This window comes from Gillisia xinjiangensis (assembly GCF_046298265.1).
GTDB classification, from domain to species: domain Bacteria; phylum Bacteroidota; class Bacteroidia; order Flavobacteriales; family Flavobacteriaceae; genus Gillisia; species Gillisia xinjiangensis.
On sequence record NZ_JBKAHK010000001.1, the window covers coordinates 1 to 57671 of the forward strand.

Consider the following 57671-nt stretch of genomic DNA (forward strand, 5'->3'; position numbering starts at 1 on the left):
CGGGTTGGGCAATGCTACTTATCAGGTAGTCATTCGGGATGCGGCAAATACCAATTGTACAATAACCCTAAATTCAAATCTTACAATCACACAACCGACGGCTTTAAGTGCAACTGTAACCTCAACAAATGTAACCTGTAACGGGGCCAATGATGGTACAATTTCAGTTACAAATCCTGCCGGTGGTTACGGAACTTTTCAATACAGCATCAATAATGGGGGGACCTGGCAGGATTCCGGAGAATTTTCCGGGTTGGGCAATGCTACCTATCACGTGGTCATTCGGGATAAGGCAAATACCAATTGTACAATAACCTTAAATTCAAATCTTACAATCACACAGCCTTCTCCACTTAATGGAGATATTTCCACCCAAGATATTTCCTGCTTTGACGTAAAAGATGGCAGCATTATTATTTCAAACCCTTCAGGTGGTTATGGGAACTTTGAATTCAGCCTGGATTCCATATCTTGGCAAACAGACGCCAACTTTGAAAATCTAAGCCCCGGAATTTTCACCGTATATATTCGGGATGCTGATAATTCGGAGTGTGTAGTCACTTTATCCTCTTCCGTAGAAATTTCGCAACCAGAAATATTAACATCTTCCCTGGTCTCTCAGGATAATGTAGAATGTAAAGGTTTTGCTACCGGAGCCGCCACTATAAACGCATCGGGAGGAACAGCTCCCTATACATATTCCTGGGGAGCATTTGGAACCGGAGCAACAAAAACCGATTTATCTGCCGGCACCTATTCTGTCATAGTTACTGATGCTAACGGATGTGAAACCCAGCCACTGGAGGTTGTTATAACTGAACCGAACAGTTTTATAGAAATTGCAAATATCTCTACCACCTCAGGTTGTCATTTGCAAAATAACGGAACGGCTACAGCAGAAGTTCAGGGCGGAACAGGAAGTTATAGCTATTTGTGGAGTAATGGACAAACAACACAAACCGCAACGGGATTAGCCCCAGGAAATTATTCTGTAACAGTTAAAGACGGGAACCTCTGTGAAACTCAAAAATCGGTAACCATAACTGCTCCGGCAGAATTAATAATTACAGAATTTCATACTACCGGAACCACTTATTTTGGATCGGAAACAGGAACATCCACTGTTCTTATTTCAGGAGGGACAGCCAATTACACTTTTTTATGGTCCAACGGACAAACAAGTCAAACAGCGAGAAATTTAGCGGCAGGCACCTATTCGGTCACCGTAACAGATGCAAATGGTTGTAAAAAAACCGGAAGCACTGAAGTTTTTGATGCTATAGCGGCAGACATCGTTGGTTCTTCAGTATGTGAAGACAAAAAATCTGAAATTCGAATCGCTAAATATAGTGCGATTAACGTAAGAGGGGGATCCGGTTCATATACCTACTCCTGGGATTTTGGGGCAGATGCCGTACCGGCAACAGCAACAGGCCCTGGTGAACATATTGTAGAATATAGCCAAATAGGTCAAAAGAATATCACTTTAACTATTACTTCCGGAAGTCAAACTTTTCAAACCACCTATGACCAATATGTAGCTATTTGCTTTAGTACATGCTCCTCACAAGATTTATCGGTTGGCGATATTTATATTGGAAACCAGGCTGGGGTCAGAATTACCGATACTGATTGTCAAAACAACCCTAATCCAACGGGTATTGCAATTTGGGCGGAAACACCATTTAACTCCCCCCGGTACACTCTCTATATGGAATATATTTTTTATATAACCCATTCTGATGGCAGGGTAACCACTGTAGAAGGCATTTATTGTGATCCGGATCAATCTACCCCTATTGGAGTAAAAAGAAAAATTGTAGACATCGATTACAATTGCAGTGATGCTGTCTCTATAGAAAAATTTTATCTGGCGGTTAATCAACAAGTAAATCGAGAATGTCTAGACGGAGCCCAACCCAAATGTTTTTCAACCGGTGAAGCCAAACTGGTAACTGCTCCCTTCTATGCATCGGCCATAGCAACAGAATTGCTTTGCAACGGTAGTTCAGATGGAAGTATTAGAATTCGTGCCACCGGTGGAATTGCTCCTTATCAATATCGTCTTACAAAAGACGGAGTTCCAAATGAGTTTCAAGCAGTAAATAATCAACCTAATCTATTTGAAGGATTGGCTGCAGGTACCTATACAATTGAAGTAAGGGATAACTCTGCAACCCCAAAAACTTTTAGCTTTTTAAGGGAAATAATTCAACCCACCGATCCTTTAATATTACAAGAATTTTCAAGAACTGATGTTACCTGTTTTGGTGGCTCAAATGGTAGTGCCACAGTGGTGGGTTCGGGTGGAACTCCAAAAACTTCTGGAAACCCTTATGTTTATGTCTGGGAGAATGGACAAACAACAGCCACTATTGGTAATCTGGCAGCAGGAGTTTATCCTGTTCGGGTTATCGATGCCAATGGTTGTGAAGAGTCCATAGATATTACAATTACCCAGCCAGAAATAATTCTGGCAAATGCCGGCCCGGATCAGGTTTTGTCATGTGGAAATAATTCCACCTATCTTCAGGCTGTTTATGATGTTTCAAATCCCGAATTAGGAACATGGTCCATAATAAATGGTCCTTCCGGGGCCAGTATTGATGACATTCACAATCCGCAAGCTATTTTTACCGGGGTTCAGGGCACCTACACCTTAAGATGGACCGTGCCTTGCGGCGCAACCGACGATGTTAAAATAACAATCAGCAACTGCAACACCGTAGATTTTGACGGAATAAATGACCATATTGATTTTGGCGACAACTTTAATTTAAGTGGAGACTTTACAATTGAAGCCTGGGTGAAACAAGATCCGGGAAAAACCGCGGGTATAAAAACCGTTTTATCCAAACGGGATGCAAATGATCTGACTGCCGGTTTTGACCTAATAGTTGAAGATAATATCCCGAAATTCAGATGGAACAATTCATCCCTGGAATCTTCATACCCAATTGGAACAGACAGATGGTATCATATCGCTGTGATAAAAGGTGGAACTAACGCCGGATTATATGTAGACGGGATTTTAGTAGGTACCGGTTCTCCAGGAACTCCATCAAATTTAACGCAGCCTTTCATGATTGGTGCAATGCATGATTCTGCTACCCCATTTATCCCTTCTAATTATTTCCATGGTTGGATCGAAGAAGTGCGTATCTGGAATACCGCGAACACTAAAGAACAACTGCGTTTTATGATGAATCAAAAATTGCAAAATATTGATGGAAAAGTCCGCGGCCTGGAAATTCCTGTCGATGTGCCGGGTAGCCTTGCCTGGGCTTCGCTTATAGGTTATTACCAATTAGAACTATCTGAAAATGGGCTAACCCCTGGAAAAATTGCAGGAAGCCCGGCTGGAAAATTAATTAACATAACAACTACCCAACAGCGTACTGCGCCTTTACCTTATATTTCAACCAAGGCAGGACAGTGGCATGCAGATGCCACCTGGTTGCGCCCGCAGGTTTGGGACCCGCCCCATAGTTTAGGTATTGATGGTGCAACTACCATCGATTGGAACATCGCAAGGATTTCTCACAATATAAGTTCAGAAGGAAAGAATATAAAAGTGCTTGGATTGCTTTCCAATGGTGAGAAACTCACTATTGCAAACACAATTGACCCCCTTAATGAAAATAATTCCGGACAATCCTTAACTGTTACGCATTACCTTAAATTAAACGGAATTATTGACCTTGTGGGAGAATCACAATTGATCCAAACGGATAGCTCAACCCCAGGCCAATCTATAGTTAGTATCCTTGAAGAATCCAGTACAGGTTTTCTGGAAAGGGATCAACAGGGAACTGCCAACAGTTTCAATTACAATTATTGGTCATCTCCGGTATCAATTCAGGAAGCCGCAAACAATTCCACCTATACAATTGGCAGTGTAATGTTGGATGGCACAAATACAGCGAACCCCTTAGGTTTAAGCTTTGATGACTGGCATGAATTTGCAGATGGTCCATACGCCACACCAAGAAAAATAAGCAATTACTGGTTATATAAATTCAGGGGTACCGTAAATGTTTATAGTGAATGGGAACGTGTTGGAAGCATCGGTACCCTACTTGCAGGGGAAGGTTATACTATGAAGGGAACTTCCGGAGGTGCCGCCATTGCCGATCGTCAAAACTACGTTTTTAAAGGGAAACCCAATAATGGAACCATTACCCTGAATATTGGAACAGATCAAAATTATCTATTGGGAAATCCCTACCCTTCCGCCATTGATGTGAATGAATTTATTTTAGATAACTTAAATGATCATGAGGATGGGGGTAATAGTGGGAACGTATTTAACGGCGCGGTATATTTCTGGGATCACTTTGCAGGAAAAAGTCATATATTATTGGAATATATAGGAGGTTATGCCACCAGAAACCTAATCGATGGTGTCCCTGCAGTTTCCAATGATGCACGTATTAACGCTAATGACTCAATAGGAACAAAGATTCCGGGACCATATATTCCAGTTGCACAAGGCTTCTTTATCAATACTTCCCTGGATCCAGAATTCTCTAATGGCATAAGTGTACAGGGCGGTGATGTTATTTTCAGAAATTCGCAAAGGGCATTTGTTAAGGAAACCAATGCTGAAAATTCTCTGTTCCTAAGGCCTGAAAACCCTACCAAAGGGGATGAGAAAATAGACAAAAGGCAAAAAATAAGGCTCGATTTTAGATCCCCAATGGGTTATCACAGGCAAATCCTTGTGGGTGTAGATGAAAATGCATCCGATGGTTTTGACCTTGGATATGATGCCCCCTTAAATGACTATAACGCAGAAGATATGTTCTGGATGATTGAAAATAATCGCTACGTAATTCAGGGAGTATCAAATTTTGACCTCACTCAGGTACTTAAACTGGGTGTGAGAATAAAAGAAGCAGGTGAACTTTCAATAAAAATCAATAAACTTGAAAACATATCAGAAGAAGTCAATATCTACCTTAAAGATAAAACTAACAGCACCTATCATGACCTACGGGAATCCAATTTCAAATTAAAATTGGAAAAAGGAGAAATCAATAATCGTTTTGAAATTGTATTTCAAAAAGAAAAAGATCCGGAACCAGATCCTGAACCAGAACCAAAGCCAATTGAAGAAATCAATCCTGAAATACTTCCTCCAGGGACCATTGATGTGATCTTTGCAGAAAATGAACATAAACTAATGATCTTAAACCCTTTTGAGATGAATATAAACCAGGTAGAAATATATAATATGCTTGGGCAAAAAATAGAATCGTTCACCTCAAATTCCAATCAAAAAGAAATGATAGTTCCGGTGAGAGAACACCCGGCTGCAATTTATGTGGTTAAAGTATATGCCGTTGAAGGTATGGTTTCCAAAAATATTCTTTTAATGAGATAGGAAAAGTTATTTTTCAAAAAGCATCATCCTGCTAAGATAAAAAGCTGCACCTTCCATTAAATTTAATTCTTAAAATTTAATGGAAGGTGCAACCTTTTGGTTTCAAAAAATTTCTTCACTAAGGATTTACCACGTGGTCTTACTAATTCTCGATTAATAAAGCAAGCCTTTATCAAGTAATCAACCCCGGTATCCCCTAGAAATAGAACCACTCAACATTTCAATACCTAAAAATAATTTCAAATTTTATTCTAAATCAGATTCCACTTTCTAATCCATATTTATTTGATTTAACCGGTTATTAACCTGAAGATCCCTGTTTAATTTCAAGCGAAAAAGAAGTGAGGTCATATCAGAATTCTATTATCGAAAAAATAATCTGCAAGAAATTTATCACATCAGATTAGTAGGAATAAATTTACAATCTACCTGAATATTTATGCTTTGAAGACAAAAAAAAGACCTTTCAACCCAAAAAAAGACACTTTTATCGATTATTTTTAAGACTAATTCCCTAATTTCTAAATTTTTATACATAATTTTACTAATTATTGTAAAAGTTTAGAGTATGGGAAAAATTACTCCACGAGTAAAAGCTATTCTTGTTGTTATTACATTTTTAGGTTTTACCAATTTAATCTTATCGGAAAATAGTATTCGTTTGGAGAATTTTATTGAGAAAAAAGTTTTTCCAAAAGAAATTACAATAGTTCCTGCTATAGAGACCTCATTGTCTGAAGTCGCTGAGACAGAAAGTTACAAAGCGACCAATAAATTCTATGAGGATGGGAAAGCAGATTTTGCCAAACCGGTTATTACTTTAGCATCTTCCAATGTTTCCGTTTGCGAAAATACCATAACAGCCTCTTTAAATTATACATCAACCAATGAGCCCAATACCTATAGCATAAATTATCATGATCCAGCTTTTACAGATGTAACTAATGCAACCCTATACGCCGGATCAATTCCGTTGGTTTTTCCACAAAACCTGGCCCCGGGTACTTATACGGCAGTTTTGGCGGTATCCAATAGCACCCATACCAGTGATCTGGTAAATTTTACCGTTACCATTAAACCATATCCCATAGTTAATAGCATAGAGAATCAGTCTGTTTGTAGAAACAACACCATTCCCACCATACAATTCTCCGGGAATGTTGACGGTGCCATTTACCAATGGACAAATGACAATACAGCCATAGGACTTGCTGCCAGCGGCACAGGAGATATTTTATCTTTTACTGCAACAAATAATTCCAGCTCCATTATCTCTTCCCAGATCACCGTAACCCCCTCTGGAAATGATTGTGAGAGTGTGCCCACTTCCTTTACAATTACAGTGTATCCAGAGCCAACAGTTACCAAGCCTGGAAACCTTATAGCCTGTAATAATGCTTCTGTTTCGGCTATAAATTTTACAGGAAGCAGTGTTTCAGGAACAACCTACAAATGGGTAAATAATAATCTTTCCATAGGGTTGGCAGATAGCGGTACGGGGAACATTCCTTCGTTTACCGCAACCAACACCACAGCAGCACCTGTTACTGCTCAAGTAACGGTTACCCCAGTGGCTAATAATTGTGAAGGAACACCTCAAACTTTTACGATAACCGTTAACCCTACTCCGGTAGTGAATAATACTGCAAATATTGTAGCTTGTAATAATACTTCAATATCTGAGATAGCCTTTGGGGGAAGCAGTGTTGCAGGAACTACCTACAAATGGACAAATTCTAATTCCTCAATAGGTATACCCACAACCGGTTCCGGAAATATTCCCGCATTTACTGCAATAAATACTTCTAATTCTCCTGTTACTTCAAATATTACAGTGACTCCTGTCGCCAATAATTGTGAAGGAACCCCTCAAACTTTTACCATTACTGTAAATCCTACCCCTGCAGTTACAAAACCGGCTGATATTATGGTCTGTGATAAAGGAACAGTTGCAGCAACAGAATTTTCTGGTAGCAGCATTTCCGGCACTTCTTATAATTGGGTAAATGACAACCTGGCCATAGGATTGACTGGAAGCGGTACGGGGAACATTCCTTCGTTTATAGCAACCAATACTACTACGGCGCCAATAACCGCGAACATTACCGTAATACCAGTAGCAAATAATTGCGAGGGTACTCCCCAAATATTTACAATTACAGTTAATCCAACAGCAACTGTAAATAAACCGGAAAATATAGTTGCGTGTAAAAGCGAAATTATCTCCGGAATTACCTTTTCCGGAAGTAGTGTCACCGGGACAACCTACAAATGGATCAATGATAATACCTCAATTGGCCTGGCTGCTACAGGAAATGGCAATATCCTTTCTTTTGCTGCTACAAATACAACCAATTCACCTCTCACGTCAAACCTAAAGGTAACGCCGGTAGCCAATGGGTGTGAGGGAACACCACAGGTATTTACAATAACTGTTAATCCTGAAACCACTGTAAATTCACAGGATGATATTTTTGCCTGTAATGAAGAATCCCTTCCCACAACTGTTTTTTCCGGAAGTCAAGTTAATGGAACTGTCTATAATTGGACTAATAATAATACATCAATTGGCCTTCCCGCCAGCGGAACCGGGGATCTTCCTCCTTTTATTGCCACTAACAACACAAATGAAATTTTAGTGGCTAAAATCACTCTCACTCCTGAAGCCAATGGTTGTGCAGGAGTAAGCACTGAATTTGATATTATTATTTACCCCTCTATATTTATAAGTGCACCGGAAATCACGGTGACCCCCGTTGGGTGTAATGGAGAATCTGACGGAGTGATAACTATCGGGCAGGTGTATGGAGGAAACGGAACATATCTTTTCTCTATTGATGCGGAAAATTTTGGCAGTTTAAAGACTTTTACCGGACTTGCTGAAGGTTATCATACTATTTATATAAAGGATACCCAACGCTGCAGTTTTGAAACGGAAATTTATGTGGGACAACCGGATGCTCTTGCTATGCTGGATCCTGGATCTACCCCAACTACCTGTTTTGGAGCAAGTGATGGCACTGTAACAGCTGGAACGGTAACAGGAGGAAATGGAGATTATCTATATTCTGTGGACAATACTAATTATGTTACCACAACAACTTTCACAGGTCTTCCGGCAGGAACCCATACCATTTTTGTAATGGACAGCCAAGCCTGTTCACTTCAAAAGACGGTAACGATAACCGAACCTGATGTCTTGAAAGGTTCATTATCTAAAACCGATGTAAATTGTTTTGGCGCAAGTACCGGGGAAATAAAAATCACTAATCCTTCCGGAGGAAGTGGACAATTTCAATACCGAATCAATGAAGGTTTATGGCAAGGAACAGGAAATTTTTCCGGTTTATCTGCGGGAAATTATAAGGTTTCCATAAGAGACAAAAACAATCCAACCTGTATAATTGTATTAAGTGAAGCATATCAGATAAGTCAGCCTGCAGAAGCCTTAGCGGCGACAGTCACTACAACAAGGACAACTGTATATGGCACCGCTACCGGCAGCGCTACAGCTAATCCTACCGGTGGATCTCCCGGATATATCTATGAATGGAAGAAAGCGGGACAGACAACCCAAATTACTAAAACGGCAACCAACTTATCAGCAGGTATTTATGAACTAATCGTTACAGATAGTAAAGGTTGTAAATTAACATCTCAGGTAGAGGTCATAGATGCTATTGAAGCTTTCATTTTAACGCGTAGTACCTGTGAAATAGAGGACAATATTGATGCAATTCGTACCTTTTATTATAGTGTAGAAGATGGAACTGCTATGGGGGGTGTAGGGCCGTATACTTATTCATGGGATTTTGGAGTTGATGCAATAAATCAATTCCGAAGCGGTATAGGGGAATTTTGGGTAGATTATTCGACTATAGGAAATAAAATTATTACACTCACTGTTACCGATAGTACCGGTGCAACCTACATTACAACCCAGGAACAATATATTGGAAAATGTTACAATCCATGTGGAAAATCCAGCAATATTGAATTTGATCCCAACAATATATATATAGGGTATTCCAATGGAACCCGGATGGAAACAACTAGCCCAGATTACTGTAACGACAATATACCCAAATACATTTTTATACAGGTAGATAAAAGTGCTAACATTTATAATCCTTATATAGAACTTGGGTTTATCATCTCAAATGATATTTCTGAAGTATCAAATCACTATTATGTTAATGGATGCAGAAGCGGGGATGACATTGATGAAGATCAGACCGTAAATCAACCTTTTCGTGTTGGTGGCTTTATAAAATTGACACTTGATCCAATTATAATTTCTTGTGGAGATAATCTTAATATAGACACTTTTTATACCACCTGGACCAATGTGTCAAAAAAGGAATGTGGCGCGAATAATAATAAATTTTGCTTTTCTACAAATGAACCAGTTTTCGTACCTACGGAGCTTAGAGCGGAGGCTACGCCAACCCCTATTTTATGTAAAGGTGACCTTACCGGAACAATAACCGTCAAAGCCTCTGGAGGATTTGCGCCATATAGTTATAAGTTAACAGAAAGTTCAGTATCTCAATCACAAAATCTATTCGTTAATCTTGCAGCGGGTGATTATACAATTTTTGTTGAAGATGCAGCAGGAAAAAAAACTACCACTGCTGCAACTGTTCTTGAACCAGCCACTTCTATATCAGGAACAGTAGTGGCTACAGCCCCTTTGTGTTACGGTGAAACCGGAGAGGCTACTGTAACACCAACAGGAGGTACCCCCTTTACTTCCGGTGATAAATATCAATATTTATGGAATGACGCTAATCAGCAAACAACTGCAACTGCTACAGGATTAACAGCAGGCAATTACACAGTAACGGTAATTGATGCCAATGGTTGCCAGATATTAGAATCGATTACCATAACAGAGCCCCAACAATTAACCCAGGCTACCGCGGGACCAGACCAATCCTTTAACTGCGGATTTCGGTCAACGATTCTTGCTGCCAACACACCCCTAACAGGAGAAGGAACATGGACAATAATTTCATCAAATGGCGGGACTATCGCTGAACCTAACAATCCAGCTTCGGCTTTTACCGCTAATGCAGGTTTACATACTTTAAGATGGACAATAGCCCATGCCGACGGGTCCTGTGCAAATTACGATGAAGTAAACATCACTTTTGAAGACGCCTGTAGCACTTTGGATTTTGACGGAGTCGATGATTATGTTTATTTTGATAACCATTACGGATTAACAACCGGATCCTTTACCCTGGAAGCCTGGGTAAAACCAAATTCGCTAGGTGGAGTAAAAACCATACTTTCAAAAAGGAATTCCCAAAACCTTGGAGAAGGCGGTTATGATCTAATCATCAACAACGGAGCTCCTACCTTTAGATGGGGCAACTCCTCAGTCTCCACCTCCAGCAAACTGGCCACAGACAGATGGTACCATATTGCCGTAATCTATAAAGATTCCAATGTACAGTTGTACGTTGACGGAATTAGGGTGGGCTCAGGTTCTGCAACCAACCCCACTTCCGTTGACTATCCTTTCCTCATCGGGGCAATGCATAAACCCGGACCACAGGATAAACCGCAAAATCTTTTCAACGGCTGGATAGAAGAGGTCCGGATCTGGAATTCTGCTATTAATGAAGAACAACTGCGATTCCTTATGAATCAACGTGTGGTGCTTAACAGCGCTCCTCTTAGAGGAACTGTACTTCCATTAGATGTACCCGGAACATTGGCCTGGACAAATTTACAGGGATACTACAGGATGACCGGCAATACGGTTTCCAACGGTATGACAGCAGCTCAATCTGACAATAAAGTAGACGGGGAGCTTAGGAACATCGAAACCACTCAGCAGAACACAGCTCCTCTGCCTTACACTTCAAATTCGGCCGGTACATGGAGCGATGATACTATCTGGCTCAGGCCTGAGGTTTGGGATGCTCCAAACAGCCTGGGCATAAACGGTGAACCCATTGATTGGAATATCGCCCGCATTTCTCATGACATAAAATCTGGCGGTAAAAATCTCACGCTCCTGGGCTTGTTATCTGAAACCGGAAAACTTGAAATGGCTAACCCCAATGAGGCTCTGGACGAGAACAATGCAGGGCAAGGTTTATTTATAACCCATTACCTAAAACTTGATGGGGTTATAGATCTTGTAGGTGAATCTCAATTAGTTCAAACAGACATAAATCCAAAACAAACCATTTCCAGTACTTTGGATGAAGCCAGTTCTGGTTATATAAAAAGGGACCAGCAGGGAACTTCAAACAGTTTTAACTACAATTACTGGTCTTCTCCTGTTTCCCTACAGGGTGCAGCAAATAATTCTACTTATACTATTAAAGGGGTGATGAAAGACGGAACAAATTCAGCCAACGCTACTCACACTGACCTTAGTTTTGGAGCGTGGCATGAATATGCGGACGGACCCAAGAGTAATCCCCGTAAGATCAGTAACTACTGGTTATATAAGTTCAGGGGTACAGCAAATGTTTACAGTGAATGGAAACATATAGGCAGCACCGGAGTTTTAAATGCTGGTGAAGGATATACCATGAAAGGAACTTCGGGTACTGCCGCGATAGAAGATCGTCAAAATTATGTATACAAAGGAAAACCTAATAATGGAGTAATCAATTTGACCATTGCCTCAGGGCAAAACTATTTGCTGGGGAATCCTTATCCATCGTCTATAGATATTAATGAATTTATCATGGACAATCTAAAAGATGTTGCCGGAGGTAGAAATACAGGTAACGTATTTAATGGTACAGTATATTTCTGGAACCATTTTGCAGGTGGGAATACCCATATTTTACTTGAATATATTGGAGGCTATGCGGCCCGGAATCTTTTAGGCGGAGTTCCTGCGATTTCCAATGATTCCCGGGTTAATGCAAATGACGAAAAAGGAAGTAAAATCCCGGGAAGATTCATTCCTGTTGCTCAGGGCTTTTTCATCAATTCCTCACTGGAAACCGAAACTGCCGGAAGCATTACCGTGGATGGTGGAATGGTAGTTTTTCGAAACAGTCAGCGTGCATTTGTAAGGGAATCCAAAACAAATACAGGAAATTCGGTTTTTCTTCGTCCTGAAGAGAACACCAAGGAAGTTGAAAAAACTGATACAAGAGCTAAGATCAGGCTCGACTTTAGATCCCCAATGGGATATCACAGGCAAATTCTTGTGGGCGTAGATCCAAATGCATCCGATGGTTTTGACCTTGGTTATGATGCCGCTTTAAATGACAATAATTTAGAGGACATGTTCTGGATGATTGACGAAAAGAAATATGTTATTCAGGGAGTATCAAATTTTGATCCGATTCAAGTATTTAAACTGGGTGTGAAAATAGCCGAAGAAGGTGAACTATTGATAAAAATCAATCAACTTGAAAACATTTCTGAAGAAGTTAATATTTACCTTAAAGATAAAACCGAAAGTACCTACCATAACCTTAGAGAATCCGATTTTAAATTGATTTTGGAGAAAGGGGAAATAACTGAACGTTTTGAAATTGTATTTCAAAAAGAAAAAGATTCGAAACCGGATCCAAAGCCAATTGAAGAACCCAATCCAGATTTCCCTGAAACACTTCCTCCGGGAATCATCGATGTGATCTTTGCAGAAAATGAACACAAGCTTATGGTATTAAATCCTTTTGAGATGAATATAAAAAAGGTAGAAATATATAATATGCTTGGACAAAAAATAGAATCTTTCACCTCAAACTCCAGTCAAAAGGAAATGATAGTAGCGGTAAGGGAGCACCCGGCTGCGATATATGTGGTTAAAGTATATGCAGTTGAGGGTATGGTTTCCAAAAACATTCTTTTAATGAGATAGGAAAGGTTGGATTGCAAAAAAACCTGAAAGTTCTTCAACTTCCAGGTTTTTTTATATCAAAATCAGGTAAAGCAGATTGGATTTAAAATTCATCCATACTTCTTCTCTCCCTGATTATTTTCCACTTCAATATCTTCGTAAATATTTAATCCAAAACCCTCAATTTCCTGCAGAATAAGTTGGATTGAATGTTTTTGAAATAAAAGCATTTCGCGAATACCCCCTAGACTTATTTTGGATAATAAATTTTGATATAATCCAATACTTTGTTTTTCTCTGCGGTAACATTCCTTAATGATTCCGTCCTTCTCTATTCGAAATACAGGAAGAATAGGTCGCTCAATATTTTTCCAATCGCGTTTGGATATATTTTCTCGGTGCCCCTCTATGTTGTTTTGATTTTCGAGGAAATCAATTTCCAGTTTTATCCTCTTACAAAACGACTTTTTTTGATGAGCCACTTTACCTAAGAAATTACGAAAAATCAATCTTTTACAATGCCTTGAGGCATTGGAATAAATTCTGAAATCATGGTAATTCCTTTCCAAAATTGAATAAAGCAGGCTTATGGTTTTTTCTAAATGTCGCATTTTGTGGAGTTTAATCTTTAATTCAATTTAAGAATTAAACGCTCTAAAAACTTGCCAATTAACTTATTTAACGCCACACAAGATGGGCCGAAGGTATTCTAAGGATCGTAATTTTCTTAAATCTCAGTAGGAATAGTAAGTGAAATGAAAAATATAACCATTAATTATATTAACAATGTATTAAGAACCGTTTAATCAAAGTTATTTTGGCTTAATTTTTTGCCGAAAACCTCAGGGGAATTTTGAATAAATATTTCTTAAAATGAATTTGATATCTCTTATTGCAGCTTAAATTATCCTTTATATTTCATTGGAAGGTAAACCACCTTTTTTGTTTCAAAAAATTCTTCCTCAAGGTAATCTTTCAAAGGATAAATTACCGCAGATTTATACGGCTCTAATTCTTCCGATAAATCTCCCCCTTTGAGATATAAAATTCCGTTTTTGAGCTCGTGATTGCTTTTTTTGGCGATCTTTCCTTTCACCCAATGCACAAAAGTTGGCATCGCGGCTACCGCCCTACTAACAATAAAATCGTAATTACCCTTGATCTCTTCTACACGTGCGTTGGTGGTTTTTACATTTGTTAGCTGCAAACCTTCCACGACCTCATCCACAACCTTAATTTTTTTCCCGATAGAATCTACCAAATGAAAATTGGTTTCCGGAAAAAGAATTGCCAGGGGAATTCCTGGAAACCCTCCACCGGTTCCTACGTCTAAAATTTGGGCATCTGGCAAGAACTTAATTACTTTTGCTATTCCCAATGAATGAATCACGTGGCGTAAATAAAGTTCATCTATATCCTTTCGGGAAACCACATTTATTTTTAGATTCCAGTCTTCATATAATTCCTGCAGCTTGCTGAATTGTTCAGTTTGAACTTCAGTTAAATGAGGGAAATATTTTGTTATAAGCTCCACGTTTTTCTATTTTGCTGCAAAAGTAATGAAAATACAACGTTAATTTCTCCGTATTTTGGTATCGGCACAATTAATGTTTTATCTTTGTGAAATTCAAATTTATTTTATGTCTACGAATCAGGAAACCGTTCGCTTTTCAAGAATTGACTCAGTAAAGTTTTTCCGAACGCTTAATAAGCGAGTAAATGCTTATTTTAACGATAACAACATTTCCAAAGCTGGAAACTGGAAATTACATCTCAAAACCATTGTGATGTTCTCCCTTTTTCTGGTACCCTACTTTTTAATTCTTAGCCTGGATATTTCACAATGGTGGCTGCTATTGCTAACTATAGTTATGGGCGCGGGTATGGCCGGAGTTGGAATGAATGTGATGCATGATGGTAATCATGGTTCATATTCATCTAAAAAATGGGTCAATAACCTCATGGGAGGGACTATTTACATACTCGCCGGAAACGTATATAACTGGCAGGTTCAGCACAATGTTTTGCACCATACCTACACCAATATTCATGGGCACGACGAAGATCTGGATGCCGGAAGAATCATCCGATTTTCTGAACACGCCGAATGGTCAAAATTTCATAGATTTCAGCATTATTACTCGGTGTTTTTATATGGCCTACTTACCTTTAACTGGGCGCTTACCACCGATTTTAAACAAACAAAAAGCTATTTATCGAGAAAGCTGTCTTACGGCAAATTGCCTTCTCCCGTAAAACAATGGAGTATCATTGCTGTCACCAAAATGATCTATCTTTCTATATGGATTGTAATCCCTATGCTTCTTATGTCCATAGCCTGGTGGAAGATCCTTATTGGTTTTTTTATAATGCACTATACGGCAGGCCTTATTCTAAGTATTGTATTTCAGTTAGCGCACGTAGTCAAGAAAACCCAAATGCCTATTCCTGATGAAACCGGATCCATGAAAAATACCTGGGCCATACATCAACTTTACACTACCGTTAATTTTGCAACCAAAAATAAAATAGTTAATTGGTTTACCGGCGGACTAAACCACCAGGTTGAACATCATATTTTTCCGAATATAAGCCATATTCACTACACTAAAATCGCCAAAATAGTTAAAGAAACCGCTGCAGAATGTAATTTACCTTACAACGAATACAGAACTACGCGCGCAGCAATTATCGCTCATTTCAGGCATTTAAAAGAAATGGGATCAAAACCTGCAATTTCTGCTTAAAAAATATTTAAAATCAACCGAATTCCATGCAAAAAAAATTATCCGACAGAATCAATAACATGACAACCTCACAAACTTTGGCAATGGCAGCCAAAACCCGTGAGTTAAAAGAAGAAGGAAAAGATATTATAGGCTTAAGCCTTGGAGAACCGGATTTTAACACCCCTGACTTCATAAAAGAAGCCGCAATACAGGCAATTAATGATAATTACAATTCCTATTCCCCGGTGGACGGTTATGTGGAATTGAAGGATGCCGTAATCACCAAGTTTAAACGGGATAACGGCCTTAGCTATAACCGCGCTCAAATTGTGGTCTCTACCGGAGCCAAACAATCTTTGGCCAATGCGGCAATGGTAATTTTAAATCCGGGTGATGAAGTGATATTGCCCTGCCCGTACTGGGTAAGCTACGCAGAAATAGTGAAACTTGCAGAGGGAATTCCTGTGGAAGTTCCTACAACTGTTGAAAATAATTTTAAGATCACTCCGGCACAACTTGAATCAGCAATCACACCAAAAACCAAAATGGTTTGGTACAGCTCGCCCTGTAATCCCAGCGGAATGATCTTCAGTAAAGAAGAATTACGTGCCCTGGCGGATGTTTTGGTGAAATATCCAGACATTATTGTAGTGAGCGATGAAATTTATGAGCATATAAATTTTGTTGGTGAACACGCATCTATGGCACAATTTAAAGATATGTACGATCGTGTGATCACTGTAAACGGGGTTTCCAAGGCTTTTGCCATGACAGGATGGAGAATAGGATATATCGGGGCACCAGAATATATCGCCCGCGCCTGTAATAAAATGCAGGGCCAGATAACAAGCGGCGCCAATTGTATTGCCCAACGCGCAGTAATCACTGCTCTGGAAGCACCCGTTAGTAAGATAAAGCCTATGATCGACACTTTTAAGGAGCGTCGGAAATTGATAATTTCATTGCTGGATCAAATAGAAGGTTTTAAAACCACAGAACCCGAAGGTGCTTTTTACGTGTTCCCCGACATTTCGTATTTCTTCGGAAAAACAATTAAGGGCCATCATATAAAAGATGCTACAGATTTTTCCATGTTCTTACTGGAAGTAGCGCTGGTTGCAACTGTAACAGGGGATGCATTTGGAAATCCGGAATGTATCAGGCTTTCATATGCTGCCAGTGAGCCGCAAATTGAAGAAGCTTTAAAAAGGATAAAAGCAGCTGTTTCTGAAGTTTAAAAATTTCAGAAATGTTTTAAAAAAAATCAGCCAGATAATTCTGGCTGATTTTTTTTGATCAATAAGTGCTTATCTGTTTCTCCAAAAGAACGGAGTAAGCAAGATTAATACAGTAAACAATTCCAACCTTCCAATAAGCATTAAAAATGCCGACCACCATTTTCCCGCATCGGGTAGCCCGTCATAATTATTAACAGGCCCCAAACTTCCTAAAGCAGGCCCTATATTACCTAGAGAAGAGGCCGCCCCACCAATAGCCGACATAAAATCCATACCCATAAAACCAAAAACCAGAGCACCGGTTATAAATGCGAGCATATATAGTATAAAAAATCCAAGGATATTGAATACAATGCCCTGATTTATGGCCTTCCCATTATAACGCACAGGTAAAATTGCATTTGGATGCAAACTTCTTTTAAATTCTGACATCCCATTACGTATCATAATTATGTGCCTCATTACTTTTACCCCACCCGCAGTAGACCCTGCCGACCCTCCCAGAAACATAATTCCAAAGAAAAAAACGGTAAGAAAAGGTGTCCACATGGTATAATCGGCAGAGACAAATCCTGTGGTAGTAATAATTGCCAATACCTGAAATAAGCCATGTCTAAAAGCGCTTTCTGCCGCTCCCCACACCATAGGATGCTCAATGGAAGATAGGGAAACATCGGCCTGATAATAAATTATCAAAGAAACAACAGCGGTAAAAACTATAATAAAGGTGAGGTACCATTTGAACTCATCATCATGAAGCACTTTCTGTATCCTTCCCTTAAAAGCAAAGTAGCTTAAAACAAAATTGGTACCCGCAAGGAACATAAATACAATTACTATATATTGAATTAAGGGTTGATCATTCCAAAAAGCCATACTCAAATTTTTGGTGGAAAACCCTCCGGTAGCCATGGTGCTTAAGGAATGATTTACTGCATCAAACATTCCCATTCCCGCAACCTTCAGTAAAATTGTTTGAGCAACGGTATAAGAGAAATAGATAAGCCAAAGACGTTTAGCGGTGTCGGTAATTCGCGGCTTCAGTTTATCGGCGTTTGGTCCGGGCGCTTCAGCAGCAAAAAGCTGCATCCCTCCTATTCCAAGTAAGGGAAGTATGGCTATAGCCAAAACTATAATACCCATTCCTCCCAGCCAGTGTGTTAAACTGCGCCAGAAAAGAAGGCTTTTGGGTACGCTTTCAATATCGTTTAGGATGGATGCTCCGGTAGTTGTGTAACCGGACATGGTTTCAAAAAAAGCATTTGTGAATCCGGGAATTGCCTCGCTCATTACATAGGGCAGAGTTCCGCTCAAGGCCATAATAATCCAGCCGAAAGTTACAATAATATAACCCTCCCGTTTTTTAAGTTCCTTACTGTGCCCGCGGGTAGTAAACATAAGGAGCGTTCCCAAAAAACAGGTTAAAAATGCTGCTGAAGAAACCTGCAGTGTAACTCCGTCATCATAAAACCAACTCACAAAAACCGCCGTAAACATAAAGCCTCCATTAAATAAAAGGAGCAATCCCATAATATGGAGGATAATCTTATAGTTTAATTTAGGCATTACAAAAAGAGCTTTTCCACCTTGTTTATAGACCTGGGTAAACAGCATACCACAATTCTATCTCCGGCTTTAATATAAAAATCTCCCAGTGCTATCAATCCTTCTCCATTTCTTATTATTCCACCAATTATAGCTGAACGGGGGAAATCAAGATCTTTAATTTTTTTGTTACAAACCTGGGAAGAGGCTTTTACAATGAATTCCAACAACTCCGCATTCATGTTGTTTAACTTGGTCATCGCCACCACTTCTCCTTTCCTTATATACCTGAAAATATTATTGGCAGCAAGTAATTTCTTATTGATGAGCGTATCGATTCCAATGGAATGACTTAATTGAAAATAATCCATATTTTCTACCAGGGCAATCGTTTTTTTTACACTTTTGGATTTAGCTACAAGGCATGACATGATATTTGTTTCTGAATTCCCGGTAACTGCAATAAAAGCATCCATATCATGAATGTTCTCTTCCTCCAGGAGTTCCACGTTTCTACCATCGCTATGGATCACCAAAACCTGCGGAAGTTCATCGGCAAGATCAAAAGCCTTTTCCCTGTCACTTTCTATAAGTTTTACATTGAAATTTTTCTTGCTTAGATCCCGTGCGGTTTTTTTGCCAATTTTACTCCCGCCCAGGATCATTATATTTTTGATGGAATGTTTTACTTTTCCAGTGAGTTTATATAACACATCAACTCCGTCTCGTGTAGTGATAAAGTAAACCTGGTCTCCTTCTTTAAATTGGGTATCTCCTCTTGGTATAAGCGTATATTGAGTTCCAAACCGCTGTATAGCAATAGGGACAAAATTTAATTTAGGAAATATTGCGGCAGCCTCCTTTACTGTTTTTCCAACAAACATGGCAGTTCTGGAAAGGTCAAGCCCTATCATGATCAAAGCTCCATTTTCAAACTCGTAACTATCACTAAAAGCAGATTGATTGAGCAATAAAGCGATTTCTCCGGCAGCCAAAGCCTCTGGGGAGATCAATTCATCAATTCCAAACTTCACAAAACCAAGTTCTTCCTTATTTTCTAAAAATTCGGTATTTGAAATCCGGGCGATCGTTCTTTTAGCTCCCAATTGCTTCGCAAGTACACAAACGGTAATGTTTGTAGACTCGCTGGAGGTTACACCAATTAATAAATCTACATATTTCACATTGGCTTCCTTTAAAACAGAGATTGAAGTTGCATCCCCCTTTATGGTTCTAATATCCAGATGGGTATCTGCATATACAAGATTATCCCTGTTATTATCTATTAGGGTAATATCCTGTGATTCATAGGAAAGTAATTTTGCAAGATGAAAGCCTACTTCACCGGCACCGGCAATTATTATCTTCATATCACGCGATAAGATTTTCGAGAGGTTAAAGGTACAGTAAAATATACAATCCATTAATTCCTTGACATATAAATTGAATAAGGCATCCTTTTTTTAATCAAGATGAAAGCAGGATCCTCGAGCTAAGGGCATATATAAGATTCACAATAAAATTTCAAACTTATAAAGTCAGTTATCACATATCACTTATCTTTGAATCAAATTTTTAAAATGAAAGAAAAAATCACACCTTATAAGGATTCAAAGCTTAATAAGAAAGCGCAGGTCGAACAAATGTTTGATAATATTTCAGAAAATTATGATGGACTTAACCGTGTGATCTCCTTTGGAATCGATGTGAAATGGAGAAAAAAAGTGATCGCTCTGGTTGAGGCTACCAAACCTGAAAAAGTTTTGGATATAGCCACCGGAACTGGAGATCTCGCCATAAGCCTTGCTAAAACAGGTGCTTCAGAAATAATAGGCCTTGATATTTCTGAAGGAATGCTCGCTGTAGGCAGAAAAAAAATCGCTGAAGAAAAACTTTCTGAAAAAATTAAAATGGTGCAGGCAGATTCTGAAGCCTTACCTTACGAAAACAATACTTTTGATGCTATCACCGTAGCTTTTGGAGTTCGTAATTTTGAAAATCTTGAAAAAGGACTTGCAGAAATATTCAGAGTCTTAAAACCAAATGGTATTTTTGTGGTTTTAGAGACCTCGGTTCCCGTAAAATTCCCATTTAAACAGGGATATAATTTTCACACTAAAGTTATGCTCCCCATCATAGGAAAGTTGTTCTCTAAAGACAAGGTCGCTTATTCTTATTTAAGCGAAAGTGCAGCTGCTTTTCCTTATGGAGAAAAATTCAACAATATTTTAAGGAAAATTGGGTTTATAAATGTAGAAGACAAGCCTCAAACATTTGGAGTAGCTACCATCTATACCGCATCTAAAACTTAATATGAAAAAATTCATACTGATTACAGGGTTTCTGTTTTGTTATTTTCAAGGTAATGCTCAATTATTTTCAGGGGACCGAATGATAAATAATCCAAATTTTGATCAGAAAAGATGGTCTTACGGATATTATTTGGGGTTCAACATGTATGATCTCGATTTTGATTATAAAAATTATCAACCCAATTCTCCATCTGGAAATGATTTAATTATAGAAACAAGCATCGGTTTTAACGTGGGTTTAATTGGGAATTTAAAACTTAACAATAACCTCGATCTTCGACTTGAACCTGGAGTAAGTTTTAATAACAGACTGCTAAGAGCCACCTACACCCAGGAAATAGACCAAATTAACTCCACCTACGTTCACTTACCTCTTTTATTGAAATTTTCGGCAAACAGGTTTAATAATCTCAGACCTTTTGTAGTTGGCGGGGTTTCAACTTCTATAAATTTGTCCAGCAACGAAAACAATCCCGAGGCTATTACAAGAATTAAAACAAATACCTACAACTATGAGGTAGGGGTTGGAATTGATTTATATTTTTATTATTTCAAATTTTCACCCTCTTTACGTGGAGTTTTCGGGATGAACAATGAGCTGGTGGAAGGACCAACCGATTTGGAAAATGTTAAAAATATGACATCCAGAGGAGTATTTTTAAACTTTACTTTTCAATAATTCTCCCTTCGCCTGAATTCTCCAAAAAAAACAGCAGTTGCTGTTGCTACATTTAAGCTCTCAGTATTTTGAGAATCACCAAATTGAGGAATATTCAACTTCATGGAAACCATTTGTTCAAGTTCTTTGGAGATTCCGTTTGCCTCATTTCCCAAAACAAGGATCCCATTTGAAGGAAAATTGGCTTCATACAGGTTTTCCCCTTCCAAAAAAGTTCCCATAACCGGTATTTCTGGATTATCTCTAATAACCTGTGATAAATCCAAATAAACCACCTGCACACGGGTAATGCTTCCCATACTGGCTTGTACTACCTTTGGGTTATAACAATCTACGGTATCTTTGGAGCACAAAAGGGTCTTTACCCCAAACCAATCACACAATCTAATAATCGTTCCCAGATTTCCCGGGTCCCTCACTCCATCCAAAGCAATGATTAATCCGTTTAAATCGGGTGTTTTTACATCGGGAATTTTAAATATGGCAACAGCAGTTTGAGGAGTTTTGAGTCTGCTTATTTTCTTTAAATCGGCCTCCTTAATCAGGTTGGTTTTTGAAGCCGGAACGTCAAAAATTTCTTCAGTGGTATATAAGGAATCCAGCTCATAATTTGAAGCCAGAATTTCTGAAATCCCCTTGATCCCCTCCACAATAAACAGCCTGTTTTTTGTTCGGGCTTTTTTTTGCTCAAGACTTGTTATTAACTTAATTTGGCTTTTGCTAACCATGCAAATAATGTATTTTTGAATTTTAATTGACCTTCATTGAAACACCTTCTCGCAAAAATATCGTTTATTATTTTAACCTTTATACTATTTATCTCTTGTAATGCGATAAAGCGGGTTCAAAGCGATGAATTACTCCTAAAGGAGAACACTATTTTTGTGAATGGCGAAAAACTAAAGGAAGTCCGTATTTACAATCAGTTATATCAAAAACCTAACGCCAAACTGCTTGGAGTACCCATTCAATTGCATATCTACAACCTGGCAAAACCTTATCCCGATTCAACTTTTCAAAATTGGCTGCACAAAAAGCCTAACCGGGAACAGCGATTAATCAATATTTACTCCAGAAAACAGGTAGTGAAATTAGGCCAATCCTACGTAAAAATAAATGAAGGAATTAAAAAGGCGGGAGAAGCACCTGTAATTATAGAGCAGGAACTTACCAAAAAATCTGTAAACCGTTTAAAAGCCTGGTACTTTAATAATGGTTGGTTTAATGCAGAAACCTCCTATGAAATAGAGCCGCTGGAAAACAGAAAAGGTAAAGTAGATTATTTTGTCACTTCCCATAAGCCTTATATAGTAGATTCCATTCGAAAACGGATTCCCTCCCTGGTAATAGACTCCCTTTACGATGCCTATAAAAATGAATCGATTATTAAAAGTGGAATACAGTACAGGACACTGGATTACAATGCCGAACGGGACAGGCTCACACGCATATTCCGGAATAACGGCGTTTACTATTTCGATCAGGAATATATCAGTTTTGAGGCAGATACTATAGATACGAATTACAAAGTGAACACCACGGTAATCGTCAATAATAGGCAGGTTGACCAAGGCGATTCTACTGCCAGGGTTCCCTTTAAGATTCATAAAATAAGCCAGGTGAATGTCTTCACCGATTATACTTTTGACAACAGATATAAACCTGTTACAGATAGTGTACAATACAAGGGCTATAACATCTATAGTTTCGATAAACTGGAGTATAAACCACGAGCTATTACAGATGCAATTTTTATCAGGCCGGGAGAAATTTTTAAAGATACCGACAGAACCAGAACTTATAACCGAATGAGTTCCCTGCGCGTTTTTAAATATCCAAGTATAGAATACACTCCGGATCCTGCCGATAGCACAAATACAGATCTTGTTGCAAACATATTTTTGACCCCGCAACAAAAATATTCCCTCGGTTTTGATTTTGATATTTCACAAAGCAATATTCAGGAATTTGGAGTGGGGTTTGGTGGATCATTACTAATTCGAAACATTTTTAAAGGCGCCGAAAATTTTGAAATCTCAGGCAGGGGAAGTATAGGCTCTTCATCAGATGCTGCACGGGGAAGTTCTAACGACCGGTTTTTTAATATCTCTGAACTTGGGGCCGATATAAAACTTACTTTCCCAAGGATATTTCTTCCTTTTAATACCGAAAAATTTATTCCGAAATTCATGTCGCCCTTTACTTCTCTTAGCCTGGGAGTTAGCGCCCAGAATAACATCGGCCTCGACAAGCAAAACCTCAATACTATACTTAATTACAGATGGACGCCTTCCAGAAGTATTTCCAAGCGATTGGACTTATTGAATGTTCAATACGTACGTAATTTAAATACCGATAATTACTTCAATGTCTACCGGAATTCCTATTCCAATTTAAATGAGATCGTACAATCACCAGAAGTGGTAACAAGCCCAACTTATCTGGATGGTGAAGGACGCCTTATAATACCAGGTGGAGCTGAAAATTTTATAAGAGATGTAACCACCGGAGATCCTCAAACTTCAGGATTATCGCTAACCCAATCACAGGAGGTAAACAACATTAGTGAACGAAAAAACCGGTTAACAGAAAACAACCTTATTTTCGCATCCAATTTCACCTATCTTATAAATAATAAGGAGAATTTATACGATAATGATTTTTCCCGTTTCAGGTTCAAGATGGAGGCTGCAGGAAATTTTCTTGCGGCAGTATCAAGTTTAGCAGGTCTGAAAAAAAATGATCAGGGAAATTATAGCATTTTTGGCGTAAATTATTCTCAATATGTTAAAACAGAACTGGACTATATAAAGCATTGGGATTGGGGTAACAAGAATATTTTCGCCATTCGGGCATTTGGCGGGGCTGCCATACCTTACGGAAATGCAAACAGTATCCCTTTTATTCGTAGCTTTTTTGCAGGTGGACCTAATGATAACAGAGCCTGGCAAGCCTACGATCTTGGCCCGGGAAGCAGTGGAGGCCGAAATGAATTTAACGAAGCCAATATGAAACTGGCCTTTAATGCAGAATACCGTTTTAATTTAATTGGTGCATTAAATTCTGCAATCTTTATAGACGCCGGAAATATTTGGAATGTCCTGGACATTGTGGAAGACGAAGCCGCAACTTTTACTTCCCTTGCCGATTTAAAAGATATCGCTGTAGGTTCCGGGATGGGATTGCGTTATGATTTTAATTTTTTCGTGCTGCGTTTTGATGCTGGTTTTAAAACCTATGACCCCTCCCTACCCATGGAGGAAAGATGGTTCAAAAACTACAATTTCGCAAATGCTGTATACAACGTAGGCATCAATTATCCCTTTTAACTGAACTTATTTTCTTATTTTTGTAAACCTAATTTGAAAAACATTTATTATGAGTCACAATATTAAGCCCGGAGTAGCTACAGGGAAAGAAGTACAGGAAATATTTGCTTATGCAAAAAAGAAGGGGTTTGCACTGCCGGCAGTGAACGTCACAGGATCAAATACTATGAATGCTGTACTTGAAACTGCTGCAGAATTAAACGCTCCGGTTATTATTCAGTTTTCAAATGGTGGAGCTCAGTTTAATGCAGGAAAAGGTTTATCCAACGAAAATCAACAAGCTGCCATCGCCGGTGGCGTTGCAGGAGCTAAACATATTCATGAACTCGCAAAACTATATGGTGCTACTGTAATTCTTCATACAGACCATTGTGCCAAAAAATTATTACCCTGGATCGACGGACTTCTGGATGCCGGTGAAAAACACTACAAAGAACACGGAATACCCCTTTACAGTTCTCACATGATAGATCTTTCTGAAGAATCTTTGGAGGAAAATATGGATATCTGTAAAAGGTATCTTGAGCGCATGAGCAAAATGGGGATGACCCTGGAGATAGAATTAGGGATTACCGGTGGAGAAGAAGATGGTGTTGACAATAGCGATGTAGATGATTCAAAACTTTACACCCAACCAGAAGAAGTTGCTTATGCATACGAGGAATTGAGCAAAGTTAGCAATCAATTTACCATTGCGGCTGCCTTCGGAAACGTTCACGGGGTTTATAAACCTGGTAACGTAAAACTTACTCCAATAATCCTGAAAAATTCTCAGGAATTTGTTTCTAAAAAATACGGACTTGAAGAAAACCACATCGACTTCGTATTTCATGGAGGAAGTGGATCTACAGTTGAAGAGATACGTGAAGGAATAGGCTACGGAGTTATAAAAATGAATATCGATACCGATCTTCAATATGCATTCCTTGAAGGTATTCGCGATTACATGGGAGACAAAAAAGAATTTGTGAAAGCACAAATAGGAAATCCTGAAGGAAGTGATGTTCCCAACAAAAAATATTACGACCCGCGCGTTTGGTTAAGGGAAGGGGAATTAACTTTCAAAGCTCGTCTTAAGAAAGCGTTTGAAGATCTTAACAATATCAATACGCTATAAAATCAAATCGATAACTGCTGAGGCAACTATGCTTCAGCAGTTATTGTTTTAAATAATTTTTCAGATTCAGGCTAAAGCTTGAACCCTAAATGCTGAAACACATACTATATGGCCTGGTTTAAAAGAACACAAAAGGGCATCCAAACTCCTACCGAAGATAAAAAAGATGTGCCTAAAGGATTATGGTACAAATCTCCCACTGGTAAGATTGTAGATGCCGAACAGCTGGAAAAAAATTTTTACGTTAGCCCGGAAGATGGCTATCACGTTAGGATTGGAAGTGCTGAATATTTTAAGATCCTTTTTGACGACAACAAATTCAAAGAGCTTGATAAAGACATCTCCTCCAAGGATCCTCTAAACTTTGAGGACACTACAAAATATAGCGACCGTTTAGTGGCCGCGCAGAAAAAAACAGGACTTACAGATGCGGTTCGAACCGCAGTTGGAAAATCCAAAGGAAAGGACCTTGTAATTGCTTGTATGGATTTTAAATTCATAGGAGGATCCATGGGTTCTGTAGTTGGGGAAAAAATTGCCCGTGCAGCAGATTATTCCCTGAAAAATAACATTCCGCTTCTTATCATATCAAAATCTGGCGGAGCAAGAATGATGGAAGCCGCACTCTCGCTTATGCAGCTCGCAAAAACTTCAGCAAAACTTGGTCAATTGGATGATGCCAAAATCCCATATATTTCCCTAAGCACAGATCCTACCACCGGTGGAACTACTGCTTCTTTTGCCATGTTGGGCGATATCAATATTGCCGAACCTGGTGCTTTAATTGGGTTTGCCGGGCCACGTGTTGTTAAAGATACCACAGGTCAGGACCTTCCAAAAGATTTTCAGACTTCTGAGTTTTTAAAAGAACACGGTTTTCTGGACTTTATAACTCCTAGATCGGAGCTTAAAGACAAGATCAATCTTTATTTAGACCTCATTCTTAATCAACCAATTAGGTAACAAAAGCATCAAACTTAAAACCAGCAGCAAGCTTAATTAATCAAAAACCTCGGTGCAAGCCCACGAGGTATGAAAAAAAAATACTTTTAAAATTTCAGAATAAATTTTAATAATAATATAGTATCTTTGCCGCTTGACAGAAAAACTGTTCATACATAAAAATCATTAAAATTAATATTGGAATGTATTTAACTAAAGAAGAAAAGCAAGACCTTTTCGCAAAACATGGAAAAGGTAAGAATGATACCGGATCTGCAGAAGGACAAATTGCCCTTTTCACACAACGTATCTCTCACCTTTCCGGACACTTGAAAACCAACAGAAAAGACTATAATACAGAACGTTCATTGGTTATGCTGGTAGGTAAAAGAAGAAGTTTACTTGATTATTTAATGAAGAAGGATATTTTGAGATATCGTGCTATCGTTAAGGAATTAGGGTTAAGAAAATAAATTACAAAGGGGCTCTAACGCCCCTTTTTTTTATATATTTAGAGGGAAATTTTCCTTTTTTTAGATTTAAAATATTAACGCTCCTGGCCTTTGCTAAGAGTAGTTTTTCATTGGTCTGCTACAACCACTACACAACACAGCAAGTCCCGATGGATTATTCAAAGGGAGACCATTGTTTAACGTAATATGTAACTTTACATATTAGAATTGAAAAAAATTTATGATTCCAAAAACATTTAAAGAGGTTATCGATTTAGGAGATGGAAGAAGCATCTCACTCGAAACCGGAAAATTAGCAAAACAAGCCCATGGCTCCGTAGAGGTTAGAATGGGAAATGCAGTAATGCTTTGTACCGTTGTTTCTTCTTACAAACCTAGCACATTAGATTTCTTTCCTTTAACAGTAGATTACAGGGAGAAATTTGCAGCAGCAGGACGCTACCCTGGTGGTTTCTTTAAGCGGGAAGCCAGACCAACTGACGGTGAAGTTTTAACTATGAGAATTGTTGACCGTGTATTGCGTCCTTTATTCCCATCAGATTATAAGACCGAAACTCAGGTAATGATTCAGCTAATGTCTCATGACGAAGAAGTGATGCCAGACGCATTGGCTGGTTTAGCCGCATCTGCAGCTATTCAATTATCGGATGTTCCTTTTGAATGTGCGATTTCTGAAGCTCGTGTAGGTAGAATAAACGGGGAATTTATCATCAATCCAAGCCGTAGCCAGTTGTTGGAATCGGATATCGATATGATTATTGGTGCTTCTGCAGATTCTGTGATGATGGTAGAAGGTGAGATGGATGAAATTTCAGAAGAAGAAATGGCCGATGCCATTAAATTTGCGCACGAAGCAATCAAGATTCAAATTGAAGCTCAATTGCGATTGGCAGAAGCTTTCGGAAAAAAACCGGTAAGAGAATATGCTGAGTCAAAAAGCGATGAAACTATTGAAGCCAAGGTTAAAGAAACTGCGTATCAAAAAATATATGATATCGCAAAAGGGGGTCATAGCAAAAGAGATCGCGGTGAAGCTTTTTCAGCAGTAAAAGAAGAAGTGATGGCGTTATTTTCTGAAGAGGAACTTGCAGAAAATAAGGACCTGATCAAAACTTATTACAATAAAACTGAAAAAGAAGCGGTAAGAGAACTTACCCTTGCTGAAGGTCTTCGTTTAGATGGAAGAAAAACAGATGAAATTCGCCCAATTTGGTGTGAAATCGATTATTTACCTTCTGTTCATGGTTCAGCTATATTCACCCGTGGGGAAACTCAGGCATTGGCAACCGTAACTTTGGGAACTTCCAGAGAAGCAAATATGATAGATCAGCCTACCTACCAAGGGGAGGAAACTTTCTATTTACACTATAACTTCCCTCCATTTTGTACCGGAGAAGCATATCCATTAAGAGGAACTTCCCGAAGAGAAATTGGTCACGGAAATCTTGCACAACGCGCTTTAAAAGGAATGGTTCCTAGTGATTGCCCATATACTATAAGAATTGTTTCTGAAGTATTGGAATCTAATGGATCCTCTTCTATGGCTACAGTTTGCGCAGGAACAATGGCAATGATGGATGCAGGTATTAAAATGAAAAAACCGGTTTCAGGGATCGCGATGGGATTGATTTCTGATGGAGAACGCCACGCAGTACTTTCAGACATTCTAGGTGATGAAGATCACCTGGGAGATATGGACTTTAAAGTAACCGGGACTGAAGATGGTATTACTGCCTGCCAGATGGATATTAAAGTTAAAGGCTTACCATACGAAATTTTGGTTAAAGCCCTGAAACAAGCACGTGCAGGAAGATTGCATATTCTTGAAAAATTAACTGAAACCATTTCTGCTCCTAACGAGGACGTAAAAGCTCACGCTCCAAAAATAGTTACCAAAATAATTCCACAGGAATTCATTGGTGCACTTATCGGGCCAGGAGGAAAAGTGATTCAGGAAATGCAAAAAACATCTGGAACTACAATCGTTATAAACGAAGTAGACGAAAAAGGTGTTGTTGAGATCCTTGGAACAAGCCAGGAAGGTATAGACAGCGTATTGGCAAGAATCGAATCTTTAATGTTCAAGCCGGCAGTTGGTGAGACTTATGAAGTGAAGGTTATAAAAATGCTTGATTTTGGTGCAGTAGTAGAATTCCTTGTTGCTCCGGGTAATGAAGTATTGCTTCACGTATCTGAATTAGCATGGGAACGTACGGAAAATGTAAGCGATGTGGTGAATATGGGAGATGTTTTTGAAGTGAAATACTTCGGAATTGATCCTAAAACACGGAAGCAAAAAGTTTCCAGAAAAGCATTACTTCCAAAGCCGGAAGGATTTGTTGCTAGACCACCACGTGATGACAGAGGTCGTGACAATCGTGGTTCCAGAGACAATAGAGGTCGTGATGACAGAAAACCAAGAGAAAACAGAAACGACTAGTTTCTAACTCTTATAATTTTAAAAATCCCCTGAAAAATATTTTTCAGGGGATTTTTTTATGAATTCCAATATATAAACTTTGATTTTTAAAGCTTTACTCATAGGGCCTGTACGAGCTGGAACTTACCGTAAAAATCATAACATTCAACACTCCGGAAATTACTGCCAAAAAAATATATCAAAGCAGTTGTAACATTTTATGAACTCTTTGCGTATAATTAAATACAAGAGCTATTCATAATTAAAAATCCAGGGAGAAGATAGATGAGACAACTTAAAATTACGAAGCAGGTTACAAATCGTGAAACCGCTTCGCTAGATAAGTATTTGCAAGAAATTGGTAAAGTAGACCTAATTACCGCCGATGAAGAGGTGGAATTAGCACAAAAAATTAAAGCGGGAGATGACCGCGCTTTGGAAAAATTAACCAAAGCGAATTTACGTTTTGTGGTTTCTGTTGCAAAGCAATATCAAAATCAGGGATTAACACTTCCCGATCTTATTAACGAAGGAAACTTAGGATTGATTAAAGCCGCAAAGCGTTTTGATGAAACCCGTGGTTTTAAATTTATATCCTACGCCGTTTGGTGGATCCGTCAATCTATTTTGCAGGCACTTGCCGAGCAATCCCGAATTGTGCGTCTACCATTGAACAAAATTGGTTCAATCAACAAAATCAATAAAACATTCGCTTTTCTTGAGCAATCTCACGAACGTCCGCCAAGTGCAGAAGAGATAGCCAAAGAACTTGACATGACCATCAATGATGTTAAGGAATCCATGAAAAATTCCGGGCGTCACGTATCTATGGATGCGCCATTGGTTGAAGGTGAAGATTCAAATCTATATGACGTTTTACGTTCCGGGGAGTCACCAAATCCAGACAGGGAATTGCTGCACGAATCTTTAAGAACAGAGATAGAACGAGCTTTGGAAACCCTTACTCCACGTGAAGCAGATGTTATTCGCCTTTACTTTGGTTTAGGAGATCAACACCCAATGACCTTGGAAGAAATTGGAGAGACTTTTGACCTAACCAGGGAACGTGTTCGCCAGATTAAAGAAAAAGCGATACGAAGATTAAAGCATACTTCCAGAAGTAAGATCTTGAAAACTTACTTAGGATAATATATAAGATGACAACAGTATGATCGCGATTTATTTCGTGATTTAACTGTTCGTTTTTTGATTGATGAATGAACCCCGGAGTGATGACCGGGGTTTTTTTGTGCTTTGAAATTACAAAGTCATTTTTTTGGGAACTTTAATATATCATTATTACATTCTTACAAAAAAATGGAATAATTTCAAATTCAACTATTTTTAAGACCCAATTTCAAATGAGATATGCTATTGTTTATGTGAGTACAGCTTCAAAAGATTTAAAAGATTCGGAAATCAAAAATATTTTAGAGGAAAGTGTCGCCTGGAACAACGGTCACGACCTCACTGGCATCCTGCTTTATTCAGAAGGAAATTTTTTTCAGATTATAGAGGGAGAAGAAAGTGTTATAAAAGACTTATTTGAGTCTATTAAACAGGATTCCAGGCATATTGATGTACTTCAGATATTTGGAAAGGAAATTCATAAAAAAGCTTATGATGGATATAAGGCCGATTTTATTGCTGCCAGAGAACATTATGATCCCGAAAAAATGGAATGCTACATGAAGCAAATGGAAGTGCTGGAGGAATCTACTCAAAAGGCAGTAAAAAATATGCTGAAGGCATTTATCGTTAGTTAAAAACGTATAACCTTTTTTTCTTCTTATTTTTGTGCCTAAAATATTTATTCTTTAATTATGAGCACAAAACTTATTGCCCCTTCGGTTCTGGCTGCCGATTTCGCCAATCTTCAACGCGACCTGGAAATGATCAATAAAAGTGAAGCCGACTGGTTTCATATCGATATCATGGATGGTGTTTTTGTACCTAACATTTCCTTCGGAATGCCGGTTCTAAAAGCAATTGCCAAACATGCCAAAAAAACCATCGATGTGCACTTAATGATTATTGATCCAGACAGGTACATCAAGGATTTTGCCGATTTGGGAGCCAATATTCTCACTGTGCATTATGAGGCCTGCCCTCATTTACACCGAACCCTCCAGGCGATAAAGGCTGAAGGAATGAGAGCTGGCGTTGCTGTAAATCCGCATACAAACGTAGATTTATTGAAAGATGTGATAAAAGATATCGACTTAGTTTGTGTTATGAGCGTAAACCCCGGTTTTGGCGGACAAAGTTTTATTGAACACACCTACACCAAAGTTCAGCGACTAAAGGAAATCATCATTAACAATAATGCTGACACCCTTATTGAAATTGATGGAGGCGTAACCGATAAAAATGCTGCAAAGCTTGTAGAAGCTGGCGCAGACGTATTGGTTGCCGGGAGTTACGTCTTCAAAGCAGAAAACCAGATAGAAACAATTAAAGGACTTAAAAATATTGCAAACTCATAATAAAACCTACGATTTAATAATTATTGGTGGTGGTCCTATTGGCATTGCCTGTGGACTCGAAGCCAAAAAACACAACCTCTCTTACCTTATCCTGGAAAAGGGCTGTTTGGTGAATTCCCTTTACCACTACCCCGCCAATATGACCTTTTTCTCTACTTCAGAAAAACTTGAGCTGGATAATATTCCATTTATAAGCAATAATCCGAAGCCACGGAAGGCTGAAGCGCTCGAATATTACCGAAGGATTGCGGTTTCCAACGAATTGGATATTAATTTATTTGAAAAGGTGATTTCAGTAGACAGTAAAGATAAATCCATCCACAACATAAAAACCTCCAAAGGGAATTATACCTCCAAAAACGTAATAATCGCCACCGGATTTTATGATATCCCAAATTATCTTGGTATTCCGGGGGAAGATCTGCCAAAAGTAAACCACTATTATAATGACCCTCATTACTACGCGAAACAAAAGACTATTGTTGTTGGAGCAAGCAATTCTGCAGTAGATGCAGCGCTGGAAATTTACAGAAAAGGTGGAGATGTAACTATGATTGTGAGAACTCCGGAAATTGGGCAGCGTGTAAAATACTGGGTTCGTCCGGATATTATCAACCGAATAGAAGAAGGTAGCATAAAAGCTTATTTTGATGCAGAAATAGCCGAAATAAAAGAAACCGAGATCATCCTCAAAACTGCGGAAGGTGAAAAAACCCTGGAAAATGATTTTGTTTTATTGCTTACCGGCTACAGGCCAAATTTTGATTTTCTGAAAAATATTGGGATCAATATATCCAAAGACGAAAAACATATTCCGGAATATAATAAAGAATCCATGGAAACCAATGTTCCCGGGATTTATCTCGCAGGGGTTATTTGCGGCGGTATGGAAACCCATAAGTGGTTTATTGAAAATTCCAGGATACATGCCGAGATTATAATTAAAGACATCATTTCCAGATAATTGGATTCCAACCTCTAAAAATCTAATAATGGAACTTAAACCGAATTTTAAGATCCATAATAAGATTTTACAGTGAAAACTGCAAAAAGTACGGACATTTAATTTTGTTTGAATTTCATTCTTTAAATAACAAAAGCTCCGGGTTTCCCCGAAGCTTTTGCTTTTAGATTGGTTGGCTACTTAATTATTCTATGATTATTTGTTTATTATAAGAGTGGCCACGATCTGTGGTTAGCTTTATTAGATATACCCCACTCATCAAATTTTTTCTTTGGAAGTCGGCTTCATAAACCTGGTTTGCTTTAACTGTTCCGGAGAAAAGCTTCCCAACTTCTCTTCCGTTGAAGTCAAATACCCTCACCACAATACCGGCATCTTCAATAAGGCTGAACCTTACTTTGGCATCGGTTCTCACCGGGTTCGGCGCCATTGCCAGGTTACCAAGGATATCCATTTGTATCAATTCTTCTTCACTTACAGCTATAGTTGGTTTTTCATTTACTTCGGAAGTTTTGTTGTTGCCTCCACCTTTAATTTCGTGAATTACAATGGAGCCACCGCCCAATTCTGTAGCATCATTGGAATTATCATCGGCTCCCAAACCGTTGTCATATATAATTCCGTTATTACCCCAAATTTTGATACGGAATTTGTCAGGACCTGTTCCTTTATTCCAGTCGCCATCAATAGCCACCAGGGTGAATTTATAAGTACCTGATCCATTAATAGTTCCCTCTCCTCGATAAGTAGCTTTACCACCGGAAATCACGAGTGAACCTGATTCATGAAGCTGACTCTTAAAGTTAAGATCACCTGCCTTGAATTGGAATTCAGTATTTCCATCCACTTCATTAGTAGCTGTCTTTCCTTTCTTATACTTAGCCACAAATCCGAAATTCGCTTTACCTTCCACATTTTCGTTTCCTTCTCCGGCTAATGCATTTTTGGGTGACCAGATCCATCCCCCACCTGTTACAAATCCGGCAGTTGGATCATAAACCGGCAGGTAGGCGACTGAATCAGAACATCCTTCCCCGGCAACAGCAGTTACTTTGTATACTTTTACATCTGGAACAGATACATTTTCTAATGTAGCAACACCATTTGCATCAGTCTTTGCGAATTTGGAGGTAGTTAATTCATTATCGAAGTAAAAGTACACCAACACTCCTTCAACCGGAACTTCATTTTGATCGAGTACTGTCGCTCTTAGAGTAGCTGCAGAGCCTATGGCAACCGGATTACTGCTCGCACTGGCATCGATGGTAACTCCTTTTATTTCAAATTTCTCTGATCCTCCCAAAGTCAAAGTGTAGTTGTTTCCTGCACTTAAATCTCCAATTAAATAGGAATAAAAACCAACTTCTTCACCTGTAACTCTACTTAAGGAACCAGAAAATGAATTATCAGCGATTAATGTTTCGCTCGATGTGTAATCAAAAGTTTCATCATCCTGACCGCAGAATTTTGATTGGTTGGCAACTGGAGTGATTGTTATTGGACGTTGAGAGATCACGATTGCTGCAGTTCCTGAGTCATTATTATAGTTTCCGGTAACATCAGTAAAGGTCCAGTTGGCGGTATGCGAACCAACATTGGTAAAGCTCGCACCAAGGTCAAGTCCTGCCAATGGCTCATCATTTACTCCAACTGCTGTTCCGCTTGCGCCGTGAGCTGCGCCGTCATAGATATCATTATATCCATTTACAACTATCGTTGCATCGGCTTTTCCAATCACGATCTCTACAGATCCTGAGTCATCGTTATAATTTCCGGTTGCATCAGTGAAGGTCCAGTTGGCGGTATGCGAACCAACATTGGTAAAGCTCGCACCAAGGTCAAGTCCTGCCAATGGCTCATCATTTACTCCAACTGCTGTTCCGCTTGCGCCGTGAGCTGCGCCGTCATAGATATCATTATATCCATTTACAACTATCGTTGCATCGGCTTTTCCAATCACGATCTCTACAGATCCTGATTCGTCTTCGTAGTTACCGGTTACATCAGTGAAAGTCCAGTTGGCTGTTCCACCTGGTACATTGGTGAAGCTTGCACCAAGATCTAGTCCTGCCAATGCTTCATCATTTACTCCAACTGCTGTTCCGCTTGCGCCGTGAGGATTGCCGTCATAAGTAACAGTAGTACCTGCAACAGTTACCGTAGCATCTGCTTTATTGATCACGATCTCTACAGATCCTGATTCGTCTTCGTAGTTACCGGTTACATCAGTGAAAGTCCAGTTGGCTGTTCCACCTGGTACATTGGTGAAGCTTGCACCAAGATCTAGTCCTGCCAATGCTTCATCATTTACTCCAACTGCTGTTCCGCTTGCGCCGTGAGGATTGCCGTCATAAGTAACAGTAGTACCTGCAACAGTTACCGTAGCATCAGCTTTATTGATATTAGCATCCGCATCCGCCACACTAACCAAATTATAATTCCCGGCATCATCACCAGACAAAGAAGCACCTGTTAAAGAAACGACTTTACCTGTACCTGCATTGGCATCTGCAAAAGTAGCTGTACCACCCGTCAATGAAACAGCATCACTGCCAACAACATCAGTCAATGATCTTGACAGAACTGTTGCACCTGTTGTTCCATCATAGGTTTTGTTTGCTGCAGTGAATGAACCAGTTATGTCTTTTTTGTCTACCGTCAAAGTAGCATTTCCATTACTTGGGGTCGTTTGAATAGGCGTGCATGCAAATAGAACTATTCTATACTTCCTACCATTCAATGCAACTCCTGGCTTAGTTAATGTAAGCGTTGAAGTAGTGGCACCAGAATAAACTCCTTCATCTGAAATATTAGACCAAACAATTGGACTACCTACACCTTCTTGCCATTGGTAATTTCCTACTCCAGAAGCATTAACGGAAAAAATGGCGTTTTCACCATAAGTGACAGTTTCGCTTAAAGGCTGCGAAACAATAGAAGGAGCTGTACATAAATTCACTAATATTGCGTCCTCCTCCGTAACAGTCTTTGTTGCTGGGCCAGATCCCTGTTGTTGATTTAAAATAAGCTCTACATCATATGACCCTTGCGGAGCGTTAGAAGGAATTTGAACTGAAATTTGGTCATTTCTTGGGATTTGATTCTGATGGGCCTGAATAGTTTTAATATTAGTATATTCAGTAGTTCCATTACGAGCTATTACTGTAGCAGTCCCATTTTGATTAGCCTGTGTAGTGCTGTAATTAAAATTTACTACTACTGAATTTGGGAGGGATGTAATTTCTGTTGGGTTGGCGGTCAATGGAGAAAGAATGCTTATTGCATCAATTCCATCCGTAAAATAAGCATACGCAATTCTCCCAGTTGTTGTTCCCACAACCTCCACCTCAAAAGCAACTCCTAAGTGCTTTTCTAAAATGGGAAAATTAATAACAAAATTCCCATTTGAATCCACTGGAGTATCATGCCATTCGTGAAAATCCTGCACTTCTGGAGTTTCATTAAAATGGACATTTACAATTGTATCACCAGCCCAACCGGTACCAGTAATTATTGCAGTTTCCCCTGGCGCATAATCTTCTTTGTCAGAGGTTACCGTCTGCCCCCAGCCCGTTGCCAGGAAGAAAAAGAAGCCAATAAATGTGAGGGTGAAATTCAGGAATTTCCCCTTTGAAAAGTGTAAAAATTCAGCCATACCAAAATAATTAAAGTGTTAAAACTATATTTGAGTTCAAGTAAATTCTAAAAATATTAGGGTGGGGATAAACTTTAATCACTGAAAATATCTGAAGAAGCAGTGGGGAAAGGCTTTCTTAGATTAGGGAAATTTCACAGTACTTTAAAAATTTACAAGAACTAATTAACACTAAATTTTATCCTGTTTAAAAGAAAATTTTCTTTTTTCGATATGATGTAAGTATTTACCGACCAATAGCTTATCTCCCTGAAAACAAATAAATCCCATTCAACCCACACTTACAAAAAGTGTGAATCGGATGGAATTTTCTGCTTTAAAAATGCTGGAATTCGAAAAAATCCACGAAGATGATTTTGTTTTTTGATTACAGCCTACAGGCCAAATTTCGATTTTTTAAAAAAATTTTGGGATCAATATTTCCAAGGATGAAAAACATTTTTTGGATTGGGAAACGAATATTCCCGGGAGAAACTTGCAGAATAAAAAATGATTATACAGGACGGAATAAAAAAAGAAAAAGCCATCTAAAAATGTTTTAAATGACTTCTTAAAATGGTCTATAAGATAGCTTAAAAAGCTATTATTTGTGAAAAAGCTCACGAGCTATGCTAAGTGAAATCACGGAAAATTACACTCCCTGCCTAACTATAGGACTACAACTTCTGCATCTTTAAATAAGGGGTTATTCCTGTTCAGAAGTCTCCCGTAAAAATTCATATCATTTTTGTTCTTTTTAAGAGATTCGTCCAACCAGGAAGTTGTGCCTGTTACAGGAAATGAAAAAATATTAATTTCGGGATAGGAATAGGTATCGGAATTAGGGTCTTCCACTCCTACTTCAATCACGTTTTTCTTCGGATTATAATAAACAAATTTCGCCTTGAAATTATGCTTTATTAGGTCTATAAAGTCCTCTGAAAGCACTTTATTACTTAAACTTTCCTTTAAATAACCTTTTATCAATGTTCTCATTGTTAAAAGGATTTCATTCTGATTGTAGTAGGTTGTCATAATTGGTCAACATTTGTTAAATTCAAGGTGATAAAAATAAAGCAACTCTATGTTTATCAGTTTTTTTTTATAAAAGGTTTAACTCGTTAACATAATTTATTTTAAATTTCAGGATATTTAGTCGGGAGATATAAAGTCATTTATTTTTAATGAACAGCTGTAACTTCCTAAACCACTCTTTATGAATCGGGTATATCAAAGATTCGATTCAAGCATCAGGGAATTTATTCCACTTACATAAAACCATAAAATAAAACACGTATGAACAAAATTTTAGTATGGTCTATAACCGCCGCAATGGCCGGTTTTTTATTTGGTTTTGATACCGTTGTAATTTCAGGGGCAGACAAACAATTACAGGAACTCTGGGGAACCTCTGATGCCTATCATGGAATCGTTGTTATGACCATGGCTTTATGGGGAACTGTGGCAGGAGCCATTCTTGGTGGAATCCCAACAAACCGTTTAGGGAGAAAAACCACCCTGATATGGATAGGGATATTTTATGTGATTTCTGCCCTGGGATCGGCTTTTGCAAACGACCCTGTTACTTTTGCCATTTTTAGATTTTTAGGGGGCGTGGGAGTAGGTGTTTCCACCATTGCCGCACCAACCTATGTTTCAGAGATTGCTCCTGCAAAAGACCGCGGACGTTTGGTTTCCCTGTATCAATTCAACATCGTTTTAGGGATATTGATTGCCTTTTTATCCAACTATCTTCTTAGAAATACCGGCGCAGAACCCTGGAGATGGATGTTGGGGGTTGAAGCGATTCCCGCCGTTTTGTATACCTTTTTTGTGTTTTTTGTGCCCAGAAGTCCACGTTGGCTAATCTCTAAGAAAAAGTATGAGGAGGCCGAAAAAGTGATGAAAATTATCAATCCTGATGAGGATATTAAGCAAAAAATGACGGAGATAAAGGAACAGTCGGAAGTAAAATTATCCGGGGAAAATATTTTTCTTCGCAAATACAGGTTTCCCCTTCTATTGGCCTTCCTAATCGCATTTTTTAATCAGTTATCCGGAATTAACGCATTTCTTTATTATGCTCCGCGTATATTTGAGGAGGCTGGTTTGGGAGTAAGCACAGCACTTTTAAGCAGCATTGGAATTGGAGTGGTAAACTTACTCTTCACCTTACTGGGGGTTTTCCTTATTGACAGACTCGGAAGAAAACAACTTATGCTCTTTGGCTCTATTGGATACATTATTTCCTTAGGACTGGTAGCAGCAGCATTTTTCTTTAATTGGGGCGGATTATGGATCCCGATTTTCCTATTCCTGTTTATTGCGTCCCACGCCATTGGCCAGGGAGCCGTAATTTGGGTATTTATATCTGAAATTTTCCCTAACCATTTAAGAGCTTCAGGACAATCCTTCGGAGCTTCTACCCACTGGGTTCTGGCAGCTATTATTCCGGCGCTTATTCCCTATCTTTTTTCCACGATTGGAGCAGGTTATGTCTTTGCCTTTTTCACTTTTATGATGTTCCTTCAGTTACTATTCGTCCTGTTTATAATGCCGGAAACCAAGGGAAAATCCCTGGAAGAACTGAGCGAAGAATTATCGTTTAAATAATTAAAAACCCTCAATGAGGGATTAAAAACTTCAGAAATGAAAAAAATCAAAATAATAATCATCCTTTCAGTAATTGGAATGTTGAGCATTTCTTCGTGTAAGAATAATGAAAAGCAGGAATCCGAAGCAACTGAAATTGATGAAGTATCCGGAGATGAGATCTTTCGGCCCAATTTCCATTTTACGCCTAAGGAAAACTGGATGAATGATCCTAACGGTATGTTCTACTTAAACGGCACCTACCATTTATTCTTTCAATATTATCCTGAAGGCAATGTTTGGGGTCCTATGCATTGGGGGCACGCAACAAGTAAAGATATGGTGACCTGGGAGGAATTGCCTATAGCCCTGGAACCGGATGAACTCGGCTATATTTTTTCCGGAAGTGCCGTAGTAGATGTTGATAACACCTCAGGTTTTGGAGATGGCACTACCCCGCCGGTTGTGGCAATATTTACTTACCACGACCCAAAAGGAGAAGCAGAAGGCAGGATAGATTACCAGTCTCAGGCTATTGCGTACAGCCTGGATGAAGGAAAAACCTGGACTAAATATGAAGCCAATCCTGTAATAGCCAATCCGGATATCAAGGATTTTCGTGATCCTAAAGTGATATGGGACGAACAACATCAACAATGGCTTATGGCTTTGGCCACTGTAGACAGAAACCTTTTTTATGGTTCGCCAAATTTAAAAGATTGGGAATTGCTTTCAGAATTTGGTGAAAGCACCGGCGCTCACGACGGAGTTTGGGAATGCCCGGACTTTTTCCCAATGCAGGTGGAGAATTCAGAGGAAATTAAATGGGTGCTCATTCAAAGTCTCAATCCAGGAGGATACAACGGTGGTTCCGGAACCCAGTATTTTGTTGGAGACTTTGATGGAAAAGAATTTAAGGTGGACCCCTCTATGGAAAACCTTCCTGAAAAACACGATCACTGGATAGATTATGGAAAAGATAATTATGCCGGGGTTACCTGGTCCAATATTCCTGAAAGTGATGGGCGGAAATTATTCATGGGCTGGATGTCCAACTGGTTATATGCACAGGAAGTCCCTACTGAAACCTGGAGAAGCGCGATGACAATCGCGAGGGAACTTAGCCTGAAAAAAGTTGATGATACCTACAGAATATTTTCCATGCCGGCAGAAGAACTCGATATCTACAAGGAGAATATATTTCAGAAGGAGAAACTTTTGGTGAGCAGTTCAGCGGAAATTGCTTCTGAAGCAGAAAAAGACCTTAGCAGGGCCGAACTGAAACTTAAAATTCCCAATCTTAAGCAAACGAACTATGAATTCAGCTTAAGCAATTCAGAAGGAGATAATTTAAAATTCGGTTATAATCATTCTGAAAAACAATTTTACATAAACAGGGAAGAGTCGGGAATCACAGATTTCAATGATGAATTTGCAGGAACTGTTTCCTATGCACCGCGCACTTCTACTTCGGAAACTTTATCGGTATTGATGATCCTGGACAGGACTTCCATTGAATTGTTTTATGATGATGGAGCAACCTTAATGACGGAGATTTTTTTTCCTAAGAAACCTTACACCTCATTTTCTGTAAAATCTGAAGGAGATTTTGAACTGAAAAATATAGAAATAAACCAGTTTAATTTTGAAAATAGCGATACAGATGGGAAAAATTAATGCCGTTTGCTTTGGAGAAGTTTTATGGGATGTATTTCCAGATCATAAAAAAATTGGAGGCGCTCCTTTGAATGTCGCCTTAAGGATGAATTCTTTAGGGATCGAAACCGCTGTTATAAGTCAGATTGGAAAGGATAAAAACGGAGAAGAAATCCGGGATTATTTAAAAAATTCAGGGATAATTGTTGATGCTGTTTCAGTCACTTCCAACTATCCCACGGGAGAAGTTCAGGTAATTTTAAATGAAAAAGGATCTGCATCCTACGAGATCAAACATCCGGCAGCCTGGGACAAAATAGAAGCTTCAAAAATAATGATGGACCTCACCAGGGAAACGGATGTATTTATCTTTGGAAGCCTGGTTTGCAGGGATGAAATCAGCAGAAATACCTTATTCGAATTACTGAGAACTGCAACCTACCGGGTTTTCGACATCAACCTCCGTCCGCCACATTATAAAAAAGAGGTGCTCGAACAGCTCCTGAAATCAGCAAATTTCATCAAATTCAATGATGATGAATTATTTGAAATTTCAGAAATGATGGGTTCTAAATTCAATTCCCTGGAGCAAAATATAAAGTTTATAGCTGAAACTTTCCACCCGGATACAATTTGCGTCACCAAAGGAAATCACGGAGCTGTGCTTTTTCACAATGAAAAATGGTATTATAACAGTGGATATAAAATTAAAGTAAAAGACACTGTTGGTGCCGGCGATTCCTTTCTGGCCTCATTAATCACAAAATTACTTCAGAAAGAAGAACCTCAAACCGCACTGGATTTTGCCTGTGCTATGGGAGCACTTGTTGCCGGAAGCAGTGGTGCAAATCCCGAGATCACCATTCTGCAAATTCAGGATTTTATGTTTCCGAAGTAATCCTTCTGCTATTTTTTCGTCTTAACCTTTGGAAAGCATAAACCAATAACCCGGATTAAATAAAGACAAAAAAAGCAGGATTTCTTTCAGTAAGAAGGATTGATGAATATCTTTATAAGGCTGGATTTTTTCCTGTATTTATTCAGCAAATCCATAAAATTTAACCGCCATGCAAAGCTTAAAGGATTACCACTATAAAAATGAATTCACTTCTGCTTTTCCAGGCGATGAAAGCGGAGATCTTTCTCCACGTCAAACTCCCGGCGCACTTTACAGCAAGGCGATTCCTACTCCTGTTTCAAAACCGGAATTATTGGCCTGGACAGAAACCCTGGCTGAAGAACTCGAAATTTCCTATCCTGAAGATGAAGATATCAAAATTCTTGCAGGAAATAAGGTCACGGCCCGTATGCATCCATACGCCGCCTGTTATGCCGGGCATCAATTTGGAAACTGGGCAGGACAATTGGGAGATGGCCGGGCTATAACTCTTGGAGAATGGGAACATAATGGAAAGCCTTATGAACTCCAGCTTAAAGGAGCGGGACCAACAGCCTATTCGCGAAGTGCAGATGGCAGGGCTGTCCTGAGATCTTCGGTAAGGGAATATTTGATAAGCGAAGCAATGCACCACCTGGGAGTTCCCACTACCCGTGCGTTAAGCCTTGTTACCACGGGGGATAAAATCCTTAGGGATATGTTTTACGATGGGAATGCGGCATATGAACAGGGTGCAGTTGTAATGAGGGTTTCAGAAAGCTTTTTGAGATTTGGAAATTTTGAGATCCTGGCTGCAAGAAAGGAAATAGAAAACCTTCAAAAACTTGTTCACTGGACCATTGAAAGATATTATCCACATATCACCGGAACGCAGAAAATAATCCCCTGGTTTAAAGAAGTGATTGAACGAACCGCGCAGTTAATTGTGGAATGGCACCGGGTTGGTTTTGTACATGGGGTTATGAATACCGATAATATGTCCATCCTGGGACAAACTATAGATTATGGACCATTCTCCTTTTTAGACGATTATGATCCGGGATTCACGCCAAACACCACCGATCTTCCCGGCAGGAGATATGCTTTTGGAAACCAACCCTCCGTTGGACTTTGGAACCTCCGCCGACTTGCAACGGCCCTCAATCCTCTTTTTGAAGATTCCGCCGAACTGGAAGAAGCCCTTAATACTTATGAAGATATCTTTTGGAATAAGTATTATAAAATGATGGGTAACAAACTCGGCCTGGATGAAGTAAAAAAAGAGGACAAAATGCTGATCTCTGATCTTGAAGAAATTCTGGCTAAAATTAAACCAGATATGACAATCTTCTATCAGCTGCTTATGGATACTCCGGAAGACCTTTCCGAAGTAGAACAGCTAATGCAGCATTTTGGGGAATGCTTTTATACGGAACCGCAAGCTGAAATGAAAACCACACTTCTGGCATTGCTAAAAACCTATTCTGTAAGGCGGAAAACAAATAAAATAAGTGTTTCAGAGACGAAGGAGTTGATGCGGAAAACCAATCCCAGGTTTATTCTTCGGAATTATTTACTGCATCAGGCCATTGAAGAACTGGAGCAGGGAAAGAACGAATTATTTGAAAAACTGCGAACTGCGCTGAAGGATCCTTATTCAAATAAATTTGATGAATTTCTGAAAAAACGCCCGGATTGGGCTACCAAAAAAGCCGGTTGTTCCATGCTTAGCTGTAGCTCCTAAGGAGCAAAATAAAATTTATTTTGTATATTTAAAGAACGCATTTTTACTAACCCGTTAAATCTTACTGGTATGAAAACGCACTTTAATCTTTTGCTGGCAACAGGATTATTATTCTTCATTTTTACCAACGACATCAATGCCCAGATCCTGCAAACTCAGGTAGAAATTATTGAAACCTATGGGGAGCCGTTTTCTTCAGGCATTTCCAGGCAGGGTGAGAAGTACCTTTTTTACAAAATACCCGTCAACACAGAAGCAAGCGGCACGTATAACCAGGGTTGGGTTCTTTACCTTAAAACCTTTAGTGACGGATCTGAGGTTTGCTATAAATTTAAGATCGTAGAACCAAAATCAGAGACAAATTATAACATCACCTCATTTAACAGAGATCTTGTACAAACCGATGATATGAAGTGGAAGGATCATGCAAGGGGAATTACGTACACGATAAAAGAAGTTAAAGGCGTTTCCCTGATCACTGCCGAGTATGACAACGAGGTGAACCTTGCCAAAGTTTATAAATTATAAACCCTGCCTGCCTCCCTTTTCCTCAAGTCCGCTTTAAATGGAATTTCATATTCCGAGTAAATTCACCTTCCCGTCCCTCCCTACTCTTCTCATTTTCATAATTGAATTACTTCCGGCCCTCAAAGCAATTACCTTTTTATAAGGCGAAATAACAAAATTTATTAGTTAGTCCAGACTGCATAAAGCCGGTCCCTGCGTTCCCTTATTATAAGTCTTCCCTAATTCTAAATTTCGGATTACAAATAGCATCAAAAAAGGTAACAGTGACGACTCTACAAAAACCGAATTAATGAAATCGTACAGAACCTACAAATTGGATAGTTCGTTGGGAGATAAAAACTCTCTTTCTCTTTTCTCAAAAGTGTTTTTCCACCTGATGAAAGGATCTTTATCCAACCATTCCATATGGTAAGCCAGCGTAACCATTTTTCGCAACCGCTGAATATGCTTCATAACGGTATTATGTTTCATCGCCTTCGGATGGCCTTTTGGATAATACGAATTAAGAAAATTCTCGAAATCACATAGAAACTTATAATCCAGTTCTTTAAGATATAAATCCGGAGTTTCACGTTCCTTATTAAGGAATTTAAAGATATAATTTTCTGTGATTCCATAATTTCTGATAGAACCCGCAGCGTGCGTGCTTGCTATCTTCTTGGAATGGTATTCAATAAGGTTTTGAAGAGATTTAGAATTCTCATCTTCTCCCAAGTAGTTAGCCTTAATTAACTGGGCAGTAACTTTCTTACCCTTTGAAGTTAATTCCTGATAACATTGAAAAAGTCGGGATTGTGCAGAATCCAGATGTAGATTTAATTGTTTTGCCTTAGCAGTGCTGCCCTTGGCTCTTCTTCTTTGGAAATCCCATAATTCAAGGGAAATTTCCCGTTTTAAACTAACAAGAACCCTTTTTTGGTTGACCGTAATTCTTGCATAAATAAGACCGTCGTTAATTTTTTCATTTTTTGGCTTTACCCAAAAATGTACTGAAAATGTGTTCGTAGTTCGCATTGCTGTCATCTTTAAATTAATAGTTAGATGAAGTCAAATCAACAATACAAATTCAAATATCAAATTACCCATAAATGTAACCTCAGGTTACATTTTAAAAATCAGGTATCCTTTTAGGTTACATTTTAATTAAATTTACATAAAATAAAAGGAATATCCAAAAACCTAAAAAACCGCGCTAATCCTAAGATTTGCGCGGTTTTGATGCTATTTGGTAATAGCTTTGGTGACCCCGGAGGGATTCAAACCCCCAACCCTCAGAGCCGAAATCTGATGCGCTATTCAGTTGCGCCACGGGGCCAAAAAATTCAATATTCAATATTCTCTTCTCTCTATTCTATTTTCTATATTCTCTATTCTAAACAAACCTAACTCAACTTCTTCTTTACTATCATCGAAATCGTCTTCCCATCTGCCTTACCTGTAAGTTCTGTGGAAGCGATGCCCATTACTTTACCCATATCCTTCATCCCCTCTGCACCAGTTCTTGCAATAATATCTTCAACTTTTGCTTCAACTTCAGCTTCACTAAGTTGTTCCGGCAGGAACAAACTTATTACAGCGGCCTGGTCAATTTCCGGTTGAGCAAGATCTTCTCTTCCCTGTTCTTTATAAATAACGGCGCTGTCTCTTCGCTGTTTTACCAGTTTCTGCAGCAATTTTAACTCTTCTTCCTCTGCCAAACCTTCCTTGGAAGCACTTTTTGTTTGAGCCAGTAAAAGCTCGCTTTTAATAGCACGTAATGCCTCCAGCTTTAAGGTATCTTTCGCACGCATAGCAGATTTCATCTCGGTCATTACTCGCTCCTGTAAACTCATAAGTCTTCTATTAATAAGGACTGCGAAGATAAAAATAAAACCCGAAATCCTTCAAAGAATTTCAGGTTTTATACCAAAAGGGAACCAGGGGGGTAGAAAATAAATTTAATCTACATTATCGTGAAGAAATGAATTATTGCTTCTAAATTTTAATTCGTCGTTATCTCCATTGCCCAAAGTAGTTCTGGACAGTTTTTCGTCTCCATGCCTGGAGTTTTCCAATTCTATTCCGGCTCGTTTATAGGCTGGTTGTTTTTCAATTTCATCCAGTTGCGCTGCATTGCTTCTAAATTTATAATTGAAATCTTTCATTTTTTTCCTTCTTTCTGCTGCTCTTTCTATTAAGCTTTCAGAAATTGGGTTGTCAAATGGGTCTCCACCCTGCTCTTTTGAAGGTTCCCCTTGAGTTTCAGGCGCAAGGGTTTTCTTTTCAAAAACAATATCCTCTTCTTCTTCAGCTTTCTTCGGTGCAGGTTTGGATTTTTTAAGCATTTGCTCCACTTCCATGTAATCATCTAAACTATATCGCTTAATGCCAGTAGAAGAATTTTCGGTAACTGGAATAATTTCAATAGGCTCATTGACTTCCATCTCCCTTGCAGTATCATTTAAATCATGAACCACTTTTTTACTCTGTGGCTGCTGAATTTTCTGAACCGGTTTCTGATTCTTCTGCTGATCCTGTGACGGGGTTTTCATTTCCTCTTTTTTACTTATCGGAAAATCAAAAGTGAACATAAATTGATCTTCGCTTTCTTCGGAATTTTCTTCAGAAGTCGAAGCTTCCTTATCCTGTACTCCTTCCGAAGTATCTGTAATTAGAAAATCATCTTCTGCTCCGTATTTCACATCCTCGTAGACCACGTCCATATTGCGGGCGCTGGGAGGAGTGCTTAAATCCTCTTTTACAGCCTGTACCTCATTTTCATCCTCTTCCTCCAGCGAATGGACTATTTTAGCTTTTGGAGCCGGTTGTTTTATTTCTTTTGAAGAACCTGCATTGGGATTGTATTTTTGACCAAAATTATGCTCTGCCCGTTGCTCATCTTCCAGGGTATGGATGATCTTTTTGGTTTCGGTATTTACTATCTCATTCTGTGTCTCCACATTAAATCCCGTAGCGATAATAGTTACCGCGATAGAATCTTCCAAACTTTCGTCTTCCCCAACCCCCATAATGATGTTTGCACTATGACCGGCTTCCTGCTGAATATGGTCGTTGATTTCACCTATTTCGTCAATTGTGATCTCTTCTCCTCCTGAAACGATTAGCAGTAATACGTTCTTGGCGCCTTGGATCTTATTATCGTTCAATAAAGGGGAATCCAGTGCTTTGGAAATAGCATCGCTCGCACGGCTGGCACCTGAAGCGGTTGCAGATCCCATAATGGCGGTTCCGCTATTGCTCAATACGGTTTTAGCATCCCGTAAATCGATGTTTTGCGTATAGTGATGCGTTATAACCTCCGCAATTCCGCGCGAAGCGGTTGCCAAAACCTCATCGGCCTTGGAAAAACCTGCCTTAAAACCGAGGTTCCCGTAGACTTCCCTAAGTTTATTGTTGTTGATCACAATAAGGGAATCTACCTGCGCCCGAAGTTTTTCAACCCCAATTTGCGCCTGCTCATTCCTCATTTTACCCTCAAACTGAAAAGGAATGGTAACAATCCCTACCGTGAGAATATCCATTTCCCTTGCCTGTTTGGCAATGATTGGTGCAGCTCCAGTTCCGGTACCACCTCCCATTCCGGCCGTAATAAATACCATTTTGGTATTGGTATCCAGCATTCGTTTGATCTCGTCAAAACTTTCAATTGCTGCCTGCTCCCCAACATCGGGGTTGGCTCCTGCTCCTAATCCTTCAGTAAGGCTTACACCCAGCTGAATTTTGTTAGGAACCATACTGTTGTCCAAGGCCTGGGCATCGGTGTTGCAAATAACGAAATCTACCCCTTTAATTCCTTGCTGGAACATGTGGTTAATTGCGTTGCTTCCGCCACCGCCTACGCCAATGACCTTAATTACGTTCGATTGGTTTTTCGGTAAATCGAATGCGATGTTTTCGAATTCTGTACTGCTCATAAATCCTGATTTACTGGTTCTATATTTCTTGCTCTCTTATTCTGCATTGTCTAAAAAATCTTTAAACTTCTCTGCCCATTTATCAAAAATGCTCTTTCTAAAGGGCTTCTGTTTTTTCTCGTCACTGTTTTGATCTCCTTCCTCCATCTCCTCCATTTGAGGATCAATTTCCGATGATTTGTCAGGCTCTTTAAATTTCACCTGTTCCTGAAACTGTGACTTTTTATGTTCCAGGCTGTTCAGCACCAAACCTACGGCTGTCGCATATAGCGGGCTCGTGGTTTCTGTATCACTGTTCCCGGCTAAATGCTCGTTTGGATATCCTATCCTGGTATCCATTCCCGTAATATATTCTGCCAGTTGCTTTAAATGCTTCAGCTGTGCACCCCCACCGGTGATCACCATTCCGGCTATCAACTTTTTCTTTTGCTCTTCGTGTCCGTAATTCTTGATCTCGAGAAACACCTGCTCTATGATCTCCACCACGCGTGCATGAATCACCTTTGAAAGGTTTTTAAGGGTGATCTCCTTAGGCTCTCTTCCTCTTAATCCAGGAATAGAAACGATCTCATTTTCCTTATTTTCCCCAGGCCAGGCCGATCCGAATTTTATTTTCAGCAATTCTGCCTGCTTTTCAATGATGGAACATCCTTCCTTGATATCTTCTGTGATCACATTTCCCCCAAAGGGAATTACCGCTGTATGGCGAATGATCCCATCTTTAAAAATGGCAAGATCTGTTGTTCCGCCTCCTATATCGATCAGGGCTACACCGGCTTCCTTTTCTTCCTGACTTAAAACCGCATTTGCTGAAGCTAAAGGCTCCAGGGTCACTGCAGAAAGTTCCAAACCTGCACTTTTTACACAACGGCCAATATTCCTTATCGAGGAAACCTGCCCAACTACAACGTGAAAATTGGCTTCCAGTCTCCCGCCATACATTCCTATGGGTTCCTTTATTTCTGCCTGTCCATCCACTTTAAATTCCTGTGGCAACACGTGTATAATTTCCTCTCCCGGAAGCATAACCAGTTTATGAACCTGGTTGCAAAGGGTGTGAATATCATCTGCATCTATCACCTCATCCGGATTTGGCCTGGTGATATAATCGCTGTGCTGCAAGCTCCGTATATGCTGCCCCGCTATCCCAACTACAACATCTTTTATTTTTAAACCAGAATCAGATTCTGCTTCCTGTATTGCGAGTTGTATAGATTGTATTGTTTGGGTAATGTTGTTCACCACCCCGCGGTGCACTCCCATACTTTTGGATTTTCCAATCCCAATGATCTCTACCTTTCCATATTCGTTCTTACGACCAATCATGGCCACTATCTTTGTGGTTCCTATATCCAGCCCTACTGCAATGTCGTTCTCTTCCATACCTTATTTTTTAGTGCAAACAACCTGATTTCCAAATTGTAGATCCACCATTTTGTAAGTACTTAATATTTCGTCTTTATGTGCTTTTTTATAAAAAGCTTTAAAATTGTTGAATTTATTTTCTATCCGTTCAATTTTTCCAAAAAAGAGGTCAAAATCCATTTTTCTAACCTCCAATTGATAAATACCGCCAGCCAACCTGCTAATTGCGGTGACGTTTTCCGTCAAAAACTCATCGGAACTTATATATTTTATCAATGGATACACCTCATTAAAATCGCTTTCAGAAACCCCCTTTAATACGGGAACCCTCGCTGAATAGTTTGGTGAAAGCGGCATTTTCTCACCAAGCCTGTCTATGTAAAAGGCTGGTTTACCGAGAACTCTGCCAATTGGTCGCCGCTGACTGATCCTTGTTTTTAAAGTCCCATTCAGGGTTATATACACCTCGGCATTTTCAATCATCGCGTGATTATTCAATATGGCTTCTACTCTATTCAAATCTAAAGTTTCTTTACCTACATTTTCAACAGCTAATTCATTTTGTATTAACAATTTATTAACCGCCTCCTCAGTAAGATACAGGTTCTCGGTTTGGGTAAATTGAACCTCCAAATGGGACAATTCCCTAATTTCATTTCGCTTTTCCGCAAACCCAAATAGGAACACAACAAGCCCTATTACGATTATTGCCTTTATGTAGTTATACTTAATTTTCATCCTTCAGCATTTTTTCCACTTCCAGCACCATTTCTCCAATATCCCCTGCACCCATCATCACAACGATCTCGCAACCGGCATTTTTTATTTCTTCGGAAAGCTGATCCCTGTTAACCAGTTTCTTGTCTTGATTTTTTATTTTACCCAATAACCATTCTGAAGTGATTCCTTCAACAGGAATTTCCCTGGCAGGATAAATGTCCAGCAACCTGATTTTATTGAATTTACTGAGACTTTCAGCAAAATCATCGGCAAAATCCCGTGTACGGCTATACAGATGTGGCTGAAAAATTGTCATAACTTTTTTCCCCGGATGCATTTCCCTAACGGCCTGGTGTACTGCGGAAATCTCGGTGGGATGGTGTGCATAATCATCGATTAAAACCAACTTATCTGTTTTGATTCGGTAGGAAAACCGCCGTTTTACCCCTTTGAAACTATATAAAGCCCCAGCGAGTTCACCGGTTGGGGAACCATAGTGAATAGCCATCGCAAGGGCTGTTATAGCATTCTGCAAATTATGTTTGCCGGGTAGATTGCATTGTAAATCTCTTAGTATAGACGTTGGAGTTTTTAAATCGAAATGATAGGCTCCGTCCTTTATTTTTATATTGATAGCGGTATAATCTGAATCATCATTGATACCAAGCGTAATGCCCGGAAGTTCCAATTCGCTTTGCAGGAATAAGGTGCCATTTTCCTGAACCAATGCAGCAAAATCCTTAAAGGATTTGGTCAATTCTTCTGCAGTGCCGTAAATATCCAAATGATCTGCATCCATGGATGTTATCGCGGCTATATTTGGCGATAAATTCAAAAAAGAGCGGTCAAATTCATCAGCCTCAACCACCATGACCTCATTTCCATTCAGAATGAGATTGCTTTGAATATCTTCACTTATACCTCCCAGAAAGGCGGTTACCTTAGCACCGGTTTCCTTCAGCAAATGACCTAAAATAGCAGTAGTTGTAGTTTTTCCATGAGTTCCGGCCACCGCAAGAGTAAAAATCCCTTTGGTGATCATCCCAAGTACAACTGCCCGTTTTTGTATCTCAAAGCTATTTTCAAGAAAATACCGATTCTGTTTGTGATCTTTAGGAATGGCCGGAGTATAAACAATAAGCGTACTTTCCTTGGCCATAAATTCCTTCGGAATTTCTTTTACTTCATCCACATAGTTCACCTTAACCCCTTCCGCTTCCAGACTTCTGGTAAGGGGAGACGGAGCTTTATCGTATCCGGCCACATTCCTGCCATTGGCATTGAAATATCGCGCCAGGGCACTCATTCCTATTCCGCCGATGCCGATAAAATAAAGGTTTTGTATGTGGTTTAAATCTTGCAAATTTTTATAATTTATTGTTTTATCAATTTTTCAACTTCATCTACAATTGCTGAAGTTGCATTTGGCAAAGCCAGTTTTTTTATATTTTCTGACAATTCCTGCTGCAGGTTTTCCGATTCCAACAAGGAAAGGATGGTGTCTTTAAATTTTTCAACAAGTTCCTCTTCCTTTAAAACCACCGCGGCTTTTTTATGCGCAACGGCCATCGCATTTTTTGTTTGATGATCTTCAGCTACATTCGGCGATGGAATAAAAAGCACAGGTTTCCCAACTATGCAAAGTTCTGAAACACTGCCGGCCCCGGCTCTGGAAATAATAACATCTGTCGCGGCATAGGCCAAATCCATTCTGTTTAAAAAAGCATGAGTTTGAACCAGATCATTTTCAAATTTTTTATATTCCTCGTAATAAAGAGAACCGGTTTGCCATATTAACTGCACATTCTTCTCTTTAAATAAAGGTTGAAAAGCCTCTATTAATTGGTTCACCCTTCTGGCTCCAAGACTTCCGCCTAACACCAGTATTGTTTTCTTATTTTCCTTCAGCTTAAAAAAGCTTTGTGCTACATTCCTTTTTTCAGAAATTCCAAGAATATCCTGCCGTACCGGATTTCCTGTTTTTTTGATCTTTCCGGCAGGAAAAAACCGCTCCAAATTGTCGTAAGCAGTGCAAATAACAGTTGCGTGTTTTCCCAACAACCTGTTTGTGATGCCCGGTAGAGAATTTTGCTCCTGAATAAGTGTAGGAATATTTTTGGAATTTGCAACTTTCAGTAAAGGACCACTTGCAAATCCACCAGTTCCTATCACAACATCGGGATTAAAATTCTTAAGTATTTCATTGGATTTCCATAGGCTGCTTGCCAGCTTTAATGGAAAACTCAGATTTTTCATGCTTAACTTCCGTTCAATTCCTGTGATCCATAATCCTTCGATCCTATAACCCGCCTGTGGAACTTTTTCCATTTCCATTCGGCCTTTTGCTCCCACAAAGAGAATTTCCGCACGTGGAAACCTTCGCACGAGCTCGTCGGCAATAGCGATGGCAGGATAGATATGGCCACCTGTCCCGCCTCCTGAAATTATTATTTTCAAATGCCCCTTCATATCGCTTCACTTAAAATATCCAGTGGATTTTCCTCTTCTTTTTCTTTTTCTTCTGAAAGTTTTTGCTCTTCTCTTTTTGAGCTTACACTCAACACAATTCCAAGGGCAAGGCAGGTCATCCAAATAGAAGTTCCACCGCTGCTTACCATTGGCAAAGTTTGTCCGGTAACCGGAAATAATTCTACAGCCACCGCCATATTTACCATCGCCTGAAAAACAATTGGTAACCCTACCCCCATCACCAGCAATTTTCCGAAGACACTATTGGCCTTTGTCGCCACAATCACAATTCTGAATAACAACAATAAGTATGCAGACATCACTCCAAAGCCGCCAATCAACCCCATTTCTTCCACGATAATTGCGAAAATAAAATCTGAAGACGACTGAGGCAGGAAGTTGCGCTGAATACTTTTTCCAATTCCCGCTCCGGCGATACCTCCCCGCGCAATTGCGATCTTGGCTTTCTCTATTTGATAATCGGCCTCTGTGTCTTCATCATTGGAAAAATTTTCGATTCTGCTGGTCCAGGTATCTACCCTGTTTGGCAGCAATCCGGGGAATGCTTTGGCTGTCAGCACAAAAATGCTAAGCAACAGCAACCCGGCTCCCACGATAACTCCTATGTATTTCAAGGGATAGCCTCCTAAAAACACCAAAGCGATCACCATTGTAAAAATGATGGCGGTTGTGGAAAAATTTGCCGGTAAGATCAATGCCAGCACCACAAAAACCGGCATCCACAAAGGCAGCAGGGTTTCGGTGAAAGTGACTGTTTTATCTTTTATCCTTGTTAAATACCTTGCCACATAGGTCATTAGCACTACCGATGCCAGAGTTGACGACTGAAAAGTGACACCCACCACCGGAATCTGTATCCAGCGGCTGGCATTGGAACCTTCTATAGTGGTTCCCTGGGCAATGGTATAAATAAGCAAAACAACTACTACCGGAAGCAGCAAAATAGACAAGCCCTTAAAATAATGATAAGGGATTTTATGTACGGCGAATAACAGGCAGAACCCCAGCAATAAATGGAAAAAATGAACTACCAGGTAATTGAAGGTGCTTCCATCTCCATATAAATAGGCAATATTACTACTTGAACTATACACCGGCAGAAATGAAAATATCGCCAACAATGCGGTGGTAGCCCAAATAACTTTATCTCCTTTTATATTTGCAAAGATGTTGTTCATTCGTATCCTTTAAACTGTTTTTTATATTATACTGACTATAAATTTCTTACTGCATCTTTAAACTGTCGACCGCGGTCCTCGTAATTCTCAAAAAGATCAAAACTCGCACAAGCCGGGGATAATAATACCACATTTCCCTTTTCGCCTATTTTATATGCTATTTTGATTGCCTCTTCCATGGACTGCGTTTCAACCATAATATCAACACAATTCCCAAAGGCTTCAAAAATCCTGGAATTATCTACTCCAAGACAAATAATTGCTTTCACCTTTTCATTTACCAGTGGCAATAATTCAGCATAATTATTTCCTTTGTCAACACCACCCACGATCCAAATAGTTTCAGATTCCATGCTCTCCAACGCGTAATAGGTTGCATTGATATTGGTTGCCTTAGAATCATTTATATAAAGCACATTGTTGATTTTAAGCACTTTTTCCAACCTGTGTTCCACAGCCTGAAAACCTTCCATGCTGGCACGGATAGTTTCTTTACGAATCCTTAATAAATTTGCTACTGTAGAAGCAGCCATCGCATTTTTGGTGTTGTGTTTCCCTTCAAGTGCTATTGATGATGTTGGCATAATAAATTGGGTGTTTAGGGTATTTATTTTAATATTATTATCTTCTAAATAAGCTCCTTTTTCCAGTTTCTTCTGAAGTGAAAAAGGCAATTTTTGAGCTCTTACTGAATGGGTCTTCATCCATTCTGAAATTATTGTATCGTCTGCATCGTAAATAAAAAAATCCTCTTCAGTCTGATTTTTTGTTATTCTGAATTTTGATGCTACATATTCATCAAGGTTGTAATTATACCTGTCCAGATGATCCGGGGTGATATTGGTTAAAACAGCGATATGTGGTTTAAAATCCACGGTCCCGTCCAGCTGAAAACTGCTTAATTCCAGCACATAAAAGTCAAAGTTCTCTTCGGCCACCTGTTTGGCAAAACTATCTCCTACATTCCCGGCGATTCCCGCAGAGATCCCGGCATTTTTCAAGATGTGGTGTATCCATTTAGTGGTGGTGGTTTTCCCGTTGCTTCCTGTAATGGCAATGATCTTTGCATCGGTATATTTCGAGGCAAATTCAATTTCTGAAACCACCGGAATACCCTTTGAGACCAGATTTTTTACTATGGGTGCAGCATCCGGAATTCCGGGGCTTTTCATAACGATATCCGCATCCAGAAGTTTAGACTCCGTATGTCCTCCTTCTTCCCACTCCACTTTTAACTCATCAAGGACAGCTTTGTATTTTTCCTTAATTTTTCCAAAATCCGACACAAACACCTCAAAACCTTCTTTTGAAGCCAAAATAGCCGTTCCCGCCCCGCTTTCGCCGGCTCCAAGAATTGCTATTTTTTGTTTGTGATTCATTTTATGTTTTATGTTTTGGATATTCTTTATTCTATCCTCTTTATTTCCAGTATGCTTTTTTAGCCAAGAATACACGAATATTTTTTTGTCTTTTTTTCTTGGCTCTTGGCTCTTGGCACTTGATTCCAATCTCAATTTTCACCAAAAAAAAGTCTATTCTCTATTCTCTTTACTCTATTTTCTCAAATCTCAAATCTACCCCTACCTCAGCTTCAAAGTCACCACCGTTACAATTGCAAGGAAAATCCCAACAATCCAGAATCGAACTACGATCTTGCTTTCATGATATCCCTGCTTCTGATAATGATGATGCACCGGAGCCATAAGAAATATGCGTCTTCCTTCCCCGTATTTTCGTTTAGTTATTTTAAACCACATTACCTGCAGTACTACAGAAAGGTTTTCTACCAGAAAAATTCCGCAGAGAATTGGGATTAGTAATTCCTTTCTGGTAGCAATAGCCAATACAGCGATAATTCCGCCAATTGTCAAACTACCGGTATCCCCCATAAAAACCTGGGCCGGATAGGTGTTATACCAAAGAAAACCTACCAGTGAACCTGCAAAAGCGGTTATAAAAATTGTCATTTCCCCGGAACGCGGGATATACATTATATTCAGATAGTCTGAAAATATGATGTTTCCCGAAACCCATGCGAAAATTCCCAGGGTTAGAGCAATAATCGCAGAAGAGCCGGCGGCCAGGCCATCGATTCCATCGGTAAGGTTTGCACCGTTTGAAACGGCAGTCACAATAAAGATCACGATAGGAATAAAAATAAGCCAGGCATAATTTTTAAGAGCAGGGTCTATCCAGGTAATCAGGCTGGCATAATCAAACTCGTTATTTTTCACAAACGGAATGGTAGTGGCTGTACTCTTTTGCTCTTTTCCTGTTGAAACCGCTTCATCTTCTATAACCATTTGATTTGTGAAAGCAGGAATATTGGTTTCCTCCTTTACCGTAATACCCGGATGAAAATACATAGTACCTCCCACAATAAGCCCTAAGCCTATTTGACCTATTACCTTAAATACCCCTTTAAGTCCCTCTTTATCTTTTTTAAATGTTTTAATGTAATCGTCTATAAATCCTATCGTTCCCATCCAAAGTGTGGTAATTATAAGCAGGATTACATAAATATTCTCCAGTTTTGCGAAAAGCAATACCGGGATTAGGGTTGAAATAATTATAATAATACCACCCATCGTTGGCGTTCCGGCCTTTTCACTTTGCCCCTTCAATCCAAGATCTCTAACGCTTTCCCCTACTTGTTTCTTCAACAGATAATTAATGATCTTTTTTCCAAAAATAGTAGATATTGCAAGCGACAAAATGATAGCCATAGCAGATCTGAAAGAAATAAATTCAAACAAACCAGCCCCGGGGAGGTTATAATTCTTATCTAAAAAATCAAATAAATAGTATAACATATCTTCTATCAATAATCCATTTTACCGGATCTTATTTATTTTTCAAGCTGGCTTAAAAAGCCGGTTACTATTTTTAAATCGTCAAAATCATTTCGCACTCCATGTATCTCCTGGTAGGTTTCATGTCCCTTTCCGGCGATGAGAATAATATCATTTGGTTTGGCCAGTTGACAGGCTGTTTTAATGGCCTGCCCTCTGTTAACAACAGTCATTGTTTTTTTGAAGTTCTGAGGTTCAACCCCTGCTTCCACTTCTTCCAGGATTTTTTCAGGATCTTCTGTTCGCGGATTGTCACTGGTAAAAATTACCCGGGTGCTTAACTCTGAAGCTATATGTCCCATAATGGGCCTTTTTGTCTTGTCCCTGTCTCCGCCGCAACCTACAACCGTTATCAATTCCTCGTTTTTTGTTCGGATGGAATTTATTGTTTCCAATACATTCTTAAGAGCATCGGGAGTATGCGCGTAATCTACAATTGCAGTGACCTTTTGTTTGGAGATCACATATTGAAACCTTCCGCTTACCGAATTTAATTCACTTATAAGACGAAGATTTTCCTGTGTTTCCAAGCCTAAAAGTTCCCCGACGGCATAAATGGCTAAAATGTTATAGGCATTAAAATTTCCTATAAGTTTTGACCATAGATCGTGTCCGTTCACTTTCAGCAATAAACCGCTAAATTGATTTTCCAGGATCTGCGCATTATAATCTGCATA

General features: G+C 39.2%; 38 protein-coding genes and 1 tRNA gene (1 of these 39 running past the window's edge). 20 read left to right on the forward strand and 19 right to left on the reverse strand.

Annotation, left to right across the window (positions count from 1 at the left end):
- On the forward strand, positions 1 to 5386 hold a 5386-nt coding region (locus tag ACKGJN_RS00005), incomplete at its 5' end, for a LamG-like jellyroll fold domain-containing protein (protein WP_409537372.1).
- Positions 5387 to 5954: 568 nt separating this feature from the next.
- Positions 5955 to 13232, forward strand: coding sequence for a LamG-like jellyroll fold domain-containing protein (locus ACKGJN_RS00010; protein WP_409537373.1), 7278 nt, complete (start codon positions 5955 to 5957; stop codon positions 13230 to 13232).
- A gap of 89 nt (positions 13233 to 13321) precedes the next feature.
- Here the strand turns inward: ACKGJN_RS00010 and ACKGJN_RS00015 are convergent, their stop codons facing one another.
- Positions 13322 to 13822 (reverse strand): hypothetical protein, encoded by a 501-nt coding sequence (locus tag ACKGJN_RS00015; protein WP_409537374.1) that lies wholly within the window; start codon positions 13820 to 13822, stop codon positions 13322 to 13324.
- Positions 13823 to 14115: 293 nt separating this feature from the next.
- Positions 14116 to 14745, reverse strand: a complete 630-nt coding sequence (gene rsmG / locus ACKGJN_RS00020) for a 16S rRNA (guanine(527)-N(7))-methyltransferase RsmG (RefSeq protein WP_409537375.1) — start codon at positions 14743 to 14745, stop codon at positions 14116 to 14118.
- A gap of 106 nt (positions 14746 to 14851) precedes the next feature.
- Here rsmG and ACKGJN_RS00025 point away from each other — a divergent pair, with 106 nt between their 5' ends.
- A complete protein-coding gene (locus tag ACKGJN_RS00025; RefSeq protein ID WP_409537376.1) occupies positions 14852 to 15958 on the forward strand; it encodes a fatty acid desaturase family protein in 1107 nt (368 codons plus the stop codon).
- Between the two features lie 26 nt (positions 15959 to 15984).
- A complete protein-coding gene (locus ACKGJN_RS00030) occupies positions 15985 to 17178 on the forward strand; it encodes a pyridoxal phosphate-dependent aminotransferase (RefSeq protein ID WP_409537377.1) in 1194 nt (397 codons plus the stop codon).
- Between the two features lie 69 nt (positions 17179 to 17247).
- Here the strand turns inward: ACKGJN_RS00030 and ACKGJN_RS00035 are convergent, their stop codons facing one another.
- Together ACKGJN_RS00035 and trkA are read right to left on the reverse strand one after the other, a co-directional pair.
- Positions 17248 to 18744: a TrkH family potassium uptake protein gene (locus ACKGJN_RS00035; RefSeq protein ID WP_409537561.1), complete on the reverse strand. Its 1497-nt coding sequence runs from the start codon at positions 18742 to 18744 to the stop codon at positions 17248 to 17250.
- Entirely contained in the window at positions 18744 to 20093 is a 1350-nt protein-coding gene (gene trkA / locus ACKGJN_RS00040; protein WP_409537378.1) for a Trk system potassium transporter TrkA, read from the reverse strand. Before trkA ends, ACKGJN_RS00035 begins: the two co-directional genes overlap by 1 nt.
- Positions 20094 to 20303: 210 nt before the next feature.
- Here trkA and ubiE point away from each other — a divergent pair, with 210 nt between their 5' ends.
- Both ubiE and porT read left to right on the forward strand, forming a co-directional pair.
- Entirely contained in the window at positions 20304 to 21035 is a 732-nt protein-coding gene (ubiE, locus tag ACKGJN_RS00045; protein ID WP_409537379.1) for a bifunctional demethylmenaquinone methyltransferase/2-methoxy-6-polyprenyl-1,4-benzoquinol methylase UbiE, read from the forward strand.
- Position 21036: 1 nt separating this feature from the next.
- Positions 21037 to 21714: a type IX secretion/gliding motility protein PorT/SprT gene (gene porT / locus ACKGJN_RS00050; RefSeq protein ID WP_409537380.1), complete on the forward strand. Its 678-nt coding sequence runs from the start codon at positions 21037 to 21039 to the stop codon at positions 21712 to 21714.
- On the opposite strand, the gene ACKGJN_RS00055 is transcribed toward porT, so the two are convergent.
- Complete coding sequence (locus ACKGJN_RS00055; protein WP_409537381.1) at positions 21708 to 22442, reverse strand: TrmH family RNA methyltransferase; 735 nt, start codon at positions 22440 to 22442, stop codon at positions 21708 to 21710. The two genes, porT and ACKGJN_RS00055, sit on opposite strands and share 7 nt — an antisense overlap.
- 36 nt (positions 22443 to 22478) lie before the next feature.
- Here ACKGJN_RS00055 and tamL point away from each other — a divergent pair, with 36 nt between their 5' ends.
- The 9 genes from tamL to ACKGJN_RS00100 all read left to right on the forward strand — a co-directional run bounded on the left by tamL (position 22479) and on the right by ACKGJN_RS00100 (position 33444).
- Positions 22479 to 25043, forward strand: coding sequence for a translocation and assembly module lipoprotein TamL (gene tamL / locus ACKGJN_RS00060; RefSeq protein ID WP_409537382.1), 2565 nt, complete (start codon positions 22479 to 22481; stop codon positions 25041 to 25043).
- Positions 25044 to 25092: 49 nt separating this feature from the next.
- Positions 25093 to 26160, forward strand: coding sequence for a class II fructose-bisphosphate aldolase (fbaA, locus tag ACKGJN_RS00065; RefSeq protein ID WP_409537383.1), 1068 nt, complete (start codon positions 25093 to 25095; stop codon positions 26158 to 26160).
- A 108-nt stretch (positions 26161 to 26268) separates the two neighbouring features.
- Positions 26269 to 27123, forward strand: coding sequence for an acetyl-CoA carboxylase, carboxyltransferase subunit beta (accD, locus tag ACKGJN_RS00070; protein ID WP_409537384.1), 855 nt, complete (start codon positions 26269 to 26271; stop codon positions 27121 to 27123).
- 182 nt (positions 27124 to 27305) lie between these two features.
- Positions 27306 to 27575 (forward strand): 30S ribosomal protein S15, encoded by a 270-nt coding sequence (gene rpsO, locus ACKGJN_RS00075; RefSeq protein WP_409537385.1) that lies wholly within the window; start codon positions 27306 to 27308, stop codon positions 27573 to 27575.
- A 220-nt stretch (positions 27576 to 27795) separates the two neighbouring features.
- On the forward strand, positions 27796 to 30015 hold the full coding sequence (locus tag ACKGJN_RS00080; protein WP_409537386.1) for a polyribonucleotide nucleotidyltransferase: 2220 nt from the start codon (positions 27796 to 27798) through the stop codon (positions 30013 to 30015).
- 264 nt (positions 30016 to 30279) lie between these two features.
- On the forward strand, positions 30280 to 31143 hold the full coding sequence (locus ACKGJN_RS00085; RefSeq protein WP_006988323.1) for a sigma-70 family RNA polymerase sigma factor: 864 nt from the start codon (positions 30280 to 30282) through the stop codon (positions 31141 to 31143).
- 212 nt (positions 31144 to 31355) lie between these two features.
- Positions 31356 to 31760: a BLUF domain-containing protein gene (locus ACKGJN_RS00090; RefSeq protein WP_409537387.1), complete on the forward strand. Its 405-nt coding sequence runs from the start codon at positions 31356 to 31358 to the stop codon at positions 31758 to 31760.
- 57 nt (positions 31761 to 31817) lie between these two features.
- Complete coding sequence (rpe, locus tag ACKGJN_RS00095) at positions 31818 to 32480, forward strand: ribulose-phosphate 3-epimerase (RefSeq protein WP_409537388.1); 663 nt, start codon at positions 31818 to 31820, stop codon at positions 32478 to 32480.
- Positions 32467 to 33444 (forward strand): YpdA family putative bacillithiol disulfide reductase, encoded by a 978-nt coding sequence (locus ACKGJN_RS00100; protein ID WP_409537389.1) that lies wholly within the window; start codon positions 32467 to 32469, stop codon positions 33442 to 33444. Before rpe ends, ACKGJN_RS00100 begins: the two co-directional genes overlap by 14 nt.
- Before the next feature lie 184 nt (positions 33445 to 33628).
- Here the strand turns inward: ACKGJN_RS00100 and ACKGJN_RS00105 are convergent, their stop codons facing one another.
- Together ACKGJN_RS00105 and ACKGJN_RS00110 are read right to left on the reverse strand one after the other, a co-directional pair.
- Positions 33629 to 37099: a YDG domain-containing protein gene (locus ACKGJN_RS00105; protein ID WP_409537390.1), complete on the reverse strand. Its 3471-nt coding sequence runs from the start codon at positions 37097 to 37099 to the stop codon at positions 33629 to 33631.
- Positions 37100 to 37747: 648 nt separating this feature from the next.
- Positions 37748 to 38074: a hypothetical protein gene (locus tag ACKGJN_RS00110; RefSeq protein ID WP_409537391.1), complete on the reverse strand. Its 327-nt coding sequence runs from the start codon at positions 38072 to 38074 to the stop codon at positions 37748 to 37750.
- Between the two features lie 300 nt (positions 38075 to 38374).
- Here ACKGJN_RS00110 and ACKGJN_RS00115 point away from each other — a divergent pair, with 300 nt between their 5' ends.
- The 5 genes from ACKGJN_RS00115 to ACKGJN_RS00135 all read left to right on the forward strand — a co-directional run bounded on the left by ACKGJN_RS00115 (position 38375) and on the right by ACKGJN_RS00135 (position 44475).
- A complete protein-coding gene (locus tag ACKGJN_RS00115) occupies positions 38375 to 39691 on the forward strand; it encodes a sugar porter family MFS transporter (RefSeq protein WP_409537392.1) in 1317 nt (438 codons plus the stop codon).
- A gap of 36 nt (positions 39692 to 39727) precedes the next feature.
- Positions 39728 to 41347 carry a glycoside hydrolase family 32 protein gene (locus ACKGJN_RS00120; protein WP_409537393.1) on the forward strand — a complete coding sequence of 540 codons (1620 nt, stop codon included), beginning with the start codon at positions 39728 to 39730 and terminating at the stop codon, positions 41345 to 41347.
- A complete protein-coding gene (locus ACKGJN_RS00125; protein ID WP_409537394.1) occupies positions 41334 to 42224 on the forward strand; it encodes a carbohydrate kinase family protein in 891 nt (296 codons plus the stop codon). Before ACKGJN_RS00120 ends, ACKGJN_RS00125 begins: the two co-directional genes overlap by 14 nt.
- Before the next feature lie 169 nt (positions 42225 to 42393).
- A complete protein-coding gene (locus ACKGJN_RS00130; RefSeq protein ID WP_409537395.1) occupies positions 42394 to 43947 on the forward strand; it encodes a protein adenylyltransferase SelO in 1554 nt (517 codons plus the stop codon).
- Between the two features lie 69 nt (positions 43948 to 44016).
- Entirely contained in the window at positions 44017 to 44475 is a 459-nt protein-coding gene (locus tag ACKGJN_RS00135; RefSeq protein WP_409537396.1) for a hypothetical protein, read from the forward strand.
- 306 nt (positions 44476 to 44781) lie between these two features.
- On the opposite strand, the gene ACKGJN_RS00140 is transcribed toward ACKGJN_RS00135, so the two are convergent.
- From ACKGJN_RS00140 to ACKGJN_RS00195, 12 genes are all read right to left on the reverse strand, one after another.
- The gene (locus ACKGJN_RS00140; protein ID WP_409537397.1) at positions 44782 to 45489 is read right to left on the reverse strand and encodes a phage integrase SAM-like domain and Arm DNA-binding domain-containing protein; all 708 of its coding nucleotides are present in this window, start codon (positions 45487 to 45489) and stop codon (positions 44782 to 44784) included.
- Between the two features lie 224 nt (positions 45490 to 45713).
- Positions 45714 to 45790, reverse strand: a tRNA-Arg gene (locus ACKGJN_RS00145).
- Between the two features lie 67 nt (positions 45791 to 45857).
- Complete coding sequence (locus ACKGJN_RS00150) at positions 45858 to 46307, reverse strand: GatB/YqeY domain-containing protein (RefSeq protein ID WP_409537398.1); 450 nt, start codon at positions 46305 to 46307, stop codon at positions 45858 to 45860.
- A gap of 105 nt (positions 46308 to 46412) precedes the next feature.
- On the reverse strand, positions 46413 to 48389 hold the full coding sequence (ftsZ, locus tag ACKGJN_RS00155) for a cell division protein FtsZ (RefSeq protein ID WP_409537399.1): 1977 nt from the start codon (positions 48387 to 48389) through the stop codon (positions 46413 to 46415).
- Positions 48390 to 48425: 36 nt separating this feature from the next.
- A complete protein-coding gene (ftsA, locus tag ACKGJN_RS00160; protein WP_409537400.1) occupies positions 48426 to 49772 on the reverse strand; it encodes a cell division protein FtsA in 1347 nt (448 codons plus the stop codon).
- Between the two features lie 3 nt (positions 49773 to 49775).
- On the reverse strand, positions 49776 to 50492 hold the full coding sequence (locus ACKGJN_RS00165) for a cell division protein FtsQ/DivIB (RefSeq protein WP_409537401.1): 717 nt from the start codon (positions 50490 to 50492) through the stop codon (positions 49776 to 49778).
- On the reverse strand, positions 50482 to 51837 hold the full coding sequence (gene murC / locus ACKGJN_RS00170; protein ID WP_409537402.1) for a UDP-N-acetylmuramate--L-alanine ligase: 1356 nt from the start codon (positions 51835 to 51837) through the stop codon (positions 50482 to 50484). The genes ACKGJN_RS00165 and murC overlap by 11 nt, the downstream gene beginning before the upstream one ends.
- 11 nt (positions 51838 to 51848) lie before the next feature.
- Entirely contained in the window at positions 51849 to 52943 is a 1095-nt protein-coding gene (gene murG / locus ACKGJN_RS00175) for an undecaprenyldiphospho-muramoylpentapeptide beta-N-acetylglucosaminyltransferase (protein WP_409537403.1), read from the reverse strand.
- A complete protein-coding gene (locus tag ACKGJN_RS00180; RefSeq protein ID WP_409537404.1) occupies positions 52940 to 54142 on the reverse strand; it encodes an FtsW/RodA/SpoVE family cell cycle protein in 1203 nt (400 codons plus the stop codon). The genes murG and ACKGJN_RS00180 overlap by 4 nt, the downstream gene beginning before the upstream one ends.
- A 35-nt stretch (positions 54143 to 54177) precedes the next feature.
- Positions 54178 to 55521 carry a UDP-N-acetylmuramoyl-L-alanine--D-glutamate ligase gene (gene murD / locus ACKGJN_RS00185; protein WP_409537405.1) on the reverse strand — a complete coding sequence of 448 codons (1344 nt, stop codon included), beginning with the start codon at positions 55519 to 55521 and terminating at the stop codon, positions 54178 to 54180.
- Positions 55522 to 55722: 201 nt separating this feature from the next.
- The gene (gene mraY, locus ACKGJN_RS00190) at positions 55723 to 56955 is read right to left on the reverse strand and encodes a phospho-N-acetylmuramoyl-pentapeptide-transferase (RefSeq protein WP_409537562.1); all 1233 of its coding nucleotides are present in this window, start codon (positions 56953 to 56955) and stop codon (positions 55723 to 55725) included.
- 35 nt (positions 56956 to 56990) lie between these two features.
- On the reverse strand, positions 56991 to 57671 hold the 3' portion of the coding sequence (locus ACKGJN_RS00195; protein WP_409537406.1) for a UDP-N-acetylmuramoyl-L-alanyl-D-glutamate--2,6-diaminopimelate ligase. Its footprint extends 783 nt past the window's final position; the window shows 681 of its 1464 coding nt (coding positions 784-1464); its start codon lies beyond the right edge, outside the window; it ends in the stop codon at positions 56991 to 56993.

What these genes read in the sequence shown, in the direction of transcription:
- ACKGJN_RS00010 (WP_409537373.1), top strand. Translation starts at nt 5,955, where the DNA reads ATGGGAAAAATTACTCCACGAGTAAAAGCTATTCTTGTTGTTATTACA.
- ACKGJN_RS00015 (WP_409537374.1), bottom strand. Translation starts at nt 13,822, where the DNA reads ATGCGACATTTAGAAAAAACCATAAGCCTGCTTTATTCAATTTTGGAA.
- ACKGJN_RS00025 (WP_409537376.1), top strand. Translation starts at nt 14,852, where the DNA reads ATGTCTACGAATCAGGAAACCGTTCGCTTTTCAAGAATTGACTCAGTA.
- ACKGJN_RS00030 (WP_409537377.1), top strand. Translation starts at nt 15,985, where the DNA reads ATGCAAAAAAAATTATCCGACAGAATCAATAACATGACAACCTCACAA.
- ACKGJN_RS00035 (WP_409537561.1), bottom strand. Translation starts at nt 18,744, where the DNA reads ATGCCTAAATTAAACTATAAGATTATCCTCCATATTATGGGATTGCTC.
- trkA (WP_409537378.1), bottom strand. Translation starts at nt 20,093, where the DNA reads ATGAAGATAATAATTGCCGGTGCCGGTGAAGTAGGCTTTCATCTTGCA.
- ubiE (WP_409537379.1), top strand. Translation starts at nt 20,304, where the DNA reads ATGAAAGAAAAAATCACACCTTATAAGGATTCAAAGCTTAATAAGAAA.
- porT (WP_409537380.1), top strand. Translation starts at nt 21,037, where the DNA reads ATGAAAAAATTCATACTGATTACAGGGTTTCTGTTTTGTTATTTTCAA.
- ACKGJN_RS00055 (WP_409537381.1), bottom strand. Translation starts at nt 22,442, where the DNA reads ATGGTTAGCAAAAGCCAAATTAAGTTAATAACAAGTCTTGAGCAAAAA.
- fbaA (WP_409537383.1), top strand. Translation starts at nt 25,093, where the DNA reads ATGAGTCACAATATTAAGCCCGGAGTAGCTACAGGGAAAGAAGTACAG.
- accD (WP_409537384.1), top strand. Translation starts at nt 26,269, where the DNA reads ATGGCCTGGTTTAAAAGAACACAAAAGGGCATCCAAACTCCTACCGAA.
- rpsO (WP_409537385.1), top strand. Translation starts at nt 27,306, where the DNA reads ATGTATTTAACTAAAGAAGAAAAGCAAGACCTTTTCGCAAAACATGGA.
- ACKGJN_RS00080 (WP_409537386.1), top strand. Translation starts at nt 27,796, where the DNA reads ATGATTCCAAAAACATTTAAAGAGGTTATCGATTTAGGAGATGGAAGA.
- ACKGJN_RS00085 (WP_006988323.1), top strand. Translation starts at nt 30,280, where the DNA reads ATGAGACAACTTAAAATTACGAAGCAGGTTACAAATCGTGAAACCGCT.
- ACKGJN_RS00090 (WP_409537387.1), top strand. Translation starts at nt 31,356, where the DNA reads ATGAGATATGCTATTGTTTATGTGAGTACAGCTTCAAAAGATTTAAAA.
- rpe (WP_409537388.1), top strand. Translation starts at nt 31,818, where the DNA reads ATGAGCACAAAACTTATTGCCCCTTCGGTTCTGGCTGCCGATTTCGCC.
- ACKGJN_RS00105 (WP_409537390.1), bottom strand. Translation starts at nt 37,099, where the DNA reads ATGGCTGAATTTTTACACTTTTCAAAGGGGAAATTCCTGAATTTCACC.
- ACKGJN_RS00110 (WP_409537391.1), bottom strand. Translation starts at nt 38,074, where the DNA reads ATGAGAACATTGATAAAAGGTTATTTAAAGGAAAGTTTAAGTAATAAA.
- ACKGJN_RS00115 (WP_409537392.1), top strand. Translation starts at nt 38,375, where the DNA reads ATGAACAAAATTTTAGTATGGTCTATAACCGCCGCAATGGCCGGTTTT.
- ACKGJN_RS00120 (WP_409537393.1), top strand. Translation starts at nt 39,728, where the DNA reads ATGAAAAAAATCAAAATAATAATCATCCTTTCAGTAATTGGAATGTTG.
- ACKGJN_RS00125 (WP_409537394.1), top strand. Translation starts at nt 41,334, where the DNA reads ATGGGAAAAATTAATGCCGTTTGCTTTGGAGAAGTTTTATGGGATGTA.
- ACKGJN_RS00130 (WP_409537395.1), top strand. Translation starts at nt 42,394, where the DNA reads ATGCAAAGCTTAAAGGATTACCACTATAAAAATGAATTCACTTCTGCT.
- ACKGJN_RS00135 (WP_409537396.1), top strand. Translation starts at nt 44,017, where the DNA reads ATGAAAACGCACTTTAATCTTTTGCTGGCAACAGGATTATTATTCTTC.
- ACKGJN_RS00140 (WP_409537397.1), bottom strand. Translation starts at nt 45,489, where the DNA reads ATGCGAACTACGAACACATTTTCAGTACATTTTTGGGTAAAGCCAAAA.
- ACKGJN_RS00150 (WP_409537398.1), bottom strand. Translation starts at nt 46,307, where the DNA reads ATGAGTTTACAGGAGCGAGTAATGACCGAGATGAAATCTGCTATGCGT.
- ftsZ (WP_409537399.1), bottom strand. Translation starts at nt 48,389, where the DNA reads ATGAGCAGTACAGAATTCGAAAACATCGCATTCGATTTACCGAAAAAC.
- ftsA (WP_409537400.1), bottom strand. Translation starts at nt 49,772, where the DNA reads ATGGAAGAGAACGACATTGCAGTAGGGCTGGATATAGGAACCACAAAG.
- ACKGJN_RS00165 (WP_409537401.1), bottom strand. Translation starts at nt 50,492, where the DNA reads ATGAAAATTAAGTATAACTACATAAAGGCAATAATCGTAATAGGGCTT.
- murG (WP_409537403.1), bottom strand. Translation starts at nt 52,943, where the DNA reads ATGAAGGGGCATTTGAAAATAATAATTTCAGGAGGCGGGACAGGTGGC.
- ACKGJN_RS00180 (WP_409537404.1), bottom strand. Translation starts at nt 54,142, where the DNA reads ATGAACAACATCTTTGCAAATATAAAAGGAGATAAAGTTATTTGGGCT.
- murD (WP_409537405.1), bottom strand. Translation starts at nt 55,521, where the DNA reads ATGAATCACAAACAAAAAATAGCAATTCTTGGAGCCGGCGAAAGCGGG.
- mraY (WP_409537562.1), bottom strand. Translation starts at nt 56,955, where the DNA reads ATGTTATACTATTTATTTGATTTTTTAGATAAGAATTATAACCTCCCC.